This is a genomic window from Pseudomonas sp. KCJK9000 (assembly GCF_046230725.1).
GTDB classification, from domain to species: domain Bacteria; phylum Pseudomonadota; class Gammaproteobacteria; order Pseudomonadales; family Pseudomonadaceae; genus Aquipseudomonas; species Aquipseudomonas promysalinigenes.
Window position 1 is genome coordinate 57,672 of sequence record NZ_JBJJLN010000009.1, and the last position, 55,661, is coordinate 113,332.

General features: G+C 61.6%; 57 protein-coding genes (1 of these 57 only partly in view). 54 read left to right on the forward strand and 3 right to left on the reverse strand.

Annotated elements, in window-relative coordinates; all coding sequences use genetic code 11:
- From ACK59H_RS06585 to ACK59H_RS06790, 42 genes are all read left to right on the forward strand, one after another.
- On the forward strand, positions 1–2,048 hold the final stretch of the coding sequence (locus tag ACK59H_RS06585; RefSeq protein WP_409264327.1) for a methyltransferase domain-containing protein. It extends 4,000 nt beyond the left edge of the window; 2,048 of the gene's 6,048 nt are visible here — the last part of the coding sequence; its start codon lies beyond the left edge, outside the window; the stop codon is at positions 2,046–2,048.
- A 259-nt stretch (positions 2,049–2,307) separates the two neighbouring features.
- Positions 2,308–3,243, forward strand: coding sequence for a ketoacyl-ACP synthase III (locus tag ACK59H_RS06590; protein ID WP_060476933.1), 936 nt, complete (start codon positions 2,308–2,310; stop codon positions 3,241–3,243).
- A 253-nt stretch (positions 3,244–3,496) separates the two neighbouring features.
- Complete coding sequence (locus ACK59H_RS06595; protein WP_060476932.1) at positions 3,497–4,345, forward strand: flagellin domain-containing protein; 849 nt, start codon at positions 3,497–3,499, stop codon at positions 4,343–4,345.
- Positions 4,346–4,415: 70 nt separating this feature from the next.
- Positions 4,416–4,778 (forward strand): flagellar protein FlaG, encoded by a 363-nt coding sequence (locus ACK59H_RS06600; RefSeq protein WP_060476931.1) that lies wholly within the window; start codon positions 4,416–4,418, stop codon positions 4,776–4,778.
- 78 nt (positions 4,779–4,856) lie between these two features.
- A complete protein-coding gene (fliD, locus tag ACK59H_RS06605) occupies positions 4,857–6,275 on the forward strand; it encodes a flagellar filament capping protein FliD (RefSeq protein ID WP_060476930.1) in 1,419 nt (472 codons plus the stop codon).
- A gap of 133 nt (positions 6,276–6,408) precedes the next feature.
- A complete protein-coding gene (gene fliS / locus ACK59H_RS06610) occupies positions 6,409–6,801 on the forward strand; it encodes a flagellar export chaperone FliS (protein ID WP_060476929.1) in 393 nt (130 codons plus the stop codon).
- A gap of 14 nt (positions 6,802–6,815) precedes the next feature.
- Entirely contained in the window at positions 6,816–7,112 is a 297-nt protein-coding gene (locus tag ACK59H_RS06615; protein ID WP_060476928.1) for a hypothetical protein, read from the forward strand.
- Positions 7,113–7,279: 167 nt separating this feature from the next.
- A complete protein-coding gene (gene fleQ, locus ACK59H_RS06620) occupies positions 7,280–8,755 on the forward strand; it encodes a transcriptional regulator FleQ (RefSeq protein ID WP_060476927.1) in 1,476 nt (491 codons plus the stop codon).
- Between the two features lie 210 nt (positions 8,756–8,965).
- Positions 8,966–10,183 carry an ATP-binding protein gene (locus tag ACK59H_RS06625; protein ID WP_060476926.1) on the forward strand — a complete coding sequence of 406 codons (1,218 nt, stop codon included), beginning with the start codon at positions 8,966–8,968 and terminating at the stop codon, positions 10,181–10,183.
- A complete protein-coding gene (locus tag ACK59H_RS06630) occupies positions 10,183–11,559 on the forward strand; it encodes a sigma-54-dependent transcriptional regulator (protein WP_409264329.1) in 1,377 nt (458 codons plus the stop codon). Before ACK59H_RS06625 ends, ACK59H_RS06630 begins: the two co-directional genes overlap by 1 nt.
- A 106-nt stretch (positions 11,560–11,665) precedes the next feature.
- Positions 11,666–11,998 (forward strand): flagellar hook-basal body complex protein FliE, encoded by a 333-nt coding sequence (gene fliE / locus ACK59H_RS06635; RefSeq protein WP_060476924.1) that lies wholly within the window; start codon positions 11,666–11,668, stop codon positions 11,996–11,998.
- 15 nt (positions 11,999–12,013) lie between these two features.
- Positions 12,014–13,789, forward strand: a complete 1,776-nt coding sequence (gene fliF / locus ACK59H_RS06640; RefSeq protein ID WP_060476923.1) for a flagellar basal-body MS-ring/collar protein FliF — start codon at positions 12,014–12,016, stop codon at positions 13,787–13,789.
- Entirely contained in the window at positions 13,782–14,801 is a 1,020-nt protein-coding gene (gene fliG / locus ACK59H_RS06645) for a flagellar motor switch protein FliG (RefSeq protein ID WP_027921181.1), read from the forward strand. Before fliF ends, fliG begins: the two co-directional genes overlap by 8 nt.
- A 160-nt stretch (positions 14,802–14,961) precedes the next feature.
- On the forward strand, positions 14,962–15,720 hold the full coding sequence (gene fliH / locus ACK59H_RS06650) for a flagellar assembly protein FliH (RefSeq protein ID WP_397467905.1): 759 nt from the start codon (positions 14,962–14,964) through the stop codon (positions 15,718–15,720).
- Complete coding sequence (gene fliI, locus ACK59H_RS06655; protein ID WP_060476920.1) at positions 15,710–17,068, forward strand: flagellar protein export ATPase FliI; 1,359 nt, start codon at positions 15,710–15,712, stop codon at positions 17,066–17,068. The genes fliH and fliI overlap by 11 nt, the downstream gene beginning before the upstream one ends.
- A gap of 6 nt (positions 17,069–17,074) precedes the next feature.
- The gene (gene fliJ, locus ACK59H_RS06660; RefSeq protein WP_060476919.1) at positions 17,075–17,527 is read left to right on the forward strand and encodes a flagellar export protein FliJ; all 453 of its coding nucleotides are present in this window, start codon (positions 17,075–17,077) and stop codon (positions 17,525–17,527) included.
- 193 nt (positions 17,528–17,720) lie between these two features.
- Complete coding sequence (locus ACK59H_RS06665; protein ID WP_060476918.1) at positions 17,721–18,026, forward strand: STAS domain-containing protein; 306 nt, start codon at positions 17,721–17,723, stop codon at positions 18,024–18,026.
- Positions 18,027–18,034: 8 nt separating this feature from the next.
- Positions 18,035–19,726: a fused response regulator/phosphatase gene (locus tag ACK59H_RS06670; RefSeq protein ID WP_060476917.1), complete on the forward strand. Its 1,692-nt coding sequence runs from the start codon at positions 18,035–18,037 to the stop codon at positions 19,724–19,726.
- A 60-nt stretch (positions 19,727–19,786) separates the two neighbouring features.
- Complete coding sequence (locus tag ACK59H_RS06675; RefSeq protein ID WP_060476916.1) at positions 19,787–20,140, forward strand: Hpt domain-containing protein; 354 nt, start codon at positions 19,787–19,789, stop codon at positions 20,138–20,140.
- Between the two features lie 64 nt (positions 20,141–20,204).
- On the forward strand, positions 20,205–21,509 hold the full coding sequence (locus tag ACK59H_RS06680) for a flagellar hook-length control protein FliK (RefSeq protein WP_409264332.1): 1,305 nt from the start codon (positions 20,205–20,207) through the stop codon (positions 21,507–21,509).
- A 203-nt stretch (positions 21,510–21,712) separates the two neighbouring features.
- Positions 21,713–22,210 (forward strand): flagellar basal body-associated protein FliL, encoded by a 498-nt coding sequence (fliL, locus tag ACK59H_RS06685; RefSeq protein WP_060476914.1) that lies wholly within the window; start codon positions 21,713–21,715, stop codon positions 22,208–22,210.
- Between the two features lie 9 nt (positions 22,211–22,219).
- Entirely contained in the window at positions 22,220–23,188 is a 969-nt protein-coding gene (gene fliM / locus ACK59H_RS06690) for a flagellar motor switch protein FliM (RefSeq protein ID WP_060476913.1), read from the forward strand.
- A gap of 47 nt (positions 23,189–23,235) precedes the next feature.
- Positions 23,236–23,700 carry a flagellar motor switch protein FliN gene (gene fliN / locus ACK59H_RS06695; protein WP_060476912.1) on the forward strand — a complete coding sequence of 155 codons (465 nt, stop codon included), beginning with the start codon at positions 23,236–23,238 and terminating at the stop codon, positions 23,698–23,700.
- A 12-nt stretch (positions 23,701–23,712) separates the two neighbouring features.
- The gene (gene fliO, locus ACK59H_RS06700; protein WP_060476911.1) at positions 23,713–24,159 is read left to right on the forward strand and encodes a flagellar biosynthetic protein FliO; all 447 of its coding nucleotides are present in this window, start codon (positions 23,713–23,715) and stop codon (positions 24,157–24,159) included.
- Positions 24,159–24,938, forward strand: a complete 780-nt coding sequence (gene fliP, locus ACK59H_RS06705) for a flagellar type III secretion system pore protein FliP (protein ID WP_060476910.1) — start codon at positions 24,159–24,161, stop codon at positions 24,936–24,938. The genes fliO and fliP overlap by 1 nt, the downstream gene beginning before the upstream one ends.
- Before the next feature lie 21 nt (positions 24,939–24,959).
- On the forward strand, positions 24,960–25,229 hold the full coding sequence (gene fliQ / locus ACK59H_RS06710) for a flagellar biosynthesis protein FliQ (protein WP_060476909.1): 270 nt from the start codon (positions 24,960–24,962) through the stop codon (positions 25,227–25,229).
- A 7-nt stretch (positions 25,230–25,236) separates the two neighbouring features.
- Positions 25,237–26,013 carry a flagellar biosynthetic protein FliR gene (fliR, locus tag ACK59H_RS06715; RefSeq protein WP_060476908.1) on the forward strand — a complete coding sequence of 259 codons (777 nt, stop codon included), beginning with the start codon at positions 25,237–25,239 and terminating at the stop codon, positions 26,011–26,013.
- Between the two features lie 2 nt (positions 26,014–26,015).
- Positions 26,016–27,158 carry a flagellar biosynthesis protein FlhB gene (gene flhB, locus ACK59H_RS06720; protein ID WP_060476977.1) on the forward strand — a complete coding sequence of 381 codons (1,143 nt, stop codon included), beginning with the start codon at positions 26,016–26,018 and terminating at the stop codon, positions 27,156–27,158.
- Between the two features lie 140 nt (positions 27,159–27,298).
- Positions 27,299–29,428: a flagellar biosynthesis protein FlhA gene (gene flhA, locus ACK59H_RS06725; RefSeq protein WP_060476907.1), complete on the forward strand. Its 2,130-nt coding sequence runs from the start codon at positions 27,299–27,301 to the stop codon at positions 29,426–29,428.
- An 11-nt stretch (positions 29,429–29,439) separates the two neighbouring features.
- Positions 29,440–30,747, forward strand: coding sequence for a flagellar biosynthesis protein FlhF (gene flhF / locus ACK59H_RS06730; RefSeq protein ID WP_060476906.1), 1,308 nt, complete (start codon positions 29,440–29,442; stop codon positions 30,745–30,747).
- A gap of 93 nt (positions 30,748–30,840) precedes the next feature.
- Positions 30,841–31,674 (forward strand): flagellar synthesis regulator FleN, encoded by an 834-nt coding sequence (gene fleN / locus ACK59H_RS06735; RefSeq protein ID WP_060476905.1) that lies wholly within the window; start codon positions 30,841–30,843, stop codon positions 31,672–31,674.
- On the forward strand, positions 31,671–32,411 hold the full coding sequence (gene fliA, locus ACK59H_RS06740) for an RNA polymerase sigma factor FliA (protein ID WP_060476904.1): 741 nt from the start codon (positions 31,671–31,673) through the stop codon (positions 32,409–32,411). Before fleN ends, fliA begins: the two co-directional genes overlap by 4 nt.
- Before the next feature lie 107 nt (positions 32,412–32,518).
- Positions 32,519–32,893, forward strand: coding sequence for a chemotaxis response regulator CheY (locus ACK59H_RS06745; RefSeq protein ID WP_103446503.1), 375 nt, complete (start codon positions 32,519–32,521; stop codon positions 32,891–32,893).
- A 19-nt stretch (positions 32,894–32,912) separates the two neighbouring features.
- Positions 32,913–33,701: a protein phosphatase CheZ gene (locus ACK59H_RS06750; protein ID WP_060476903.1), complete on the forward strand. Its 789-nt coding sequence runs from the start codon at positions 32,913–32,915 to the stop codon at positions 33,699–33,701.
- Between the two features lie 12 nt (positions 33,702–33,713).
- Positions 33,714–35,933, forward strand: a complete 2,220-nt coding sequence (locus ACK59H_RS06755) for a chemotaxis protein CheA (protein ID WP_060476902.1) — start codon at positions 33,714–33,716, stop codon at positions 35,931–35,933.
- A 47-nt stretch (positions 35,934–35,980) separates the two neighbouring features.
- On the forward strand, positions 35,981–37,099 hold the full coding sequence (locus ACK59H_RS06760; protein ID WP_060476901.1) for a chemotaxis response regulator protein-glutamate methylesterase: 1,119 nt from the start codon (positions 35,981–35,983) through the stop codon (positions 37,097–37,099).
- Entirely contained in the window at positions 37,099–37,839 is a 741-nt protein-coding gene (locus ACK59H_RS06765) for a flagellar motor protein (protein WP_060476900.1), read from the forward strand. The genes ACK59H_RS06760 and ACK59H_RS06765 overlap by 1 nt, the downstream gene beginning before the upstream one ends.
- Positions 37,840–37,841: 2 nt before the next feature.
- Positions 37,842–38,699, forward strand: coding sequence for a flagellar motor protein MotD (gene motD / locus ACK59H_RS06770; RefSeq protein ID WP_060476899.1), 858 nt, complete (start codon positions 37,842–37,844; stop codon positions 38,697–38,699).
- Positions 38,700–38,853: 154 nt separating this feature from the next.
- The gene (locus tag ACK59H_RS06775) at positions 38,854–39,645 is read left to right on the forward strand and encodes a ParA family protein (protein ID WP_186478497.1); all 792 of its coding nucleotides are present in this window, start codon (positions 38,854–38,856) and stop codon (positions 39,643–39,645) included.
- Positions 39,642–40,526: a CheW domain-containing protein gene (locus tag ACK59H_RS06780; protein ID WP_060476897.1), complete on the forward strand. Its 885-nt coding sequence runs from the start codon at positions 39,642–39,644 to the stop codon at positions 40,524–40,526. Before ACK59H_RS06775 ends, ACK59H_RS06780 begins: the two co-directional genes overlap by 4 nt.
- 43 nt (positions 40,527–40,569) lie before the next feature.
- Complete coding sequence (locus ACK59H_RS06785) at positions 40,570–41,049, forward strand: chemotaxis protein CheW (protein ID WP_060476896.1); 480 nt, start codon at positions 40,570–40,572, stop codon at positions 41,047–41,049.
- A gap of 1 nt (position 41,050) precedes the next feature.
- Positions 41,051–41,446, forward strand: coding sequence for a DUF2802 domain-containing protein (locus ACK59H_RS06790; protein WP_060476895.1), 396 nt, complete (start codon positions 41,051–41,053; stop codon positions 41,444–41,446).
- A 57-nt stretch (positions 41,447–41,503) separates the two neighbouring features.
- Here ACK59H_RS06790 and ACK59H_RS06795 read toward each other — a convergent pair whose 3' ends face one another.
- The 3 genes from ACK59H_RS06795 to ACK59H_RS06805 all read right to left on the reverse strand — a co-directional run bounded on the left by ACK59H_RS06795 (position 41,504) and on the right by ACK59H_RS06805 (position 46,235).
- Positions 41,504–44,260: a dermonecrotic toxin domain-containing protein gene (locus tag ACK59H_RS06795; protein ID WP_409264333.1), complete on the reverse strand. Its 2,757-nt coding sequence runs from the start codon at positions 44,258–44,260 to the stop codon at positions 41,504–41,506.
- Positions 44,261–44,343: 83 nt separating this feature from the next.
- Positions 44,344–44,679 (reverse strand): EscU/YscU/HrcU family type III secretion system export apparatus switch protein, encoded by a 336-nt coding sequence (locus ACK59H_RS06800; protein WP_060476893.1) that lies wholly within the window; start codon positions 44,677–44,679, stop codon positions 44,344–44,346.
- Positions 44,676–46,235 (reverse strand): flagellar hook-length control protein FliK, encoded by a 1,560-nt coding sequence (locus tag ACK59H_RS06805; protein WP_060476892.1) that lies wholly within the window; start codon positions 46,233–46,235, stop codon positions 44,676–44,678. Before ACK59H_RS06805 ends, ACK59H_RS06800 begins: the two co-directional genes overlap by 4 nt.
- A 132-nt stretch (positions 46,236–46,367) precedes the next feature.
- Here ACK59H_RS06805 and ccmA point away from each other — a divergent pair, with 132 nt between their 5' ends.
- The 12 genes from ccmA (at position 46,368) to ACK59H_RS06865 (ending at position 55,627) form a co-directional block, all read left to right on the forward strand.
- Positions 46,368–47,000, forward strand: coding sequence for a cytochrome c biogenesis heme-transporting ATPase CcmA (gene ccmA, locus ACK59H_RS06810; protein ID WP_060476891.1), 633 nt, complete (start codon positions 46,368–46,370; stop codon positions 46,998–47,000).
- Complete coding sequence (gene ccmB, locus ACK59H_RS06815) at positions 46,997–47,665, forward strand: heme exporter protein CcmB (protein WP_060476976.1); 669 nt, start codon at positions 46,997–46,999, stop codon at positions 47,663–47,665. Before ccmA ends, ccmB begins: the two co-directional genes overlap by 4 nt.
- Before the next feature lie 43 nt (positions 47,666–47,708).
- Positions 47,709–48,476 carry a heme ABC transporter permease gene (locus ACK59H_RS06820; RefSeq protein ID WP_060476975.1) on the forward strand — a complete coding sequence of 256 codons (768 nt, stop codon included), beginning with the start codon at positions 47,709–47,711 and terminating at the stop codon, positions 48,474–48,476.
- Complete coding sequence (gene ccmD / locus ACK59H_RS06825; RefSeq protein WP_060476890.1) at positions 48,473–48,649, forward strand: heme exporter protein CcmD; 177 nt, start codon at positions 48,473–48,475, stop codon at positions 48,647–48,649. Before ACK59H_RS06820 ends, ccmD begins: the two co-directional genes overlap by 4 nt.
- Positions 48,646–49,101: a cytochrome c maturation protein CcmE gene (gene ccmE / locus ACK59H_RS06830; protein WP_060476889.1), complete on the forward strand. Its 456-nt coding sequence runs from the start codon at positions 48,646–48,648 to the stop codon at positions 49,099–49,101. Before ccmD ends, ccmE begins: the two co-directional genes overlap by 4 nt.
- 11 nt (positions 49,102–49,112) lie before the next feature.
- Entirely contained in the window at positions 49,113–51,086 is a 1,974-nt protein-coding gene (locus tag ACK59H_RS06835) for a heme lyase CcmF/NrfE family subunit (protein ID WP_196375117.1), read from the forward strand.
- Positions 51,083–51,619 (forward strand): DsbE family thiol:disulfide interchange protein, encoded by a 537-nt coding sequence (locus ACK59H_RS06840; RefSeq protein ID WP_060476887.1) that lies wholly within the window; start codon positions 51,083–51,085, stop codon positions 51,617–51,619. The genes ACK59H_RS06835 and ACK59H_RS06840 overlap by 4 nt, the downstream gene beginning before the upstream one ends.
- Complete coding sequence (locus ACK59H_RS06845; protein WP_060476886.1) at positions 51,616–52,092, forward strand: cytochrome c-type biogenesis protein; 477 nt, start codon at positions 51,616–51,618, stop codon at positions 52,090–52,092. Before ACK59H_RS06840 ends, ACK59H_RS06845 begins: the two co-directional genes overlap by 4 nt.
- On the forward strand, positions 52,085–53,269 hold the full coding sequence (gene ccmI, locus ACK59H_RS06850; RefSeq protein WP_409264334.1) for a c-type cytochrome biogenesis protein CcmI: 1,185 nt from the start codon (positions 52,085–52,087) through the stop codon (positions 53,267–53,269). Before ACK59H_RS06845 ends, ccmI begins: the two co-directional genes overlap by 8 nt.
- A gap of 12 nt (positions 53,270–53,281) precedes the next feature.
- On the forward strand, positions 53,282–53,701 hold the full coding sequence (locus ACK59H_RS06855) for a hypothetical protein (RefSeq protein WP_060476884.1): 420 nt from the start codon (positions 53,282–53,284) through the stop codon (positions 53,699–53,701).
- A 150-nt stretch (positions 53,702–53,851) separates the two neighbouring features.
- A complete protein-coding gene (locus tag ACK59H_RS06860; RefSeq protein WP_060476883.1) occupies positions 53,852–54,790 on the forward strand; it encodes a 2-hydroxyacid dehydrogenase in 939 nt (312 codons plus the stop codon).
- Positions 54,791–54,838: 48 nt separating this feature from the next.
- Entirely contained in the window at positions 54,839–55,627 is a 789-nt protein-coding gene (locus ACK59H_RS06865) for a PhzF family phenazine biosynthesis protein (RefSeq protein WP_060476882.1), read from the forward strand.
- Positions 55,628–55,661: the final 34 nt, after the last annotated feature.

Here is a 55,661-nt window from a genome sequence, read left to right on the forward strand (position 1 = left end):
ACAGCGCAGAGGCGTTCGAACTTGACCTCATTCTGCGGCTGATAGAAGACAAAGGGCTGCAAGGGCTGGGGCACATCAACGAACCCTTGTTGATCAGTGCCGCCACTCCGCTGGTCGATAGCCCTGAGCAACGCGCTGCTATCGAGCGGCATCTACTGGCCAGAGGCTTCGAGGGCGGCACTGTCTCGGCCCGGCTGCCGGGGCACTACGACCTGGATTACGGGGTCGGCGAGAGTGCGCTGGTGAGTATCCTGGTATCCACCGAGGACGGCCTGGAGCGCCTGCGCCGTTGCCTGGACACCCTGCTCGAGAAGACCACCTACCGTCGCTTCGAGATCCTGTTGCTCGACCAGGGGCAAGATGATCCGCAGCTGCAAGCCTGGTTGGCCGGTGTCGAGCAACTGGACGCGACGCAGATTAAGGTGCTGCGCTTTTGCAGCGATCTCTCTACGGTCCAAGTGCGCAACTTGGCGGCCGAGCAGGCGGCGGGTGAGTTGCTGCTCTGGTTGCATGCCGGTATCGCCGTGCTGGAGGACGACTGGCTGCAGCAGTTGGTCAATCACGCTTGCCGCCAGGAGGCAGGTGCCGTAGGGGCCAAGCTGCTTGCCAGTGATTGCACGGTGCGCCATGGTGGCCTGATCCTGGGCATGCATGGGCCGGTTGGTCGTGTATTCAAGGGGCGTCCAATGCTGGCGCCGGGGTATCAGCAACGTTTGCTCGTTGACCAGAACGCGGTGGCGGTCAGTGGCAAGTGCATGATGCTGGGCAAAGCGCTGTTCCATGAGTTCGGCGGTTTCGATGAATCACCGGAGCTGGCGTGCTGGGCGGATGTCGACCTGTGCCTGCGCTTGCATGCGGCCGGCTACCTCAATGTCTGGACGCCTCGTGCGGCATTGCTGATCAGTGAGACGGCCGAACCTGCTGTTACGGTGGAGCAAGAGGATGCCCTGTATGCACGCTGGCTACCGCTGCTGGCACGTGATCCCGCCTACAGCCCGCATTTGCGCCTCTCTGGGCCAGAATACAGCGTTGTTCCGTCTGCCCTGAGCTGGCAGCCCCTGGCCTCTTGGCGCCCGCTGCCTAGGGTGTTGGCCTGCGTGGAAGATGTGCAGGAGGGCGATGAGCAGCGAATCATACAACCGCTGCAAGCGTTGAGCCGTGAAGGCCTACTGGACGCAACGTTGGTGCAAAGCCGTTTGTCGTTTGCCGAGATTGAGCGCTTTGCGCCGGATTGCGTAATCGTGCGCCGCCCCATCGAAGCTGAGCAGATCGAGTGCCTGCGGCGCCTGTCAGCGTTTTCACATGCGTTCAAAGTGATTGATCTTGATGCGCAAGCCTGGGGGCAGCTTTCGGTGGATCGACAACGCTTCGGGCATCTGCTTCAAGGTCTGAATGCAGCCATGGCGCATGCCGATCGCTTGGTGGTTGCCAACCCTGCGTTAGCGGAAACGTTCGCCGAGGCACATCGCGATATACGGGTGGTCGAAAGCCGCTTGTCGCCAGCGCAATGGCAGGGCCTGCGCAGTCGGCGCGGCGTCGGGCACAAGCCGCGGGTAGGGCTGGTAGGGGGCTGGCTGGGCGCCGCCGAGGAGGCATTGCTGACCGAAGTAGCCAGCATGCTCAAGCAAGAAGTGGAATGGGTGGTGCTCGGTGCCTGCCCCCCAGGCTTGCAGGCTGATGTGCAGACGGTCACTCCGATTCTGGGTGCCGCCGATTACCCAAGGTTGCTCGCAGGGCTTGACCTTGACCTGGCGCTGGCTCCGCTGGCTGAGGGCCCGATTAGCGCATGCGCCGGCAACCTGCGCTTGCTTGAGTTTGGGGCTTGTGGCGTGCCGGTCATAGCCAGCGATGTGCGTGCGTACCAGGGGCCGCTTCACGTTACGCGGGTGCAGAACCAGCCAGCGAGCTGGGTGGAGGCAATCCGCATGCACCTGCATGACCAGGCTGCAAGTGCTGCGATGGGTGAGCAGTTGCGCGAGCAGGTCCTGGCCGACTGGATGCTTGAAGGCGATCACCTGTTGGCTTGGCAGCGTGCTTGGTTGGCGTGAGGCCTCCTGAGTGACCTGGCAACTGATTGCGCCCCGGCTATGCCGGGGCGTTTTTTTTGCTTTTGGGCTTATCTGACCACTCTCTACGACCAGGATTCGACAAAACGCGTGACTTGGAAGTCACGACGGGCATCTTCACTGTTATCATCGTTACATTCGTTAACGTCTGCGCCCGTGAACCGTCCGCCCATCGTTTCGATTCAACCGCGGCTGGGCCCGCGCGCAGGGGCATGTTGCTGACATTGAATTGGGAAGCCATATGATTGGCATTAAAAGCATCGCCAGTTACGTGCCGACAGAAGGCGTGGATAACTACGCCCAGGGCGCGAAATTCGGCAAAGATCAGGATTTCATCTTCGGCAAGATCGGATCTACGTTCTTGCCTCGCAAGGCCGAGGCTCAAGAAACCTCCGACCTGTGCGTTGAGGCCTGCAAGAAACTGTTTGCCGCCAATCCTGCGTTGGACCCGGCCTGTATCGACGTGGTGATCGTCGTGACCCAGAACGGTGACGCCGAGGGTTTGCCTCACACCGCTGCCATCGTGCAGCACAAGCTGGGGCTGTCCACGGCGGTTGCTGCGTTCGACATTTCTCTGGGTTGCTCGGGCTACGTCTACGGCTTGTATGCCATCAAGGGGTTCATGGAAGCGGCTGGTCTGAAAAATGGCTTGCTGATTACCGCAGACCCTTACTCGAAGATCGTCGACCCCGAAGATCGCAACACCACCATGCTGTTTGGTGATGCCGCCACTGCTACCTGGATGGGCCATGGTGCTACCTGGCAGTTGGGCAAATCGCTGTTCGGCAGCGATGGTGCCGGTGCCGAGCATCTGCGCACGACCGATGGCAAGTTCTTCATGAACGGCCGCCAGGTTTACAACTTCGCCCTGGTCAAGGTGCCTGCACACCTGCAGCAGCTGCTCGACACCAGTGAATTGAAGGCCGAGGACATCGACCTCTATTGCCTGCATCAGGGTAGTGCGGCGATCGTCGATGCGGTTTCCGCGCGCTTCCTTGAAGGCGAGCACAAGCAGCGCTTCGTCAAGGATATGGTCGAAACCGGCAATACAGTGTCCTCGAGCATTCCGTTGCTGCTGGAAAAACACGTCGTGGGCTCGCAGCATCGCCGTGTGGCGCTGAGTGGTTTTGGCGTGGGCCTGTCGTGGGGGTCAGCGATCATCGAGCGCTCGGACTGACCGCAGGTAGTCTTGCTGAACGCCGCCGCCTTATGGCGGCGTTTTGTTTTCCCGGCTATGGTTTTTTGAGCGTCTGTAATCTGGCGTCAACTCCTTGAATTCATTGGGCTGGCAGGATGCCAGCAATTTTTTTGAAAAATCTCCTAAAGCAACCCGCCCTGACGACGATAACAATTACGAAGGTTCTCTGTGCCACACCCGGCGATTTGCCAAGGCCGGAAGCCGTAGTACCCAATCCAACGAGGAATTCGTCATGGCTTTGACTGTTAACACCAACACTACCTCCCTGGGCGTTCAGAAGAACCTGAACCGTGCTTCCGATGCGCTGGCCACTTCGATGACCCGTCTGTCCTCCGGCCTGAAAATCAACAGCGCCAAAGACGACGCCGCTGGCCTGCAGATCGCTACCCGCATGACCTCGCAGATCCGTGGTCAGACCATGGCAATCAAAAACGCCAACGACGGTATCTCCATCGCCCAGACCGCTGAAGGCGCGATGCAAGAGCAGACCAACATTCTGCAGCGTATGCGTGAACTGGCTGTTCAGTCGCGTAACGACTCCAACAGCACCGATGACCGTATCGCCCTGGACAAAGAGTTCCAGTCGATGGCTTCGGAACTGACCCGTATCGCCAACAGCACCCAGCTCAACGGCAAGAACCTGCTGGACGGTTCGGCTTCGACCATGACCTTCCAGGTTGGCTCGAACACCGGCAGCTCGAACCAGATCACCATCGACCTGAACCAGAAGTTCGACGCCTCCTCGCTGGGCATCGGCTCGGGCATCAACATTCAAGGTTCGAGCAGCACCCTCTCGGAAACCAACTACAGCGCCGCCATCGCCGCTATCGACACCGCTCTGCAGACCATCAACACCAACCGTGCTGACCTGGGTGCCGTTCAGAACCGTCTGACCAGCACCATCAACAACCTGCAGAACATCAACGAGAACGCCGAAGCCGCTCGTGGCCGTGTACAGGACACCGACTTCGCCGCTGAAACCGCTCAGATGACCAAGCAGCAGACCCTGCAGCAGGCATCCACTTCGGTTCTGGCCCAGGCCAACCAGCTGCCATCCGCTGTACTGAAGCTGCTTCAGTAATCGCCGATGGTGACCGGCGGGGGAGTGCTTGATCGGCGCTTCCCCGCCTTTGCATTGCGAGGTGGTAGAGATGGACATGAGCGTCAAGCTGAATTTGTCTTATCCGGCCGCAAAACCGGCCGAGCAGGCCGTCGATAAGCCGGTTAACCGGCCGTCGGAAGAAGCTCAGCCTGCAGCCACTGGCGAAAAGGCTAAGCAGGACGCGCAAGATGCCGATAAGGTCAAAAGCGCGGTAGCGGAAATCGAGAAATTTCTCAAAGCTACCCAACGCAACCTTGAGTTTTCCATGGATGAGGAATCCGGCCAGATTGTGGTCAAGGTCATTGCTACAGACAGTGGTAAGCTGATTCGCCAGTTGCCTTCGGAAGAAGCGCTGCGAATTGCTCACAGTTTGAGTGATGTCAACAGTGTTCTGTTCGACGCCAAAGTATGATGGGCGGCGAACATCAATGAAGTGATACATGCTGGCGCTGCAGGAGTGGCGCCGGCCCGTTGAAAGAGGGATTACGGCATGGCAAGCGCACTCACCCCAACAACCGGCCTGGGCTCTGGTCTCAACATCACCGAGATCGTGAACGCGCTGGTCAAGGCTGATACATCCGCCAAGCAAACCCAGATCACCCGGCAAACCAGCAACAACACCGCGTTGATCTCGGGGATCGGTTCTTTGCGCAGTGCTCTGACGGCGTTCCAGGACGCCATGAAGAAGCTCAACGACAAGGATGCTCCCTCCTTCAACGCCTATTCTGCGAAGTCAGCGAACGAAGCCGTGGTCAAGATCACGTCGAGTAACTCGGCGGTGGCGGGAAACTACGACGTAATCGTGGACAAGCTGGCGACCGGTTCGAAGGTTGCAAGCCAACAGTTCGCAGGTGGGGCAAGCAGCTCCATCAGTGCTGGTAAGTTGACCATCAGCCAAGGTGGAAAAACCTACGATCTCGATGTTGCCAGCGGTGCAACGTTGCAGAGCGTGCGTGATCAGATCAACAAGGAAATGAGCGCAAACGGCATTACCGCCAACATCGTCAACGAACAAGGCGGTTCGCGCCTTGTGCTCAGCTCCACCACCACCGGCGCCGGTTCCGATATTTCCCTGAGCGGTATTGCTGAGCTGGAAATCGATGGTACTTCGCAGATGTCTGGCACTGGCGCGGGGTACATCACTGCCCTGGCCCAGGATGCCGAACTGACCATCGATGGCTTGAAGGTCACCAGTGCGACCAATACCGTCGACAAGGCCATCAGCGGCCTGACGCTGCAGTTGACTGGCGTCAGCGCCAGGACCGGCAGCGGCAGTACGGGTTCGCCCACCGCGGTGACCGTTGCGGCGGACAACGACGGCCTGAAAAAGTCGATTCAGAGCTTCGTCGATGCTTACAACACAATGCAGAAGGCGATCACTTCGCTGACTTCCACCAGTCGTGACAGTGATGACAACCTGGTTCTTGGCCCACTCACCAATGACCCAACCACCCGCTCTCTGCTGGGCGATGTGCGCAAAGTCCTGAGCGAAGTCGGTGCCGGCGATAGCCTGACGACGCTGAGTCAGTTGGGCATCAATACCCAGAAAGACGGCACGTTGGAGTTCAATAGCATCAAGTTCACCTCTGCGATGGACGACAAGAAGCTCGGCGCAGAAGTGCAGAACCTGTTCACCGGCACCAATGGCATTTTCGAGCGCATGAACAATGCCATCGATCCGTACAACAAGACCGATGGCAGCCTTGCGACGCGCAAGTCCAACCTGGACAAGGCGGCCAAGCAGCTTTCTGATCAGCAGGAGGCGCTTGATCGCCGGACAGAGTCGCTGACAGCGTCGCTGACCAAGCAGTATGTCGCGCTGGACACTGCCCTTGGCAAAATGAAAGCCCAGGCCGACCAAATCACCTCGATCTTCGAAGCGATCAACGCTCAAGCTAAAAAGTCCTGATTAACTGAGCCTGCCAAAAGCCCGGCGGCATCCCTGGATGCGCCGGGCTTTTGCGTAGGGTCGCTAAAGTTTTTTGACGTCCAGGCGATACACAAGTTACAAGCAACCCATTTCGCTGCAACGAGGTAGATCCATGAACCCGATGTTGGCCCTTCGGCAGTATCAGAAAGTCAACGGCGTGGCGCAGACATCCGAAGCCAGCCCGCACCGCCTGGTGCAGATGCTCATGCAAGGCGGCCTTGATCGTATGGCCCAGGCCAAAGGCGCAATTGCCCGCAAGGATGTCGCCCAGAAAGGCATCCTGATCGGCAAAGCCATCGACATCATCGGTGGCCTGCGCGAAGGCCTGGACCTGGAAAACCACGCCGACAGCCTGGCCGAGCTGGACAGCCTGTACACCTACATGAGCCGTCGCTTGATCGAGGCCAACGCCAAGAGCGACCCCGAAATCATCGATGAAGTGGCGCGCTTGCTGATCACAGTCAAGGAAGGTTGGGACGCCATCGCCGACCAGTCGGCTTCCTGAGCCAGGAGCATGAGATGAGCGAAGTAATCGAGCGAATCGAACAGACCCGTCAGCTGCTACTTACCGCGTTGCACAAGCGTGACTGGAGTGCAGTGGGCGAGCTGGATCTGGAATGCCGCCTGCGCATCAATGATGTGCTCGATGAAGCGGTCGGCCAGGAAGCCGATGTGCGCGACAGCCTGGAGCAACTGTTGGTCGTCTACCGGCAATTGATTGACGTTGCAAGTGGGGAGCGTCAATCAATAGTCGACGAGATGATGCAAATCCGTCAGGCGAAAAATGCCGCCAAGGTATACCATCTGTTCACGTGACCACAGATGTGCAAAAAGCCGTGCGCCATTAATTTGACTGCACGGGTTTTTTTGACTTTACTAGTGGCTGTTTTCGAATTTCAGACGTCCGAACACTGACCATTCAGTCGGAGATGTCGAGCATGCCCCTCATAGGGCGCCGATATGACTAGGGAAGTTGCTATTGCATGTGGCGTGAAACCAAGATTCTCCTGATCGATGACGACAGCGCCCGCCGCCGCGATCTGGCGGTGGTCCTGAACTTTCTCGGCGAAGAAAATCTTCCGTGCTCCAGCCAGGATTGGCAGCAGGTCGTGGGCGACCTGTCTTCGAGCCGCGAAGTGCTATGCGTGCTGATCGGTACTGTCAGTGCTCCGGGCAGTGTGCTTGGGCTCCTTAAGACAGTGGCTGGGTGGGATGAGTTCCTTCCGGTTTTGCTGATCGGTGAAAATTCTTCTGCGGAGTTTCCGGAAGAACTGCGCCGCCGGGTACTTTCCAACCTCGAGATGCCGCCGAGCTACAGCCAGCTGCTCGACTCGCTGCACCGTGCCCAGGTCTATCGCGAGATGTACGACCAGGCCCGCGAGCGCGGACGCCAGCGTGAGCCGAACCTGTTCCGTAGCCTGGTCGGCACCAGCCGTGCCATCCAGCATGTGCGCCAGATGATGCAGCAGGTCGCCGATACCGATGCCAGCGTGCTGATCCTTGGCGAGTCCGGTACCGGCAAGGAAGTGGTGGCGCGCAACCTGCACTACCATTCCAAACGCCGCGAAGCACCGTTCGTGCCGGTCAACTGCGGCGCGATCCCGGCCGAGTTGCTGGAGAGCGAGCTGTTCGGTCACGAGAAGGGCGCGTTCACGGGTGCCATCACCAGCCGTGCCGGGCGTTTCGAACTGGCCAACGGCGGCACGCTGTTCCTCGACGAAATTGGCGACATGCCATTGCCTATGCAGGTCAAGTTGCTGAGGGTGCTGCAGGAGCGCACCTTCGAGCGAGTGGGCAGCAACAAGACCCAAAGCATCGATGTGCGGATCATTGCCGCGACTCACAAGAACCTCGAAACCATGATCGAGGATGGCACTTTCCGCGAAGACCTGTACTACCGGCTCAATGTCTTCCCGATCGAGATGGCACCACTGCGCGAGCGAGTGGAAGACATTCCGCTGTTGATGAACGAGCTGATTTCGCGCATGGAGCACGAGAAGCGCGGTTCGATCCGCTTCAACTCGGCCTCGATCATGTCGCTCTGCCGCCACGGCTGGCCGGGGAACGTCCGCGAGCTGGCCAACCTGGTAGAGCGCATGGCCATCATGCACCCGTACGGGGTTATCGGGGTATCGGAGTTGCCGAAGAAATTCCGTTATGTCGATGACGAGGACGAGCAACTGGTCGATAGCCTGCGCAGCGATCTGGAGGAGCGGGTGGCGATCAATGGCCATACGCCGAATTTCAGCAATCATGCGATGTTGCCGCCTGAGGGGCTGGATCTGAAGGACTACCTTGGCAGCCTGGAACAGGGGCTTATCCAGCAGGCTTTGGACGATGCCAATGGCATCGTTGCGCGCGCGGCCGAACGGTTGCGGATTCGTCGGACCACTTTGGTCGAGAAAATGCGTAAGTACGGGATGAGCCGACAGGGTGGTGAGGATCAGGCGGAAGAGTGATTGAGCCTTTGGGGTGTATGCCTTGAGGTTGATGTTGGGGCGTAGATCGAGCGCCGCCCGCGCGGCGCTCGATCTACGCCACACCACAGTCCTCGAACGATTCACCCTCGCACGATTCACCCCCGAACATTCCCCCATCCCCGGCACGGCTATTGCTACATCACTGGCATCACACCGTTTTTATGACGGTCAGCCACGCGAGAGAGCACGATGCCCCAGGCCGCCCACTTTTCCCGAGCCCCCGATCAGCAGTCGAGTACCCCGGTCGAGCAGGAGAGTCGACAAGGCCTTGAGCAGGCATTTGCCCTGTTCAATCAGGTATCCAGCCAGCTCAACCAGTCTTACGGCATGCTCGAAGCCCGGGTCAGTGAGCTCAAAGGCGAGTTGGCGGTGGTCGGTGCGCAGCGCATAGCCGAACTGAACGAAAAAGAGCGCCTGGCCAACCGCCTGCAAAATCTGCTCGACCTGCTGCCAGGTGGGGTGATCGTGATCGATGACCAAGGCAGGGTGCGAGAGGCCAACCCGGCGGCCTGCCAAATGCTCGGTGAGCCTGTGGTCGGCCAGTTGTGGCGCCAGGTGATTGCGCGCAGCTTCGCCCCGCGCAAGGACGATGGCCACGAGGTTTCGCTGCGCGATGGCCGCCGCCTGTCTATCGCCACCCGCTCGCTGGACGCCGAGCCGGGCCAACTGGTGTTGCTCAACGACCTCACTGAAACCCGCCGCCTGCAAGACCAACTGGCCCGGCACGAGCGCCTGTCTTCCTTGGGGCGTATGGTTGCTTCGCTGGCGCACCAGATTCGCACGCCGCTGTCGGCGGCCATGCTCTATGCCAGCCACCTGGCCGATGGCGAGCGCGAGCTCGCGCCAGAAACCCGCCAGCGCTTTGCTGGCAGCCTCAAGGAGCGGCTGCACGAATTGGAGCACCAGGTGCGCGACATGCTGGTGTTTGCCCGTGGTGAACTGCCACTGGGCGATCGGTTGACCCCCAAGGCTCTGTTCCAGGCCCTGCAGCAGGCGGCTCAGCCTCATGTGCAAGGGCATGCCGTGCGCTGGCAGTGCGATAGCCACCTGGGGGAGTTGCTGTGCAACCGCGACACCCTGGTGGGCGCTTTGCTCAATCTGATCGAAAACGCACTACAAGCCAGTGACAATCCGGCCCGGCTCAAGGTGCACCTGTTCCGCCGCGAGCGCACCTTGCATTTGAGCATCAGCGATGCCGGCAGTGGCATCGATGCCGAGCTGCTGGGGCGCTTGGGCGAGCCATTCCTGACCACCAAGGCCACCGGCACCGGGCTTGGGCTGGCGGTGGTCAAGGCCGTTGTGCGTGCCCATCAAGGTACATTGCAACTGCGCTCCAAGGTTGGGCGTGGCACCTGTGTGAAGGTTGAACTGCCGTTGATCGACGGGCAGGCAACGGAGGTTATGTAATGGCGATCAAGGTGCTGCTGGTCGAGGATGACCGCGTATTGCGCCAGGCCCTGGGCGATACCCTGGAAATCGGTGGCTTCGCATTCGATGCAGTGGGCAGCGCCGAGCAGGCGCTGGAGGCGGTGGCTGGTGAGGTTTACAGCCTAGTGGTCAGTGACGTGAACATGCCGGGTATGGACGGCCATCAGTTGCTGGTGCAGCTGCGCCGTCATCACCCTCAATTGCCAGTGTTGCTGATGACCGCCCACGCCGCAGTGGAGCGGGCTGTGGAGGCCATGCGCCAAGGGGCCGTGGATTATCTGGTCAAGCCGTTCGAGCCTCAGGCCTTGCTGAGCCTGGTCGAACGCCACGCCGCCGGGCGTTTGACGGTGGCCGACGATGAGGGGCCGGTAGCGTGCGAACCCGCCAGCCTGCAGCTGTTGGAGCTGGCAGCACGGGTAGCTCGCAGCGATTCGACCGTGCTGATATGTGGTGAGTCAGGTACCGGCAAGGAAGTGCTTGCGCGTTACATCCATCAGCAGTCGCCACGTGCAGCGCAGCCATTCGTGGCGATAAACTGCGCGGCCATTCCGGACAACATGCTCGAGGCCACGCTGTTTGGTCACGAGAAAGGCGCCTTCACCGGGGCAATCGCGGCCCAGGCTGGCAAGTTCGAACAGGCCGAAGGCGGTACCTTGCTGCTCGACGAGATCTCCGAAATGCCCCTTGGCTTGCAGGCCAAACTGTTACGTGTGCTGCAGGAGCGCGAAGTGGAACGGGTAGGGGGGCGCAAGCCCATCGCGCTGAACATCCGCGTTTTGGCTACCAGCAACCGGGATATGGCGAGCGAAGTGGCAGCAGGGCGTTTTCGCGAGGACCTTTACTACCGGCTTTCGGTGTTCCCACTGGCCTGGCAGCCGCTGCGCGAGCGCCGTGGCGATATTCTGCCGTTGGCAGAGCGCTTGCTGGCGCGGCACGCTGCGAAGATGCAGCATGCGCCAGTACGCTTGTCTGCCCAGGCGCGTGATTGCCTGCTGGCGCACACGTGGCCGGGTAATGTGCGAGAACTGGACAACGCGCTGCAGAGGGCGTTGATTCTGCAGCAGGGAGGCCTCATTGAGGCGGCGGATTTTTGTCTGGCGGGCGCCATTCCATTGTCGGCGCTGGGCCAAGCTGCTGCACCGCCACTGCCTGCTGAAGGGCTTGTCGAGTCCGCAGGCCTGGGCGACGACATGCGTCGCCATGAGTTTCAGAAAATCATCGATACCCTGCGCGCCGAGCGTGGGCGGCGCAAGGAGGCAGCCGAAAAACTGGGCATCAGCCCGCGTACCCTGCGCTACAAGCTCGCGCAGATGCGTGAAGCCGGGCTCGATGTGGAGGCCAGCCTGTTCGGCTGAAACATTCATTTAAGAGTTGGCGCTGCGGGCTGGCACACGTGTTGCTAGTTCAGGGCTATCCGCCGCATGACTGTCAAAAAAATGCGGCCGCCGGAGAGAGAAGTTCATGAGCCAAGGTGTTGAATTCAACCGTCTGATGCTGGACATGCGGGCCATGCAGGCCGATGCCATGTCGCTGCCTAAAGCCACCGCCGCCGCCGAGCTGGCGCCTGGCCAGAGCACCTTTGCCGATATGCTCGGCCAGGCCATTGGCAAGGTCAATCAGACCCAGCAGGCATCGAACCAGCTGGCCAACGCCTTCGAAATCGGCAAGAGCGGCGTGGACCTCACTGACGTGATGATCGCCTCGCAGAAGGCCAGCGTGTCCATGCAGGCCTTGACCCAGGTGCGCAACAAGCTGGTTCAGGCGTACCAAGACATCATGCAGATGCCGGTTTGAGGGCGGAAGTAAGTCATGGCTGATGCAGTCGTCGATAACGCACCTGCCAAGAGCGGCGCGTCTGGTTCCAAACCGCCACTGTTGAACATGGCGTTTCTGGAAAACATCTCGCAGATGCCCATGCTGCGTCAGGTCGGCCTGCTGGTAGGCTTGGCGGCGAGCGTGGCGATCGGCTTTGCCGTGGTGCTCTGGTCGCAGCAGCCTGACTATCGGCCGCTGTATGGCAGCCTGGCCGGCATGGATACCAAACAGGTCATGGATACCCTGGCCTCTGCAGATATTCCCTACCGTGTCGAGCCCAACTCCGGTGCTTTGCTGGTCAAGGCCGACGACCTCTCCCGTGCGCGCCTGAAGCTGGCAGCGGCAGGCGTGGCGCCGAGCGATGGCAATGTCGGCTTCGAGTTGCTCGACAAAGAACAAGGCCTGGGCACCAGCCAATTCATGGAGGCCACCCGCTATCGCCGCAGCTTGGAAGGCGAGTTGGCGCGTACCGTTTCGAGCCTGAACAATGTGAAGGCCGCGCGCGTGCACCTGGCCATCCCAAAGAGTTCGGTTTTCGTGCGCGACGAGCGCAAGCCCAGCGCTTCTGTGCTGGTAGAGCTTTACCCTGGCCGTTCGCTGGAAGCAGGCCAGGTCATGGCCATCGTCAACCTGGTCGCCACCAGCGTACCTGAGTTGGACAAATCGCAAGTCACGGTGGTTGACCAGCGTGGCAACCTGTTGTCCGAGCAGTTGCAGGACACAGCCCTGACCATGGCTGGCAAGCAATACGATTACAGCCGCCGCATGGAAGGTATGCTCACCCAGCGTGTGCACAACATCCTGCAACCGGTGCTGGGCAATGACCGCTACAAGGCCGAGGTGTCGGCCGACCTGGACTTCAGCGCAGTCGAGTCCACCTCCGAGCAGTTCAACCCCGACCAGCCGGCGCTGCGCAGCGAGCAGGCGGTCAACGAGCAGCGCGCCAGCAGTCAGGGCCCGCAGGGTGTACCAGGTGCGCTGAGCAATCAGCCGCCAGGCCCTGCTTCCGCGCCGCAGACCACCGGCGCTGCAGCAGGCGCGGCCGGGGCCATCCAGCCTGGTCAGCCGCTGGTCGATGCCAACGGTCAGCAGATCATGGACCCGGCCACCGGGCAGCCAATGCTGGCGCCGTACCCTTCCGACAAGCGCGAGCAGACCACCAAGAACTTCGAACTCGATCGCTCGATCAGCCACACGCGTCAACAGCAGGGTCGCCTGACTCGGCTGTCGGTAGCAGTAGTGGTCGATGACCAGGTCAAAGTCGATGCCAATGGGCAAACCACCCGCGCCCCATGGGGTGCCGAAGACTTGGCGCGCTTCACCCGCCTGGTGCAGGACGCGGTAGGCTTCGACGCCAGCCGTGGTGACAGCGTGACGGTAATGAACGTGCCCTTCGCCGCCGACCGTGGTGAAGAGATCGCCGATATCGCGTTCTATCAGCAGCCGTGGTTCTGGGACATCGTCAAGCAAGTGCTCGGCGTGCTGTTCATCCTGGTGCTGGTGTTCGGCGTGCTGCGTCCGGTGCTCAACAACATCACAGGTGGCGGCAAGCAAGCTGCTGCGGACAACGACATGGAACTGGGCGGGATGATCGGTCTGGATGGCGAGTTGGCCAACGACCGTGTCAGCCTTGGTGGCCCGTCAAGCATTCTGTTGCCGAGCCCCAGCGAGGGCTACGAAGCACAGCTCAACGCAATCAAAGGCCTGGTGGCCGAAGACCCAGGCCGCGTGGCCCAGGTCGTGAAAGAGTGGATCAACGCCGATGAGTGACAATCGAGCCATTACCGCCAAGCTGAGCCGTGTCGACAAAGCCGCGATCCTGCTGCTGTCGCTCGGTGAAACCGATGCTGCGCAAGTGCTGCGGCACATGGGCCCCAAAGAAGTGCAACGGGTCGGTGTGGCCATGGCGCAAATGGGCAATGTGCACCGAGAGCAGGTCGAGCAGGTGATGAGCGAGTTCGTCGAAATCGTCGGCGACCAGACCAGCCTGGGCGTGGGCTCCGATGGCTATATCCGCAAGATGCTCAATCAGGCGCTTGGCGAGGACAAGGCCAATGGCCTGATCGATCGCATCCTGCTTGGTGGCAATACCAGTGGCCTGGACAGCCTCAAGTGGATGGAGCCGCGGGCCGTGGCCGACGTGATCCGCTACGAGCACCCGCAGATTCAGGCCATCGTGGTCGCATACCTGGACCCCGACCAGGCAGGTGAAGTGCTGAGCAACTTCGACCACAAAGTGCGCCTGGACATCATCCTGCGTGTCTCTTCGCTCAATACCGTGCAGCCTGCGGCCCTGAAGGAGCTGAACCAGATCCTCGAGAAGCAGTTCTCGGGCAACTCCAATGCCGCGCGCACCACCTTGGGTGGTATCAAGCGTGCCGCCGATATCATGAACTTCCTCGACAGCTCCGTGGAAGGCGCGCTGATGGATTCGATCCGCGAGATCGACAACGACCTGTCGGAGCAGATCGAAGACTTGATGTTCGTCTTCAACAACCTGGCCGACGTGGACGACCGTGGTATTCAGGCGCTGCTGCGTGAAGTATCGTCCGACGTGCTGGTGGTGTCGCTCAAAGGCGCGGACGAGCGGGTCAAGGACAAGATCTTCAAGAACATGTCCAAGCGTGCCTCGGAGCTTCTGCGCGACGACCTCGAAGCCAAGGGCCCGGTGCGGGTCAGCGATGTGGAGACGGCGCAGAAGGAAATCCTCACCATCGCCCGTCGCATGGCCGAGGCCGGCGAGATCGTGCTCGGTGGCAAAGGTGCCGAGGAAATGATTTAAGGCCACCGCTTGCTCCCCACTGGCTGCCCGTTGTGGGAGCGGGTTCACCCGCCAAGCCTCGGTGCGGGATATCGCGATTGTCGCTGCCGACGCATTGGCTGATGCACCCGCGCTGACAAGCGTTGGCCTCGGCTGAACAGGGTTTTGAGAACAACACAGCATGCCCAGCAAAGAATCCCACCCTAGCGATCTGATCCGCGCCCGCGACCTAGAGGGCGTGGACGTCTGGGCGCTGCCCAGCTTCGACCCGCAGCCTGAGCCTGAACCTGAGCCGCAAGTGCTCGAGGAAGAAGTCGAGGAAGTGCCGCTTGAGGAAGTCCAGCCACTGACCCTGGAAGAGCTCGAAGCAATCCGCCAGGAAGCCTACAACGAGGGCTTCGCCACCGGGGAGCGCGAGGGCTTTCACAGCACCCAGCTGAAAGTGCGCCAGGAAGCCGAAGAAGCGCTCAGCGCCAAGCTGGCGAGCCTGGAGCAGTTGATGCAGCACCTGATGGAGCCGATCGCCGAACAGGACACGCAGATCGAACGCAGCCTGGTACACCTGGTCGCGCACATGGCGCGCCAGGTCATCGGCCGCGAACTGCGCAGCGACTCAAGCCAAATCACCCGTGTGCTGCGTGAAGCGCTGAAGCTGCTGCCGATGGGCGCCGACAATATTCGCATTCACCTCAACCCACAGGATTTCGAGCAAGCGCTGGCCCTGCGCGAGCGTCATGAGGAGCGCTGGAAGCTGCTTGAGGACGAAGCCTTGTTGCCCGGCGGTTGCCGGATCGAAACGCTGCACAGCCGCATCGATGCGACCATGGAAACACGTATCGAGAAGGCCGTGGCGCAGCTGTTCGATCAGTTGCACGATCAGGCGCTGCACCCGGCGGCTGCGGACCTTTCGGTTGAGTTGGACAGCAACGATGCGCCTTGACCGCACCAGCTTCGCCAAGCGCCTGGGCGGCTACGCCGACGCGATCACGCTGCCGGTGCAGCCGGTGGTCGAAGGCCGCCTGCTGCGCATGGTCGGCCTGACCCTTGAAGCCGAAGGCTTGCGTGCGGCGGTGGGTGGGCGCTGCCTGGTCATCAACGACGACAGCTACCACCCGGTGCAGGTCGAGGCCGAGGTGATGGGCTTTGCTGGCAACAAGGTATTCCTCATGCCGGTGGGCAGCATTGCCGGTATCGCGCCAGGGGCGCGGGTGGTACCACTGGACGACAGTGGTCGTTTGCCCATGGGCATGAGCATGCTTGGCCGCGTGCTCGACGGCGCCGGGCGCGCCCTCGATGGCAAGGGTGGCATGCGCGCAGAAGACTGGGTGCCGATGGATGGGCCGATCATCAACCCGCTCAACCGTGACCCAATCAGTCAGCCGCTGGATGTAGGCATTCGCAGTATCAATGGCCTGCTGACCGTCGGCCGTGGCCAGCGCCTGGGCCTGTTCGCCGGTACCGGTGTGGGCAAATCGGTGTTGCTGGGCATGATGACTCGCTTCACCGAGGCGGACATCATCGTGGTCGGGCTGATCGGCGAACGGGGCCGGGAAGTCAAAGAGTTCATCGAGCACATCCTCGGCGAGGAAGGGCTCAAGCGGTCGGTGGTAGTCGCCTCGCCCGCTGACGACGCACCGCTGATGCGTCTGCGTGCAGCCATGTACTGCACCCGGATTGCCGAGTATTTCCGTGATAAAGGCAAGAACGTCTTGCTGCTGATGGACTCATTGACCCGTTTCGCCCAAGCTCAGCGCGAAATCGCGTTGGCTATCGGCGAGCCCCCGGCTACCCGTGGCTACCCTCCATCGGTGTTCGCCAAACTGCCCAAACTGGTGGAGCGCGCCGGTAATGGTGAGCCCGGTGGCGGGTCGATCACCGCGTTCTACACCGTGCTTTCCGAGGGGGATGACCAGCAGGACCCTATTGCCGACTCGGCTCGGGGTGTGCTCGACGGTCACTTTGTGTTGTCCCGGCGGCTGGCCGAGGAAGGCCATTATCCGGCAATCGACATCGAAGCCTCGATCAGCCGGGTCATGCCCCAGGTGGTGGATGCCGACCACCTGCGCCAGGCGCAGAAGTTCAAGCAGCTGTGGTCACGGCTATCGCAAAGCCGCGACCTGATCAGCGTGGGTGCCTACGTCGCCGGTGGCGATCCGGAAACCGACCTGGCAATTGCTTTGCAGCCTCGGCTGGTCGACTTCCTGCGCCAGGGGCTGGATGAAAATGTCGTCATGCAGCAAAGCCGCAGCGAGCTGGCGGCGATCTTTACGCCTCCGGCCAAGGGCTGATGAGCCATGAGCCTGCCCGGACGCGCTGCCCGCCTGGCCCCTGTGGTCGACATGGCCGAGGAGGCCGAACGCAAAGCCGCTCAGCGCGTGGGGCACTTCCAGCAGCAGGTGGTACAGGCCCAGGCCAAACTGGCTGAGCTGGAGTCGTTCCGCGAAGGGTATCAAGCGCAGTGGATCAACCGCGGCGGGCAGGGTGTGAACGGTAGCTGGCTGCTCAACTACCAGCGCTTCCTGGCCCAGCTGGAAACTGCCATGACCCAGCAGCGCCAGAGCCTGATCTGGCACGAAAACAATCTCAAAAACGCCCGAGGCACCTGGCAGCAGGCCTATGCTCGGGTCGAGGGCCTGCGCAAGCTGGTGCAGCGCTACATGGACGAGGCTCGCCGCGCCGAAGACAAGCGTGAGCAGCGGTTGCTGGATGAGTTGTCGCAGCGGTTGCCCAGGCAAGGTCATTTGTAGCCTGGGCTGCGCGTAGCGCTATTAGCGATGTGCCGGCCTCCTCGCGGCTTAAGCCTTTACTACAGGTTTGAGCTCACATTCGAGTGGCGCGGGTGGACCCGCGAACAAGCCGCTGCAGGCTAGCTTGCTACCCCTGCGTTGGCCTGCTAAACCTTGAAGAGTTGCATTCGCCATCATCGAAGGAATCGCTAGCATGGCAGTCGAGACTGATTTTTCGCAGGACGGCAAAAAACTCACGATCAAGGTCAAGGGCCGTTTCGACTTCGGCAAGCATCAAGAATTTCGTGATGCCTACGAACGTCAACCGCAAAAGCCCGACTCTGTGGTGGTAGACCTCAAGGATGCGACCTACTTGGACAGCTCTGCACTGGGCATGCTGCTGTTGCTGCGCGACCACGCCGGCGGTGACGATTCGGACGTCCGTGTGGTGCATGCCAGTTCCGATGTTCGCAAGATCCTGGCCATCTCCAATTTCGAAAAACTGTTCGATATCAGTTGAGTGCCCAGATGCCGGCCGAACAGGCGTTGACCGTGCTGGTGGCAGAGGATGGAGCAGTCGATCGTCTGCTGCTGGCACAGATTGTCCGTCGCCAGGGCCACCAGGTATTCACCGCGGAAAATGGTGAACAAGCCGTCGCGCTGTTTGCCCAGCAGCGCCCGCAGCTGGTGCTGCTCGATGCCCTCATGCCGGTGATGGACGGTTTTGAGGCCGCGCGGCAGATCAAGGCCCTGGCGGGCGAAGCGTTGGTGCCGATCATCTTCCTGACCTCCCTCAGCGAGGAGGACGCCCTGGTGCGATGCCTGGAGGCCGGCGGTGACGACTTCATGGCCAAGCCCTACAGCGCAGTGATTCTGGGCGCCAAGATCCGCGCGATGGACCGCCTGCGCCGCCTGCAGGCCACAGTTCTGGAGCAGCGCGACCAGATCGCTCGCCACCACCATCACCTGCTCAACGAGCAGCGGGTGGCCAAGGCAGTTTTCGACAAGGTCGCACACTCCGGCTGCATCACCGCGCCGAACATCCGTTACCTACAGTCGCCCTATGCTTTGTTCAATGGTGACCTGCTGCTGGCCGCGTTCACCCCAGCCGGTGACATGCACGTGCTGCTCGGCGATTTCACCGGCCATGGGTTACCCGCCGCTGTCGGGGCAATGCCACTGGCTGAAGTGTTCTACGGCATGACCGCCAAGGGCTACGGCCTGGCTCAGATGCTGCGGGAGATGAATGCCAAGCTCAAGCGCATTTTGCCGGTCGACATGTTCTGCTGTGCGCTGTTGCTCAGGATGAGCGTGCAGCGCGGCGCGGTCGAGGTATGGAATGGCGGCATGCCCGATGGCTACCGGCTGTCGGCCGATGGCGCGTTGCTTGGGGCGATGGCCTCGCGGCACTTGCCGCTGGGCATTTTGCCGCCTGAGCGCTTTGACGATAGCACCGAAGTGCTGCCGCTTGCCGCAGGGGAGCGGCTATTGCTGCTCTCCGACGGTGTGGTCGATACCGCCGATGAGCACGACCGGCTTTTCGGGGTCGAGCGCCTGCGTGATGTGCTGGCCGCCAACCGCGTTCCGGCCCAGCTGTTCAACGAGGTGATGCAGGCGCTGGAGCAGTTCGGCGGGCGGCCCCGGGATGACATCAGTCTGTGCGACATTGCCATGTTCACGGCGCAAGACCGAGTGCCAGCGCCGACTTTGTACTCCGACAGTGGCCGTTCCAGTCCGCTGGACTGGTCGCTCGGCTTCGAACTGCGTGGCGAGAGCCTCAAACGGTTCAACCCGGTCCCCTACCTGGTGCAGTTGTTGCAGGAGATTCACGGTCTACGGCCCAGCACCGGTGCCTTGCACAGCGTGCTGAGCGAGCTGTACTCCAATGCCCTGGAGCACGGTGTGCTAGAGCTCGACTCGCGGTTGAAACGTGATGTGCAAGGCTTCGCCGACTACTATCAAGAGCGTGCCCGGCGCTTGGCCGAGCTGACGCACGGGTTTGTGCGCATCGACTTGAAAGTTGAACCGCTAGGCGCAGGTGGGCGTCTGACCATCGAGGTGCGGGACAGTGGTGCAGGGTTTGATGTGTGCGGTGAATTGTCGCGCCCAGAAGCGGATCAGCAACTGAGCGGACGCGGGCTGAAACTGGTGCAGCGCCTGGGCAGGAACGCTAAATGGAGCGACGGTGGCCGCTGTGCCTGCGTCCATTTCAAGTGGTGAAGCGGCTGGAGAGCCGCCGCACGGCTCAGGCATAATCTGGCTTGATCAGGGAGTGAACAAGTGACTGACATGCATATTGACCACAAAGTACTCAGCGATTTGCAAGAGGTCATGGAAGATGGCTACTTGCAGTTGCTGGAAACCTTTCTGGAAGACTCCGAGCGGCGTCTGAGCCAGCTGCACGAGGCCAAGAGTGCCGACGAGCTGGGCATGGCTGCGCATAGCTTCAAAGGCAGCAGTAGCAACATGGGCGCGGTGGGTCTGGCCGACTTGTGCCAACAACTGGAGGAGCGGGTTAAGGTGCGCCCTTTGTATGGTATCGAAGACCTGATCAATCGGATCGATCTCGAATACCTCGAAGTGCAACACTTCTATCGCGCGGAGCGTGAACGGGTTTCAGCCAGCCAACTGTAGTTGGCGCGACTTTTGCCTGTCTGTAGCCAGACAATAGTCCAGTTTCTGGCGCGGAGACCGTTTCATGCCTGTCGCACCCAATCCTTTGCTGCAAACCAACACCCTGAGCAAGCCTACAGGTGCTGGTGCCCCTCGGGCAGACAAAGCCCTGCAGCCGGTGGGTGAGCCAGGTGGCGGGTTCGATCAGGTCATGGCCCGGCAAAGCCACGACCCTGTGTCTTTGCGCAAAGACAAGGCTGTGCAGGCCGGCCCCAAGGACAAGCCCGACTTCGCAAAAGATGGCAAGCCGCAGGCTGCCAACAAGCCAACAATTGCCGATGACGGCAATAAGTTGCCGGCTGACGATGCGGCCCAAGCCGCTGCTGATCCTGCGCCCGCCAATGACTCAGGGTCGCTCGACGCCAATCTGGTCGCGGGCCAGGTAACCGATGCCCAACCTGGCGCACAATTGCTGCAGGCTCAAGCCGAAACCGTAGCGCCCATGTTGCAGGCCGCCAACCAAGCGCCAGCGGCTGACATCGCCGAGCCGTTGCCGGAGCAAGCCGAAACAGAGGCCTTTGACCCGGATGCCGACCCGCTGGCTAATCTGCCAGGGCTGCGCCTTGCCCTTGAACAAAATGCACAGGCCAAAGGCACCTCATCGGCGCATGCTAGCGATGGAGCCAGAGCACAGGGCCAGGAGACTCAGGCCGGCGTCAATCCATTGGCGACGATGGTCGACAACATCGAAGAGCAAGCCGGTAAATCCGAAACTGGCGACAAGGCTTTTGGCGCGCTGCTCGAGGATGGGCTCAAGGACACCAAAACCGCCAGTAGCGATACCCGTGTCGATGACTTCGCCAACCGCCTCGCCAATCTGACCCAGGCCGTGGCAGCCAAGGCTGCCAATGCACTGCCGGCAAGTGCCAATCCGTTGCACCAGCCACTGCAAATGAACCAGAGCGCCTGGGCTGAAGGTTTGGTCAACCGGGTAATGTACTTGTCGAGCCAAAACCTCAAGTCGGCGGACATCCAGCTGGAGCCCGCCGAGTTGGGTCGGCTGGATATCCGCGTGAACGTTGCGACTGACCAATCCACCCAGATCACCTTCGTCAGCGGCCATGCCGGTGTGCGAGATGCTTTGGATAGCCAGGTGCACCGTTTGCGCGAGCTGTTCGCCCAGCAAGGGTTGGCGCAGCCAGACGTCAATGTGGCCGATCAGTCGCGCCAGCAACAGCAGCAGGCGCAGCAAGATGCCTCGCAACTTTCGGGGGTGGCCGCACGCCGTGCCCAAGTTGGTGGGGGCGAGCAGGGCGAGCTTGGTGAAACGGGTCGGCCGGTCGAGCAACAGGTGGTCATTGGTGACAGCGCTGTGGACTACTACGCCTAAGCAGACTATTGCCGGCTCAGGTTTCTTCTTAGGTAAACCCCCACACAGGTTAGCCATCACCTCAAGCATGTGCCGGCTCAGTGTCAGCGGGTTTATCGGTGAAATCGCCATCACCGTAAAGCACTTGGTTACAGATCTGGCATAACACTTGCTCAAGCCACGTCATCCTCCTTTGAAACCCCGATGGACGACGGATTATTGGCATGGCGAAGAGCGAAGCAGTGAAAGACCCCGCCGCAAAAGGCAAATTCAAGTTGATCCTGCTGCTGGTACTGGCGCTGCTGCTGGCGGTCAGCCTGTCGGTGGGGGCCACCTGGTTCATCATGCATAAAAGTGAACCGGCCCCGGCCGCCGAAGCGGCTGCTTCCAACGTCAAGGCTCCCGCGATCTACGTGCCCTTGGCTCCGGCCTTCGTGGTCAACTTCAATCAGAACGGCCGTCAGCGCTACATGCAGCTGAGCATCACCTTGCAAGGCCGTAATCAGGCCGATCTGGATGCGCTCAGCGTGCATATGCCGGTGATCCGCAACAACCTAGTGATGATGTTCTCCGGTCAAGGTTTCGACACGTTGTCCGCCAGTTCGGTGGGCCAGGAGATGCTGCGTCAGAAAGCCACCGCAGTGGTCCAGGAAGTGGCGCAGAAAGAAGTCGGCAAGCCGGTGATCGACCAGTTGCTGTTCACCAATTTCGTATTGCAGTAGGAGTCCGCAATGGCCGTACAGGACCTGCTGTCCCAGGATGAGATCGACGCCCTGTTGCACGGCGTCGACGATGGGCTGGTACAGACCGAGAGCGTTTCCGAGCCTGGCAGCATCAAGAGCTATGACCTGACCAGCCAGGATCGGATCGTGCGTGGTCGCATGCCGACCCTTGAGATGATCAACGAGCGCTTCGCCCGCTATACCCGCATCAGTATGTTCAACCTGCTGCGCCGCTCAGCGGATGTGGCGGTCGGCGGTGTGCAGGTGATGAAGTTCGGCGAGTACGTGCACTCGCTGTACGTGCCGACCAGCCTGAACCTGGTCAAGATCAAGCCGCTGCGCGGCACCGCGCTGTTCATTCTCGACGCCAAGCTGGTGTTCAAGCTGGTGGACAATTTCTTCGGCGGTGACGGCAGGCATGCCAAGATCGAAGGCCGTGAATTCACCCCCACTGAACTGCGGGTGGTGCGCATGGTACTGGACCAGTGCTTCGTCGACCTCAAGGAAGCCTGGCAGGCGATCATGCCGGTCAATTTCGAGTACATGAACTCCGAGGTCAACCCGGCCATGGCCAATATCGTTGGCCCAAGCGAGGCGGTGGTGGTCTCGACCTTCCATATCGAACTGGACGGCGGCGGCGGCGACCTGCACGTGACCATGCCGTATTCGATGATCGAGCCCGTGCGGGAAATGCTCGATGCAGGCTTCCAGTCCGACCTCGACGACCAGGACGAGCGCTGGGTCAAAGCATTGCGCGAGGACGTGTTGGACGTCTCCGTGCCGCTGACCGCCACGGTTGCGCGCCGTCAGTTGAAGCTGCGCGACATCCTGCACATGCAAGCCGGTGACGTGATCCCGGTGGAGCTGCCCGAGCACCTGGTGTTGCGCGCCAACGGTGTGCCGTCGTTCAAGGCGCGCCTGGGTTCGCATAAAGGCAACCTGGCCCTGCAGATCATCGACCCGATCGAACGCCGCTAACGGCGTGCCGGTCGCTCTTTCCGAATTGAATGCCTGTAGAGGACATCATGGCTAACGAAAACGAGATCACTTCCCAGCAAGACCAGGCCTTGGCCGACGAGTGGGCCGCAGCCCTGGAAGAAACCGGTGATGCCGGGCAGGCCGACATCGATGCGCTGCTCGCTGCCGACAGCGGCAAACCGGGTGCCGGCCGCTTGCCCATGGAAGAATTCGCCAGCTCGCCGCGGCCTAACGAAAACGTCAGCCTCGAAGGGCCAAACCTGGATGTGATCCTGGACATTCCAGTGAACATTTCCATGGAAGTGGGCAGCACCGAAATCAATATCCGCAACCTGCTGCAGCTCAACCAGGGCTCGGTGATCGAGCTCGACCGCCTGGCAGGTGAACCGCTCGATGTATTGGTCAACGGCACGCTGATCGCCCATGGCGAAGTGGTGGTGGTCAACGAGAAGTTCGGCATCCGCCTGACCGACGTGATCAGCCCCAGCGAACGTATCAAGAAGCTGCGCTGAGTGAAGAGCACGATGCGGGCCGTGATGGCATCCGCCGCGCTGCTGGCCAGCGAAGTGGCCATCGCCGCGGCAACGCCTGCTGCCAGCCCGGTGGCAACGCCAGCCGCTGCGCCCGGCAGTTTGGGTGGGCAACTGGCGCAAATGGTATTCGGGCTGTTGCTGGTAGTGGGGTTGATCTTCTTCCTGGCCTGGCTGCTGCGCCGCATGCAGGGGGCAGCGCCCAAGGGTGGGCAGGTGATCGAGGTGATCGGCAGCCGTGCCATCGGCCCGCGTGATCGGCTGTTGCTGGTGCAGGTTGGCAAGGAGCAGATTCTCATCGGCCATAGCCCAGGCAGTATCGAGGCCTTGCACGTGTTGGCCGAACCCGTCGACGTGCCCGCCAGCGCCCGTCAGGCGACACCGGAGTTCGCCCAGCGCCTGATGGAGCTGATGGGCAAGGATCAGAAGGACAAGCAGTGATGACCCGCGCCTTGCGCCTGCTGTTGAAAACATCGTTCGGCACTTTGTTGCCCATTGCGCTGCTGTTGGCAGCCCCACTGGCCTTGGCCGCCGACCCGTTGTCGATCCCGGCCATAACCCTGTCAAATACCGCAGACGGGCAGCAGGAGTATTCGGTCAGCCTGCAGATTCTGCTGATCATGACGGCGCTGAGTTTCATCCCGGCGTTCGTCATTCTGATGACCAGCTTCACCCGTATCATCATCGTCTTCTCGATTCTGCGTCAGGCCCTGGGCTTGCAGCAGACACCCTCTAACCAGGTGCTGACCGGCATGGCGCTGTTCCTCACGCTGTTCATCATGGCGCCCGTGTTCGACCGGGTGAACCAGGATGCTCTGCAGCCCTACCTGAACGAGCAGATGACTGCTCAGCAGGCAATCGAGAAGGGCCAGGGGCCACTGAAAGACTTCATGCTGGCTCAGACCCGGCAGAGTGATTTGGACCTGTTCATGCGCCTGTCCAAGCGCACCGATATCGCCGGCCCCGATCAAGTGCCGCTGACGATACTGGTGCCGGCGTTCGTCACGTCGGAGCTGAAAACCGCGTTCCAGATCGGCTTCATGATCTTCATCCCATTCCTGATCATCGACATGGTGGTGGCCAGTGTGCTGATGGCCATGGGTATGATGATGTTGTCGCCATTGATCATCTCGCTGCCGTTCAAGATCATGCTGTTCGTCCTGGTCGATGGCTGGGCGCTGATCATGGGCACATTGGCCGGCAGTTTCGGTGGCATTTGACGCCGCCAAGGGGAGCCCCGCATGACACCTGAAGTAGCTGTCGACCTGTTTCGTGATGCGCTATGGCTGACCACTTTGATGGTCGCCGTACTGGTGGTGCCGAGCTTGCTGATCGGCTTGATCGTGGCGATGTTCCAGGCCGCCACGCAGATCAACGAACAGACCTTGAGCTTTCTGCCGCGCCTGCTGGTGATGCTGGTGACGCTGATCGTTGCAGGCCCGTGGCTGGTGCAGAAGTTCATGGAGTACATCACCGGCCTGTACACCAGCATCCCGCAGGTGATCGGTTGAGGCAGCCATGCTGGAACTGACCGATGCGCAGATTGGCACCTGGGTCGCCACCTTTCTGCTGCCGCTGTTCCGGGTGACCGCTGTGCTGATGACCATGCCGATCTTTGGCACGCGCATGCTGCCGGCACGCATCCGCCTGTACGTGGCCGTGGCCATTACCGTGGTGATCGTCCCGGCACTGCCGCCGCTGCCCACGTTCGACCCATTGAGCTTGCGCGGCCTGCTGCTTTGCGGGGAGCAGATCATCGTCGGGGCACTGTTCGGCTTTTCCTTGCAGCTGCTGTTCCAGGCATTCGTGATCGCCGGGCAGATCATCGCCGTGCAGATGGGCATGGCCTTCGCCTCGATGGTCGACCCGGCCAACGGTGTGAACGTGGCGGTGGTGAGCCAGTTCATGACCATGCTGGTCAGTGTGTTGTTCCTGCTGATGAATGGGCATCTGGTGGTATTCGAGGTGTTGACCGAGAGCTTCACGACCTTGCCGGTCGGTCAGGCGCTGGTGGTCAGTCATTTCTGGGAAATGGCAGGCCGCCTGGGGTGGGTGTTCGGGGCCGGCTTGCTGTTGATCCTGCCGGCGATCACCGCGCTCTTGGTGGTGAACATCGCTTTCGGCGTAATGACCCGTGCGGCACCTCAGCTGAACATATTTTCCATCGGTTTTCCGCTGACCCTGGTGTTGGGCATGGGTATCTTCTGGATCGGTTTGGCCGATGTGCTTTCGCACTATCAGGCCTTGGCCAGTGAAGCGTTGCAATGGCTGCGTGTGATGGCGAGGGCGCCCTGAGCATGGCTGAAAGCGAGAGCGGTCAGGACAAGACGGAAGACCCCACCGACAAACGTAAGCGCGACGCGCGCGAAAAAGGTGAGATCGCCCGTTCCAAGGAGCTCAATACCGTCGCCTCGACACTTGCCGGTGCCGGTGCGCTGCTGGCCTTCGGTGGCAACCTGGCGCAGACGTTGATGACGTTGATGCAGATGAACTTCTCCCTGAGCCGCGAGGTGCTGACCGACGAGCGCTCGATGGGCATGTTCCTGCTGGCTTCGGGAAAGATGGCGATCTGGGCAGTGCAGCCGATTCTGATGTTGCTGTTCGTGATTGCCTTCGTGTCGCCCATCGCCCTGGGTGGGTTCATTTTCTCGGGCAGTCTTTTACAGCCTAAATTCAGCCGCCTGAACCCATTGTCAGGGATCAAGCGGATGTTTTCGCTGAACTCGCTCACCGAACTGCTCAAGGCCATGGCCAAGTTCCTGGTCATTCTGGCGGTGGCGCTGGTGGTTTTGAGCAACGACCGTCAGGCACTGCTGGCCATCGCTAACGAGCCTTTGGAGCAGGCGATCATCCATAGCGTCCAGGTGGTGGGCTGGAGCGCCTTGTGGATGGCCGCCGGCTTGCTGCTGATTGCCGCGGCAGACGTGCCATACCAGCTGTGGCAAACGCAGAAGAAGCTGAAGATGACCAAGCAAGAGGTCAAGGACGAATACAAGGACAGCGAGGGCAAGCCGGAGGTCAAGCAGCGCATCCGTCAATTGCAGCGTGAAGTGTCGCAGCGCCGCATGATGGCTGCCGTGCCCGAGGCCGACGTGATCATCACCAACCCGACCCACTACGCCGTGGCCTTGCAGTATGACCCGCAGAAGGGTGGGGTGGCGCCGTTGCTGGTGGCCAAGGGTACTGACTTCATCGCCTTGAAAATTCGTGAAATCGGCGCTGAGCACAAGATCCAGATTCTCGAATCGCCGGCCCTTGCGCGGGCCATCTACTACTCCACCGAGGTAGAGGGCGAGATTCCGGCAGGGCTGTACCTGGCGGTGGCGCAAGTGCTCGCCTATGTGTTCCAGATCCGACAGTACCGGGCAGGCAAGGGCAAGCGGCCGGAGCCGCTCAAAGAAGACCTGCCGATTCCTCAGGATTTGCGGCGTGACAGCTGACATAAGTTCGTTTATGGCAGGTGTCACGCTCTGCCCCTGAGGCTTCAAATCCCTGAAGGCCACCAAAGTTGGAAAGCTTCTTGCAAAGCCACGCCCAAGCGCTCCCTGGGCGTCAAAGTTTTGCATCAAGAGGACTCGCGGTGGATCGCACTCAGTTAATCAGCAATGCCCGCAACAACCTGGCCGGGCTCGGCCGGGGCAACCTGGGTGTGCCGTTGCTGCTGCTGGTGATGTTGGCAATGATGATGTTGCCGATACCGCCGTTCCTGCTCGACGTGTTCTTCACCTTCAACATCGCGCTGTCGATCGTGGTGCTACTGGTCTGCGTGTACGCACTGCGCCCGCTGGATTTTGCCGCCTTCCCCACCATTCTGCTGGTCGCGACGCTATTGCGCCTGGCGTTGAACGTGGCATCCACCCGGGTGGTGATGCTCCATGGCCAGGAGGGCCATGGCGCCGCCGGTAAAGTCATCCAGGCATTCGGTGAGGTGGTCATCGGCGGCAACTATGTGGTCGGTGCCGTGGTGTTCGCCATCCTCATGATCATCAACTTCGTAGTGGTGACCAAGGGTGCCGGCCGTATTTCCGAAGTGAGCGCGCGCTTCACCCTGGACGCCATGCCCGGCAAGCAGATGGCCATCGATGCCGACCTCAACGCCGGCTTGATCGACCAGGCCCAAGCCAAGGCGCGACGCTCCGAGGTGGCTCAGGAAGCCGAGTTCTACGGTTCGATGGACGGTGCCAGCAAATTCGTGCGCGGTGACGCGATTGCCGGCTTGCTGATCCTCTTCATCAACCTGCTAGGCGGTATGCTGATCGGCATGCTGCAACACAACATGTCGTTCAGCGATGCTGGCAAGGTCTACGCCTTGCTGACCATCGGTGACGGTTTGGTGGCGCAATTGCCATCACTGCTGTTGTCCACTGCCGCTGCGATCATGGTCACCCGTGCCTCGGGCTCCGAGGACATGGGTAAGCTGATCAATCGGCAGATGTTCGATTCGCCCAAGGCGCTGGGGGTGTCCGCCGCGCTGATGATCATCATGGGCCTGGTGCCCGGCATGCCGCATATCGCCTTCCTGAGCCTCGGCCTGCTGGCTGGCGGTGGGGCATACCTGGTTTGGAAGAAGCAGCAGAAGGCCAAGCTCGAGGCGCAGAAAGAGGCCCAGCGGCAACAGGACCTGCTGCCCTCGCCGCAGCGCGCGCTGGACACCAAGGAATTGGGCTGGGACGACGTTACACCGATCGATATGATCGGCCTGGAAGTGGGCTATCGCCTGATTCCGCTGGTAGACCGCAACCAAGGTGGGCAGTTGCTGGCGCGGATCAAGGGGGTGCGCAAGAAGCTTTCCCAGGACCTGGGGTTTCTGATGCCAACCGTGCATATTCGCGACAACCTCGACCTGCAGCCAAGCGCCTACCGTTTGACGCTCATGGGCGTAATTCTGGCCGAAGCCGAAATCTACCCAGACCGCGAGCTCGCCATCAACCCGGGCCAGGTGTTCGGTAGCCTCAATGGCATCGCCGCGCGTGACCCGGCATTTGGCCTGGAGGCCGTGTGGATCGATATCGGCCAGCGCGCCCAGGCGCAATCCCTGGGCTATACCGTGGTCGACGCCAGTACCGTGGTGGCAACCCACCTCAACCAGATTCTGCAGAAGCACTGCCATGAGTTGATCGGCCACGAAGAGGTCCAGCAACTATTGCAGGTATTGTCCAAAGCATCGCCTAAACTTGCAGAGGAACTGGTGCCCGGTGTCATTTCCTTGTCGGGGCTGCTCAAGGTGCTGCAGGCGCTGTTGTCCGAACAGGTGCCGGTGCGTGACATTCGCAGCATTGCCGAGGCCATCGCCAACAACGCGAACAAGAGTCAAGATACCGCCGCGTTGGTTGCGGCAGTGCGCGTCGGATTGTGTCGCGCCATCGTGCAAAGCATTGTTGGCGTTGAGTCCGAGCTGCCTGTCATCACGCTTGAGCCAAGGTTGGAACAGATCTTGCTCAATAGTTTGCAAAGGGCCGGGCAAGGTCAGGAAGACGGTGTGCTTCTTGAGCCAAGCATGGCCGAAAAGCTGCAGCGCTCGCTGATCGAAGCCTGCCAGCGTCAGGAGATGCAGGGCCAACCGGCCATCCTTCTGGTCGCTGGCCCGATCCGGGCAATGCTGTCGCGTTTCGGTCGCCTGGCTGTACCGAATTTGCATGTTCTGGCGTATCAGGAAATACCGGACAACAAGCAAGTTACCATCGTTGCCACAGTGGGCCCCAACGGCTGAGGTAGTGGGTTATGCAAGTCAAGCGTTTTTTCGCCGCCGATATGCGTCAGGCCATGAAGCTGGTTCGTGATGAGCTGGGCTCCGATGCCGCCATCATTGGCAACCGCCGCATCGCCGGTGGTGTCGAGCTGACCGCCGCGCTGGACTACAAGTTGTCCGCGCTGGCCCCGCGCGTGCCTAATGCGGAGCTCGAAGAGGAGCTGCGCAAGACTCAGTCGCGTATAGCCACTGCCCAGGCAGAACTGGATAACCGCGCCGAGGCCAGCGAAGGTAATCGCCAATTGTTCGCCGGCCAGTCCTTGACCGCTGCCGAGCCTTTGATCGAGCCGCACGTCGACGTGCCGCCGCCAGCCCCGGCTGCGACGCAGCCGGCAGTCGACCCACGCCTTTTCGATGCCATGCGTTCGGAGCTGTCTGGGCTGCGCGAACTGCTGGAAGTGCAACTCGGTTCGCTGGCCTGGAACCAGCTGCAGGGCAGCAAGCCGGCCCAGGCCAACCTCTGGCGCCGCCTGCAACGCATCGGCCTGTCTGGCCCCATCGCCCGCGAGCTGCTCGAGCTGACCAATGGGATCGAAGAGCCCCGCCAGGCCTGGCGCATGCTGCTGGCGCACCTGGCGCGGATGATTGCCGTGCCGCAGGTCGAACCGATCGAGGAGGGTGGCGTCATCGCCATGGTCGGCCCGGCCGGCATGGGTAAAACCACTACCTTGGCCAAGCTGGCGGCGCGCTATGTGCTCAAGTACGGCCCGCAGAGCCTGGCGCTGGTGAGCATGGACAGTTTCCGCATCGGGGCTCAGGAACAACTCAAGACGTTGGGCCGCATCCTCAATGTGCCGGTCACCTACGTCGACCCGGGGCAGTCACTGGCCGCAGCGCTGGAGCCGCTGTTGCGCAAGCGTGTGGTGCTGATCGATACCGCCGGCCTGCAGGCCAGCGACCCGGCCCTGCGCATGCAGCTGGAAACCCTGGCTGGGCGTGGCATTGCCGCCAGGAACTACCTGGTACTGGCCACCACCAGTCAAAAGCAGGTGCTCACCGCTGCCTACCACAGCTACAAACGCTGCGGCCTGGCCGGCTGCATCCTGACCAAACTCGATGAAACGGCGAGCCTCGGCGACGTGCTGAGCCTGGCCATCAGTCATGAACTGCCCGTGGCCTACCTAACCGACGGCCCGCGTATTCCTGACGACCTGCACTTGCCGCGCCCGCACCAGTTGGTGACCCGCGCGGTCAATGTGCAGTTGCAGGACGAGCCCAGCGAGGAGGCTATGGCCGACATGTTCGCTGATCTCTACCACAATCCGCGGCGCGCGGGTTGAGGATGAAACGTATGCAAAGTACCTACATTCCGGGGGCTCAAGTGCTGACCCGCGTGTGGCTTGGGACCAAGCGAGACAAGGTAAACAATAAACATGGGTAGCATGCATCCCGTACAGGTGATCGCCGTCACCGGTGGTAAAGGTGGCGTCGGCAAAACTAACGTTTCAGTGAACCTGTCTCTGGCGCTGGCCGAGCTCGGCCGCCGGGTGATGCTGCTGGACGCCGACCTAGGCCTTGCCAACGTCGACGTGCTGCTGGGCCTCACCCCGAAACGCACCCTGGCCGATGTCATCGAGGGGCGCTGCGAGCTGCGTGATGTGATATTGCAGGGGCCTGGCGGTGTGCGCATCGTGCCCGCTGCCTCCGGCACCCAGAGCATGGTGCATCTGGCGCCGGCTCAGCATGCCGGGCTGATTCAGGCCTTCAGCGAGGTTGGCGACAACCTCGATGTGCTGGTGATCGACACCGCTGCAGGGATTGGTGACTCGGTAGTCAGCTTCGTCCGCGCCGCCCAGGAAGTGCTGCTGGTGGTGTGCGACGAGCCGACCTCGATCACCGACGCCTATGCACTGATCAAGCTGCTCAATCGCGACTACGGCATGAACCGCTTCCGGGTGTTGGCCAACATGGCGCAGAGCCCGCAGGAAGGGCGCAACCTGTTCGCCAAGTTGACCAAGGTCACCGACCGCTTCCTTGACGTAGCCCTACAATACGTGGGCGCCGTGCCTTACGACGAAAGCGTGCGCAAGGCGGTGCAGAAGCAACGCGCGGTTTACGAGGCCTTCCCTCGCTCCAAGTGCGCCCTGGCATTCAAAGCCATTGCGCAGAAGGTCGACAGCTGGCCGCTGCCAGCCAACCCGCGCGGGCACCTTGAGTTCTTCGTCGAGCGTTTGGTGCAGCCCACCAGTGCAGGGCCCGTGTTATGAATGCCAGCGGCTTCAAGATGTACAGCAAGGCGTCCAAGGATGCTCAGTTCGAACTGGTCGAGCGCTACGCGCCACTGGTCAAGCGCATTGCCTACCACTTGCTGGCAAGGCTGCCTGCCAGCGTCCAGGTCGAGGACCTGATCCAGGCCGGCATGATCGGGCTGCTGGAAGTGGCGAACAAGTACGACGCCAGCAAGGGGGCGAGCTTCGAAACCTACGCGGGTATTCGCATCCGCGGGGCGATGCTCGATGAGGTCCGCAAGGGCGATTGGGCACCCCGTTCGGTGCACCGCAATACGCGCATGGTCAGTGATGCGATGCGTGCCGTGGAAGCAAGAACTGGCCGTGACGCTAAAGATCATGAAGTTGCTGCCGAACTCCAATTGAGTCTCGATGATTACTACGGGATTTTGAACGATACCTTGGGAAGCCGACTGTTCAGCTTCGACGACCTGTTGCAGGACGGCGAGCATGAAGGGCTGCACGAGGACGGCGCCAGTGGCCAGATCGAGCCGTCGCGCGACCTTGAAGACGAGCGCTTCCAGGCTGCCTTGACCGATGCGATCGCCAACCTGCCGGAGCGTGAGCGGCTGGTGTTGGCGCTGTACTACGACGAAGAGCTGAACCTCAAGGAAATCGGCGAAGTACTGGGGGTCAGCGAGTCGCGTGTCAGCCAGTTGCACAGCCAATGCGCCGCGCGCCTGCGCAGCCGCCTGGGGGAATGGCGGGCGCGTTGAGCCCAGGTATCGTTGCAGTCGTTTCCACGTTGTACCGAATTAGATGAATACGCGTGCTCGGGGCCGAGCGCGTTTGAGACTGCTTGGAGGTCTACTTGAACAAAGACATGAAAATCCTCATCGTTGACGACTTCTCGACGATGCGGCGGATCATCAAGAACCTGTTGCGTGATCTGGGCTTCACCAACACCGATGAAGCCGATGACGGCACCACCGCGCTGCCGATGCTCGAAAGCGGCCATTACGACTTTCTGGTGACGGACTGGAACATGCCAGGTATGTCCGGCATCGACCTGCTGCGCAAAGTCCGGGCCCATGACCGCCTGAAAACCATGCCGGTGCTGATGGTGACCGCTGAAGCCAAGCGCGACCAGATCATCGAAGCGGCGCAGGCCGGCGTAAATGGTTACGTGGTCAAGCCGTTCACCGCCCAGGTGCTCAAAGAAAAGATCGAGAAGATCTTCGAACGCGTCAACGGCTGAGACACCTCAGGGGGGCGCCATGGAATCAAAACAGTCGTCTTTGGGGGAGTTCGAATCGACCCTGAAGAAGCATGCCCAGGAATTGGTCGAGAGCCTGGAACGTGGCCGTTTCGGCGAGGCGGTGCAGCTGATCCATCAGCTCAACCAGACCCGCGATCGTGGCCTTTATCAGGAGGTCGGCAAGCTCACGCGTGAACTGCACAGCGCGATAGTCAGCTTCCAGATCGACCCGCGCATGCCGCAAGCCGAAGAAGTTTCGCAGATTACCGATGCCACCGAGCGCCTGTCCTATGTCGTCAAGCTGACCGAGGGCGCGGCCAACCGCACCATGGACCTGGTGGAGGAGAGCACCCCGGTGCTCAACGACCTGGCCAGCGAGGCTCAGAGCCTGAGCCTGGATTGGCAGCGCTTCATGCGCCGCGAAGTCGCCGCGCCTGAGTTCCGAGAGCTGGTCAAACGCGTCGACAGTTTCCTGACGCATAGCACCGAGGGTAACCGCAAAGTCGCAGGCCACCTGAACGACATTCTGCTGGCCCAGGACTATCAGGACCTGACCGGCCAGGTGATCAAGCGGGTGACGGCGCTGGTGACCGAAGTGGAAAGCAACCTGCTCAAGCTCGTGCTGATGGCCAGTCAGGTCGACCGGTTTGCTGGTATCGAACATGACCACCAGCAGCTTCGTGCTGAAAAAGATCAAGAAAAACATCCAACTCGGGGTGAAGGTCCGCAGATTCATGCCGATAAGCGTGAAGACGTGGTGTCCGGTCAGGACGACGTCGACGATTTGCTGTCCAGCCTGGGTTTTTAAGGAGCACGTTTAATGAGCTTCGGCGCCGATGAAGAAATCCTTCAGGATTTCCTGGTAGAAGCCGGCGAAATTCTTGAGCAACTGTCCGAGCAACTGGTCGAGCTGGAAAGCCGGCCTGACGATGCTGACCTGCTCAATGCAATCTTTCGCGGCTTCCACACTGTAAAAGGGGGCGCCGGCTTCCTTCAGCTGAACGAGCTGGTGGAGTGCTGCCATATCGCGGAGAACGTGTTCGATATCCTGCGCAAGGGTGAGCGCCGGGTCGACGCGGAACTGATGGATGTGGTGCTCGAAGCACTGGATACGGTCAACAGCATGTTCGGCCAGGTGCGTGAGCGCACCGAGGTGACCCCGGCCACACCCGAACTGTTGGCAGCCTTGTCGCGCCTGGCCGAACCTGCCAGCGCCGATGCCCCTGCCGCGCCGGTGCCACAAGCAGCGCCCGAGCCCGAGCCTGCGGCCAGCGAAGCGGACATCACCGACACCGAGTTCGAACAGCTGCTCGACTCGCTCGACGCGGTGAAAGCCGAAGCTGCCGCCTTCGACGCGCAGATGCAGGGCGAGACCTTGAGCGACTCGGGTGACGACATCACCGATGCCGAGTTCGAATCGCTGCTTGACCAGTTGCATGGTAAGGGCCAGTTCTCGCCAGAAGTTACCGCTACGCAATCGGTAGTCGTCGCCACGCAACCTGCGAGCGATGAGATCACCGACGAAGAATTCGAATCGTTGCTGGACCAGCTGCATGGCAAGGGCACCTTCCAGGCCGATGCCTTGCCAGCCGCCAGCGCTGGGGCACAGACCGCCAGTGCCGCCGCCGCTGGCGATGAGATCACCGAGCATGAGTTCGAAGCCCTGCTCGACCAACTGCACGGCAAGGGTAAGTTCACCGGCGAAACGGCTGCTGCCCAGGCACCTGCTGCGGTGGCTGCACCGGTTGCGCCCAAGGCGGCCAGCAAGCCGGTCGCCAAGCCTGCCCCAGCTGCGCCTGCCGAGGCCAAGCCTGCAGCTGCCGCGCCAGCTCGCTCCCCGGCACCGGTTGCAGATAAGCCTGCCAGCGAGGCGGAAACCACCGTGCGCGTCGATACCGCGCGCCTGGACGAAATCATGAACATGGTCGGCGAACTGGTGCTGGTGCGTAACCGCCTGGTGCGCCTGGGCCTGAACAGCGGCGACGAGGCCATGTCCAAGGCCGTGTCCAACCTCGATGTGGTCACTGCCGATTTGCAGACTGCGGTGATGAAGACCCGCATGCAGCCGATCAAGAAGGTCTTCGGCCGCTTCCCGCGCCTGGTCCGTGACTTGGCGCGGCAGCTTAAGAAAGAAATCAACCTTGAGCTGGTCGGCGAAGAAACCGACCTGGACAAAAACCTTGTCGAGGCCCTGGCCGACCCGCTGGTGCACTTGGTGCGCAACGCCGTCGACCATGGCGTCGAGATGCCGGACGAGAGGGAAGCTGCCGGCAAACCGCGTACCGGCCATGTGGTGTTGTCGGCCGAGCAGGAAGGTGACCACATCCTGTTGTCGATTTCCGACGACGGCAAGGGCATGGACCCGAATATCCTGCGCGCCAAGGCCGTGGAAAAAGGCCTGATGGACAAGGACGCGGCCGACCGCCTGAGCGAGTCGGACTGCTACAACCTGATCTTCGCCCCAGGCTTCTCGACCAAGACCGAGATTTCCGACGTGTCCGGCCGTGGCGTGGGCATGGACGTGGTGAAGACCAAGATCTCCCAGCTCAATGGCTCGATCAACATCTACTCGGCCAAGGGCCAGGGTTCGAAGATCGTCATCAAGGTGCCGTTGACCCTGGCGATCATGCCGACCTTGATGGTGATGCTGGGCAATCAGGCGTTCGCCTTCCCCCTGGTCAACGTCAACGAAATCTTCCACCTCGACCTTTCGCGCACCAACGTGGTGGACGGCCAGGAAGTGGTGATCGTGCGCGACAAGGCGCTGCCGCTGTTCTACCTCAAGCGCTGGCTGGTCCAAGGGCAGGTGCACGAGGAGCAGCACGAAGGCCATGTGGTGATTCTGTCGGTCGGTACCCAGCGCATCGGCTTTGTGGTCGACCAACTGGTGGGCCAGGAAGAAGTGGTGATCAAGCCCCTGGGCAAGATGCTGCAGGGCACCCCGGGCATGTCTGGCGCCACCATCACTGGCGACGGCCGCATCGCGCTGATTCTTGACGTGCCGAGCATGCTCAAGCGTTACGCGGCACGGCGTATCTGATTTTCGGCGGAGCACCCTGGCCGGGTGCCCCGCCTAATGGAGTGTTTATGGCAGTCAAGGTCCTGGTGGTGGATGATTCCGGTTTCTTCCGCCGCCGCGTTTCGGAAATCCTCTCGGCGGACCCGACGATCCAGGTGGTCGGCACTGCGACCAACGGCAAAGAAGCGATCGACCAGGCACTGGCGCTCAAGCCCGATGTCATCACCATGGACTACGAAATGCCCATGATGGATGGCATCACCGCCGTGCGGCATATCATGCAGCGCTGCCCCACGCCGGTGTTGATGTTTTCTTCGCTGACTCACGAAGGCGCGCGCGTCACCCTCGACGCGCTTGATGCCGGTGCGGTGGATTACCTGCCGAAGAACTTCGAAGACATCTCGCGCAATCCAGAGAAGGTCAAGCAGATGCTGTGCGAAAAGGTGCATACCATTTCGCGCAGCAACCGCCGTTTTGGCAGCTACGCAAGCCAAGCCCCAGCGGTCGCCGCGACATCTGCCAGTGCTCCGGCGCCGGCCAGCGTAGCGCCAGTGCGCAGCGCCATCCCCGCCCGTGCCCCGGCACCAGCTCCTGCTGCGGCGCATACCCCAGCGCCTAAGCGCAAGCCTTACAAACTGGTGGCGATCGGTACCTCTACCGGTGGCCCGGTGGCGCTGCAGCGCGTGCTGACTCAGTTGCCTGCTAGCTTCCCGGCGCCCATCGTGCTGATCCAGCACATGCCTGCAGCGTTCACCAAGGCCTTCGCCGAACGCCTGGACAAGCTGTGCAAGATCAGTGTCAAGGAAGCTGAGGATGGCGACATGCTGCGCCCTGGGCTGGCGCTGCTGGCCCCAGGTGGCAAACAGATGATGATCGACGGCCGTGGCGCGGTGAAGATCCTGCCTGGCGACGAGCGCCTGAACTACAAGCCGTGTGTGGACATCACCTTCGGCTCGGCGGCCAAGTCCTATGGCGACAAGGTGTTGTCGGTGGTGCTTACTGGCATGGGGGCCGATGGCCGTGAGGGTGCCCGCCTGCTCAAGCAGGGCGGCAGCACCGTATGGGCTCAGGATGAGGCCAGCTGTGTGATCTACGGTATGCCCATGGCGATCGTCAAAGCCAACCTCGCCGATGCCGTGTACAGCCTTGACGAGATCGGCAAACACCTGGTCGAGGCGTGCGTCTGATGGACGTGCTGAGCCTGATTGGGCTGATTCTGGCCTTCGTCGCCATCGTCGGCGGCAACTTCCTCGAAGGCGGGCATGTCGGTGCCTTGCTCAATGGCCCTGCCGGGCTGATCGTACTTGGCGGTACACTGGCGGCGGCTTTGTTGCAGTCACCGCTGCCGGCGTTCAAGCGAGCGCTGCAGATATTGCGCTGGATTTTTTTTCCGCCGCGGGTCGACCTGGCTAGCGGCATCGACCGCGTGGTCAACTGGAGCCTGACGGCGCGCAAGGAAGGCCTGCTCGGCCTGGAAGGCGTGGCCGATGCCGAACCGGACCCCTATGCCCGCAAGGGCTTGCAACTGCTAGTCGATGGCGCCGAGCCTGAATCGATCCGTAGCATCCTTGAAGTCGACTTTCTGACCCAGGAGAGCCGCGATATACAGGCCGCCAAGGTGTTCGAGAGCATGGGCGGTTACGCGCCGACCATCGGCATCATCGGGGCGGTGATGGGCCTGATTCACGTGATGGGCAACCTGGCCGATCCTTCACAGTTGGGCAATGGTATCGCCGTGGCGTTCGTCGCGACCATTTACGGGGTGGCCAGTGCCAACCTGATCTTGCTGCCGATCGCCAACAAGCTCAAAGCCATCGTTTTGCGCCAGTCGCGTTATCGCGAAATGCTGCTCGAAGGCTTGCTGTCGATAGCCGAGGGTGAGAACCCGCGCTCGATCGAGCTGAAGCTGCAAGGCTTCATGGAGTAGCCATGCGCCGTCGCCGTCATACCGAGGAACATGAAAACCACGAACGCTGGCTGGTGTCGTATGCCGACTTCATCACCTTGCTGTTCGCCTTCTTCGTGGTCATGTACTCGATTTCCTCGATCAACGAAGGTAAGTACAAGGTCATATCCCAAGCGCTGCTTGGGGTGTTCAACGACCCCGAGCGAAGCATGAAGCCGATCCCGATCGGTGATGAGCAGCCGCTGAGCGTGAAACCGGCACAGCCATTGATCAAGGACAGCGAGCAGACCGATGCCGGGTTGGCGCAGACCAGCGTCGACCCGCTCAAGGCGATCAGCGAGGATGTGCGCGATGCCTTTGGCGACCTGATCAAGTCCGACCAGATGACCGTGCGTGGCAACGAGTTGTGGGTGGAGATCGAACTCAACTCCTCATTGCTGTTCGGCAGCGGCGATGCGATGCCCAGCGACCAGGCGTTCGACATCATCGAGAAGGTCGGCAACATCCTCAAACCGTTCGCCAACCCGGTGCATGTCGAGGGCTTTACCGACAACCTGCCGATCCGCACGGCGCAGTACCCGACCAACTGGGAGCTGTCAGCGGCGAGGGCGGCGAGTATCGTGCGGTTGTTGGCCATGCAGGGGGTCAACCCCGCGCGCATGGCCTCGGTGGGGTACGGCGAATACCAGCCGGTAGCCAGCAACGACACTGCTGAGGGGCGAGCGCGTAACCGCCGCGTGGTCCTGGTGATCTCCCGCAACCTTGAAGTGCGCCGCAGCCTGACCGGCTCGGGCACTGCCAATGCCACCCCGGATGCAGCGCTTCGCCGTGCTGGCACACAAAGTGCACCGCCAGCCCCAGCCGCGACGACGCGCCCGTGAGCCGTCAATTCTCTGTCATAGCAAACCAATTGGGGGCAGTTGTCTTGTTAGATTCATCGAAGCCTGCGCGATCATTGCGCGAGCGGGTTCATCGAGACGTCGAGCCGGCGCTTTCACAGGGGCCCTGCAACGCCTTTCAGACAAGAGTGGTGCCATGAGAGTCTGGGCAGTAGCCAATCAAAAAGGTGGCGTGGGCAAGACCACGACTACCATCGCCCTGGCTGGCCTGCTGGCCGAGGCCGGCAAGCGCGTGGTCGTCGTCGATCTCGACCCGCATGGCTCGATGACCAGCTATTTCGGGCACAACCCGGACGCGCTGGAGCACAGCTGTTTCGACCTGTTCCAGCACAAAGGCAGCGTTCCCGAAGGCCTGCCGGGGCAGTTGCTGTTGTCGACCAGCGATGAACGTATCTCGTTGTTGCCCTCTAGCACCGCGCTGGCTGTGCTGGAACGCCAGTCGCCGGGGCAGAGTGGCCTGGGCCTGGTGATCGCCAAGAGTCTGGCGCAGTTGTGGCAGGATTTCGACTTCGCGTTGATCGACAGCCCGCCCTTGCTTGGCGTGCTGATGGTCAATGCCCTGGCGGCCAGCCAGCAGTTGGTGATTCCGGTGCAAACCGAGTTTCTCGCGGTCAAGGGCTTGGAGCGCATGATCGGCACCTTGGCCATGGTCAACCGCTCGCGCAAACAAGCGTTGCCCTACCAGATCGTGCCGACTCTGTTCGATCGCCGTACCCAGGCCTCGCTGGGCACGTTGAAGGTGCTTCGCGATACCTATGAGCAGCAAGTCTGGCAGGGTTACATCCCGGTCGACACACGTCTGCGCGATGCCAGCCGCAATGGCGTCACGCCTTCGCAGTTCGACAACAAGAGCCGTGGTGTGATTGCCTACCGAGCACTGCTCAAGCATATGCTCACCTACAAGCCGGCCGCGCAGGTGGTTTCATGACTCTACTGGTTGGCACCAAGCCGCAAATGGCCCTGCAGTCCTACCTTGATGGGCTGTTGCAGGAGGCCACCGAGGCAGAGCAAGGCCTCGAACTGCCCGCGCCGGCCGAAGCGAGCCGTGCCGATGACGAATTTGCCGCAGCGGTGCGTGAAGAGCAGGCACGTGATGCCCGCCAGGCACCGCTGCTGGCGCCGCCGTTCGCCGAGCCCCAGCTAAGGGTGCTGCCCGCAGTGCTGCCGGTGCAAGAGCCGGTGGTGACAGTGGTCGAGGCCGACGTGCTGGCCGAGGCGAGCATTCCTGTGCTGACTGAAGTGCCTGAGCCTGCGCCGGTTGCGCCGCTGGTGGATGTGCACCTGCCGGCCGCGGCCATGAACGACGCACCGGTCCCGCCGGCCAGCGTCGATGGACGCCCGGCCTGGGCCGCAGAGCCGTTCGAATGCCTGCTGTTCGACGTGGCCGGGCTCACCCTGGCGGTGCCGCTAGTGTGTCTGGGCTCGATCTACAGCCTGCAGGGTCAGGAGCTGACGCCGCTGTTCGGCCAGCCGGACTGGTTCCTCGGTATCCTCACCTGCCAGGCAGGCAACCTCAAGGTGCTGGACACTGCACGCTGGGTGATGCCCGACCGCTACCGCGAGGATTTCCGCCAGGGCCTCAATTATGTGATTTCCGTACAAGGCTACGAGTGGGGCCTGGCTGTGCATCAGGTCAGCCGTTCGCTGCGCCTGGACCCCGCCGAGATCAAGTGGCGCAGCCAGCGTGGCCAGCGGCCCTGGTTGGCCGGTACGGTCATCGAACACATGTGTGCACTGCTTGACGTCGCTGAACTGGCCGAGTTGATCGCCAGCGGCGCGGTCAAGCGATTGCACGCCACACAGAAATAACTGCGAACACAACCGCCAACGGCGGATTAAGAGGGCTAGGGCAATGAAAAAGTCGTCTGGGCAAGGTTCTGAAGATCCGATCCTGCAATGGGTAACCTTCCGTTTGGACAATGAGTCCTACGGCATCAATGTGATGCAGGTGCAAGAAGTGTTGCGCTACACCGAAATCGCACCGGTGCCAGGCGCGCCGAGTTATGTGCTGGGCATCATCAACCTGCGCGGCAACGTGGTGACGGTGATCGACACCCGCCAGCGTTTCGGCCTGATGCCTTCGGATGTCACTGACAATACGCGCATCGTCATCATCGAGGCCGACAAGCAAGTGGTGGGCATCCTCGTCGACAGCGTCGCTGAGGTGGTGTACCTGCGTCAGTCGGAAATCGAGACGGCGCCGAACGTGGGTAACGAGGAGTCGGCCAAGTTCATCCAAGGTGTGTGCAACAAGAATGGCGAACTGCTGATTCTGGTTGAGCTGGACAAGATGATGACCGAAGAAGAGTGGTCCGAGCTGGAGAACATCTGAGTTGATCTTCGAGGTAGCGGTGATCTTCCTGGCGCTGCTGTGGGCCCTGAGCCTTTGGTTCTTCCTCAACTACAGCAAACGCCAGCGTGAGCTGGCAGCGCAGCAGGCCGTGGGCGACGCGCTGCGTGACCAGCGCATTAAGGACCTGGCCAAACGCCTGGACGACTACCAGAACGGTACTGTGCGGATGGGGGAGGCCATCCATGAACTGCGTGCGACCGTGGCGCCACTGCCGGAAAAACTACAGCAGCTGGAGCAGCGCGATCCCAGCAGCGCCACCTTTACCCAAGCCGCAAGGTTGGTGGGTATGGGCGCCAGCGTGGCAGAGCTCACCGAAACGTGCGGTTTGACCCAAGCTGAGGCTGAGCTGATGAGCAAATTGCATCGTGCCGATTGAGGTTGTACAAGGCGGCGTCATGCCGCCTTGTCATTGCTCGCCGAGAGCGTCACGGCCTCAAGGCTTGGCCCACGAGTGGTTGCTGCCGATTTTGGCGATACCGTTGAGTGGCAAGTAGCGCTCCATGGCCGCTTTGTAGGCGGCGCGGTCGATGAATTGCTCAGCATTGATCGTCGATAGCGAGTCGAGGTTGGTGATTTGCCTGATCGTCTTGAGGTCAGGCAGCAGGCGGTCGGTCATGTCGGTGAGTAAAGTTGGCCCGGTCAGCCTGCTGAGGGTATTGGCGTAGCGTGCGAAACCCACCGGGTCGAGCATGGGGTCCGGCTTGCTGTAGTAGAAGTCAGGGTTGGCCTGGAACCGCGCATGCATTTCTTCGCTGATCGCCAGCAATGTCGGGTTATTGGCATGGCTGCCGATCAGGCTAGTGTTGTAGATACAGTGGATGTTCATCCGCTCGTTGGCGATCGGAGGGTAGAGCAACAGCCCATCGGGTGTGGTTCGCAGGGAGGTGGCGTCTAGGGCCTTGGCCGGTGGCCCATAGTTACGGCCGTTGATGGTCACTGCATGCTCACCCTCGGCCAGCAGCCGGTCGTCGATGTCCATGTACAGGCCCCCCTCATGGTTGAGCAAAGGGAAACGCAACACGTCCGCTGCGCTGGAGAAGTTGCGCCCGATGCCTCCATTGCCATCGATCGCGGCCCGATACTGAGGGTAGTTCGCACTTTCCCTGAACTGGGCATAGAACGGCTGCTCTTCCAGCGTCAGCACCCTGACATTGGGGGCGTGCTGGGCCAGGCGTTGCAGGTTGCGCGCATAAGCAACGGGCGACTCATTGGAGAGGTACAGGCGCAGGCTGAAACGTGAACCGGCCACCGTCTGGCTATTTTTGGCGAGGTTGGCGAGCAGATTGTCGGGTATCGCTCGGTCGCCTACCCAGATGCTGAGGATCTGCTCAGGGATTGTGCTGCTCGCTTGCAGCGGGAATTCTGGCACCGTTACCGGCAGTGGCAGATCCACACCCAGGGCGCGCAGGCTGGCCGTGCGCATTTGATCGGTTACCGCCCTGTCTTCGGGGACTCGCACCAGGTTTCTGCTGCCCACTTGGCCACGATACAGTGTCGGGTTCACCGCATTGCGGTCGCCGCGCTGTAGGAACGCATCGGCCTGGACGTCATAAAGCATATCTGCCGTATAACCTGCGATCACTCCAGTCAGGGTGTCGGGTTCGCCGTTGAATCGCGTGAGGCGGATGATCGCGTCACGAGTGGCTGGGTCAGCACCTTCGAGCGGCGCGACGGGGTCTGGGAGGTGGAAATATTCCAGGGCCTGGTCGGCGGGCAAGACGGGTGGGTCCATCGGACTCAAGGGATAGCCCAATTGGCCATTGACCTCGCGCGGGGCAAGAAACCCCTCGGACTTGAACCGATACAGCGCCGGAGCCTTGGCCGCCCCGGCGATCAACAGCGGCAGGGCGTTGAGTACCCCGAACGAGGCTTCGCCGGCCCCAGCCGCCTGCTGGTCGATCCCCTTGGCATTGATGGCCGCATCCAGCCCTAGGCCGAACTGAGCGATGCCGCCCACAGCGAACAGCGGCGCCAGCTCCGGCAGCACGATCGCCAACGGCCCAAGCAGGCTGAGGGCCGAGTTGAAGTAACCGCGCCAACGCCCTTTGCTGACCTCGCTGTCATCGGTGATCAGGGTGTCGGCATCCTGATAGCTGCGCGCGCGCTGGCGGTCAGTCAGGGCCTGGAACAGATCGCCGGTGATGGCCGGGCTGTACTTGTCGGCTCGGTAGTTGACATAGGTGCGGGGCGACCAGACGCCGTTGGTAGTGAAACCAGGGCGGTTGGGGGACAGCCGGTAAACGGCCGGGTAAACGGCAAGGCCTTCCAGTGCCGTGTGCAGGCCGCTGAAGTCCAGGCCGTCAGGCCTGTCGGCGAGGGCAAAGTGCTCGGCCAGGGCGGCACGTTTGACGGGGTCTTTGCATTGCTCGGCCACCCAGTCCTTAAGGCCAGCAGGGCCGGCGACAGTGTGAAAGGGCGAGTCATTGCCTGGCACATACAGCAGAGCGTTGAGCATCTTCTTGTCGTACATGAACACCAAGTCGGTTGCACTGTAGCCATAGACGTTCAGCACGCGCATACCGAAATTGGCAGACCTGGGGAGTAGGCCTGCGGCCTGCCAGGCTAGCTGACGCCCGGGGTCGTCCAGGCTGCCTTCGCTTACCTGCTTGTTGCAGGCGGCGATGAAGGCCATTTTGGCCAAGGTCTGGTGGCTGTGGCGCGCCTCGGTCCAGTAGCGATCGAGCATGCTTTTATAGGCGCTGTGAAAGTCCATGTTCCAGATGAACCGCTGCAGATCCTCGGCCGGAAGGCCCAGCAGGGTTTGTGGGCCATATACCTGTGGCACGGTGCGCCGGAAGACACCATTGAACACTTGGTAATTGGCACCGGCGGCGTTCCATGCCGGCGGGCGCAAGGCATCGACCACAGTGATAAGCCCTGGCAGATGGCCGGCCCACGGTTCGCCAAACAGACCACCGATCAGGTTGTTGTTCGACTCGCCCTGCCAATTGGAGAGCATCGCTTGGGTGAGCGTGCTTTTGGCCGTGATCACACCGTCGATATGTACTCGATCGGCGCTGGGCTGGTAGTGAAAGGTGACCACGTCGGTTTGATCGGGGTCAAGCGCTACGCCGCGGTTGCTTGCCCACTGTTTGAGCGCGTCGTGGGCAGCGCGGTCAGGCCGTGGGAAGAGGCTCAGGTGCTGGCGAGCGAACTGGATGCCAGCGTCATTGATGAAGGCGTTGGTCATGGCTGTGGCCTTTGCTTGCGTCAGGAGCCGCAAAGGTGCCTAGCTCGGCCTTGCACGGGGTACTAAACATGTACCGGCTGCACTCAGCGTGGATGCGGCAAACCGTTCAAGGCCGGGGTGATGTCGCGCTCTTCGGGAGGGCAGTCGACGAAGTCCACCGGGACCCTGCCGCGTAGTTGCCAGGCGAAAGCAATGATCTCGGCGATGGTCAGGTACAGTGCTTCAGGAATCTGCTCACCCAGTTCCAGGCGTGCCAAAAGGCGCACCAGGTCCGCATTCTCGTAGATCGGCACTTCGTGTTCGCGGGCCAGTGCCAGAATGGCTTCGGCCAGTTCGTCGTCGCCTTTGGCGCTGAGGGTGGGTGCCTGTTGGCCATCGTAGCTAAGGGCAATGGCCTGGCGCGGTTGCTTGCTGCTCATGCGGTTTCGTCCACCCAACGTTGCTCCACCCGCGTGCGCGGGCCCTGTGGTGGGATGCCGGTATGGCACGCCAGCTCGCCAACGTCCAGGCCGCGTGCCAGCAGGCGGGCGCGTAGGTCGCCAAGCTGGTGGTCGATCAGTTGGGCAGTTTGCTCACGCTCGGCCCAAAGCTGGCCTGATAACCGGCCCTGACTCAGTTGTGCCTGCACCTGTAACGGCCCCAGCGGCGCCAGGTCGAATGCCAGGTCGATGCGCCAGAGTGCTTGCAACGGATCATTCTGCTCGCGTTGCTGGCGCTCGGCTTGTTGATCCGAGGTTTCTTCGCGCTGCAGCTTTACCTGCAAGGGCACGAACTCCTGGCCGTGGCGGATGGGCACTTCGGTTTGCCATGTGCTTTGCAAGTTGCCGTTATCCAGTGTGCCCGATTGCTGCAGGCTGCTCAGGGCGTGGCTTTGCAGGCGCGAGATGGCAGCGGCGGCCAAGCGCAGCAGTTGTTGCAAGTCGCCTTCGTCCTCCATTGCCTGCAACAGCCGCGACGGTAGCGGAAAGGCGCCGGGCGGTGTTCTGGGGCTTACTCTATCGAGCATGCCCAACGCGCTGCGGGCCATGGCTGGCAGGGCCTGGGCCAGCGGGCTTGCTGCTGTCAGCGGGGTGCCCGGTGCATTGACCGAAGCCTGCGCCACCAGCCGCAACAACTGGGCTTTAAGGTCAGTGGCGACGTTGGCACCCAGGCCGCCGAGCAGCTTGGCTTCGAGGAAGGCACCGCTGTTGTTCAGGGCCTGGGCCAGCGTTTTGCCGTCAGCCAGCTGGCGGGCATCTGGCAGGCTGGCCAACAGGCTGCTGGCAGTGCTGCGCAGCCCACCATCGCTGCCCTGGCTGTCGGCAATTTGCTGCAGGGCAGCGAGCAGGCCGGGCAGGGAGGCCTGGCGGCCTTGTTGCGCCGGCAACTGCTGGGCGATGCTCAATTGATCCTGGCGACCGCTGAGCGGCACGAAGCGCAGCGACTGGTCGCCCTGCACCAAAGCGCTGAGCAGACTGCCGATCGGCAAGGGTCGCGGGCTGTCGATGGTGAGGGTGGCGCCAGCCTGGGCGGTGTTGAGCAAGCTGACCAACGAACGAAAGCTGGCCGCTTCGCCAACTGCCTGGGGCAATGCTTGGTTGGTCAGCACCTTGCCCTGCAGCAACGTGCCAATCGGCACCTTGCTGGTATCGAGCTGGGTGAGGGTGGCGACGTTGCTGGCATTGGCCTGTTGCACCATGATCGCAAGGCGGTTGCTTTCAGGCTGGCTGACGGTGAATTGGCTGCCTTGTGCGAGGGGCTGGCTGGCAGTGGCCTGCAGTTGGGTCTGGCTGCCGTTGGCCTGAATCACTTGCAACACCAACTGAAAGCTCGTGCCGCTCTGACGCATCGTTAGCACTTGGGCCTGAGCCGTCTCGCCCGGCTTGAGCAGATCAGGTTGCGCCTGGGTCAGCTTGAGCAGTTCACCGGTCAGTTGGGCCTTGATCGCTTGTGAATTGATGGCGGTTTGTGCGCCGAGACTATTGATTTCAGTCATGATTGTATACAACCTGTGGGGCCCGCCCTCTTGGCAGCGTGGCAGCACATGCAATAATGCCTGCCGCCTGTCACTGCCAGTATAACGGCAGCAACGTTGGCGACTTGAGACGCATATAGATAAGGCGATACCGTGACCCTTCACCTCCAAGCCGCGGGCCTGGCCTGCGAGCGCGACTGGCGCCTGCTGTTCGAGCACCTCGATTTCGAGCTGCGCCCCGGCGACATGCTGCAGATCAGCGGCCCCAACGGCAGTGGCAAAACCAGCCTGCTGCGCCTGTTGGCGGGCCTGATGCAGCCCACTGCCGGGCAGATCCTGCTGGCAGGTCGGCCTCTGGGCGAGCAGCGCCATGCCTTGGCTAGCATTCTGCTGTGGATTGGCCACGCCGCCGGCATCAAGGACCTGCTCACCGCCGAGGAAAACCTTACCTGGCTTTGCGCACTGCATCAGCCCGCTGCCCGCGATGCCATCTGGGGGGCATTGCAAGCGGTAGGCCTGCGCGGTTTCGAAGACGTTGCCTGCCATACCCTGTCTGCCGGCCAGCAGCGGCGTGTGGCGTTGGCCCGGCTGTACCTGCCCGGCCCGCCACTGTGGATTCTCGACGAACCTTTCACCGCCCTCGACAAGCAGGGCGTGGCCCAACTGGAAGCACACCTTGCGGCGCATTGTGAACAGGGCGGTACGGTGGTGCTGACCACGCACCACACCCTGGAGCGCAAGCCTTGCGGTTACCGCGAATTGAACCTGGGGCAGTGGGCGGCATGAGCGTATTCATCCTATTGCTGCGCCGTGAAGCACGCCTGCTGTTCCGTCGCCCTGCGGAGCTTGCCAACCCGTTGGTATTCTTTGCCATCGTGGTCGCGTTGTTTCCTTTGGCGGTAGGCCCGGAAAGCCAGTTGTTGCAAACCTTATCGCCAGGGCTGGTGTGGGTCGCGGCCTTGCTGGCCGTGCTGCTGTCCCTCGATGGCCTGTTTCGCAGCGATTTCGAAGACGGGTCGCTTGAGCAGTGGGTGCTGTCACCCCACCCGCTGGCCATGTTGGTGCTGGCCAAGGTGCTGGCGCACTGGATCTTTTCCGGCTTGGCGCTGGTATTGTTGGCGCCATTGCTGGCCTTGATGCTGGGTTTGCCCAGCCATTGCCTGCCGGTGCTGCTCGGCTCGCTGCTGCTGGGTACGCCGGTGCTGAGCTTGCTGGGTGCGGTGGGCGCTGCGCTGACGGTTGGCCTCAAGCGCGGTGGTTTGTTACTGGCATTGCTGATTCTGCCGTTGTATATCCCAGTATTGATCCTGGGCAGTGGTGCCTTGCAGGCTGCGTTGCAGAATATGCCGGCCACCGGCCAGCTGCTCTGGCTGGCCAGTCTGGCCGCCCTTGCCGTCACTCTGGCCCCCTTTGCGATCGCCGCCGGCCTAAAGATCAGCGTTGGCGAATAACGAGTCCCGGGCTACCAAGCCCGGCCAATACCGGATGCACCTGATGAAAATAAGCTGGACGTGGTTCCACAAACTGGGTTCGCCTAAATGGTTCTATGCCATCAGCGGCCGCATGCTGCCCTGGTTGGCCATTTCGGCTGCCCTGTTGCTGGTAACAGGCGTGGTCTGGGGCCTGGCCTTCGCCCCTGAGGACTACCAGCAGGGCAACAGCTTCCGCATCATCTATATCCACGTGCCGGCGGCGATGCTGGCGCAGTCCTGCTATGTGTTGCTGGCCGTGGCTGGTGCGGTTGGGCTGGTGTGGAAGATGAAACTGGCCGATGTCGCCCTGCAGTGCGCAGCGCCCATTGGCGCCTGGATGACGGCCGTGGCGCTGGTGACCGGGGCCATCTGGGGTAAACCGACCTGGGGCAGCTGGTGGGTATGGGACGCCAGGCTGACTTCGATGCTGATTCTGCTGTTCCTGTACTTCGGCATCATCGCCCTGGGCCAGGCCATCAGCAACCGCGACAGCGCCGCCAAGGCCTGCGCGGTGCTGGCCATCGTCGGGGTGATCAATATTCCGATCATCAAGTATTCGGTGCAGTGGTGGAACACGTTGCATCAAGGTGCGACCTTCACCCTCACGGAAAAACCTGCAATGCCCGCCGAGATGTGGCTGCCGCTGCTGTGCACGGCACTGGGCTTCTACTGCTTTTTTGGCGCCGTACTGCTGCTGCGTATGCGCCTGGAAGTGCTCAAGCGCGAAGCCCGTACCAGTTGGGTCAAGGATGAGGTGTTGAACAGCCTCAAGCGCAGGGCCGTACGATGAGTTTCGCAAGCTTGGGCGACTTTCTCGCCATGGGCCATCATGGCCTGTATGTCTGGTCGGCTTATGGCATTTGCCTGGCGGTACTGGCGGTCAATGTCGCCGCCCCGCTGTTGGCCCGGCGCCGCTACCTGCAAGAAGAGGCGCGCCGTTTGCGCCGGGAGAACAACCAGTGAATCCGCAGCGCAAGAAACGTCTGTTCCTGATCCTCGGCCTGCTGGTCGGGGTTGCGGTCGCCGTGGGCTTTGCCCTGAGCGCCTTGCAGCAGAATATCAACCTGTTCTACACCCCGACCCAGATCGCCAACGGCCAAGCGCCGCTGGACACACGCATCCGTGCAGGCGGTATGGTCGAAAAGGGCTCTGTGCAGCGCTCCCAGGATTCGCTGGACGTGCGTTTCGTGGTCACCGATTTCAACAAATCGGTGCCGATTACCTACCGCGGTATTCTGCCGGACCTGTTCCGTGAGGGGCAGGGTATCGTTGCCCTTGGCAAGCTCAATAGCGAGGGTGTGGTAGTGGCCGACGAGGTGTTGGCCAAGCACGACGAGAAGTACATGCCACCTGAAGTCACCAAGGCCCTGAAAGAAAGCGGCCAGGCGGCCAGCGGCGCGGAGGCCAGGCCATGAATGCGGCATTGGTGATTCCTGAACTCGGTCAGCTGGCGATGATCCTGGCGATCTGTTTCGCCGCCGTGCAGGCCACGGTGCCACTGCTCGGCGCCTGGCGCGGCGACAGCCTGTGCATGGGGCTGGCGCGGCCCGCAGCCTGGGGCCAGTTCACCTTCCTGGCATTGGCCTTCGCCTGCCTGACCCACGCCTTCATGACCGATAACTTTTCGGTTGCCTACGTTGCCAGCAACTCCAACAGTGCTTTGCCTTGGTACTACAAATTCAGTGCAGTGTGGGGCGCCCATGAGGGCTCGCTGCTGTTGTGGGCGTTGATTCTCGGTGGCTGGACCTTCGCCGTGTCGATCTTCTCGCGCCAGTTGCCGCAGGTGATGCTGGCCCGGGTGCTGGCGGTCATGGGTATGATCAGCGTCGGCTTCCTGAGCTTTCTGATCATCACGTCCAACCCGTTCCAGCGCCTGTTGCCGCAAGTGCCGGCCGACGGTCGTGACCTCAACCCGCTGTTGCAGGACTTTGGCCTGATCGTCCACCCGCCGATGCTGTACATGGGCTACGTGGGCTTTTCGGTGGCCTTCGCCTTCGCCATTGCCGCGCTGCTTGGTGGGCGCCTGGATGCAGCCTGGGCCCGCTGGTCGCGGCCTTGGACCATCGTGGCCTGGGCTTTTCTGGGGGTCGGCATCACCCTGGGGTCGTGGTGGGCTTACTATGAGCTGGGCTGGGGTGGCTGGTGGTTCTGGGACCCGGTGGAGAACGCCTCGTTCATGCCGTGGCTGGTGGGCACTGCACTGATTCACTCGCTGGCGGTGACCGAAAAGCGCGGGGTGTTCAAAAGCTGGACGGTACTGCTGGCGATCGCCGCCTTCTCCCTGAGCCTGCTTGGGACCTTCCTGGTTCGCTCCGGCGTGCTGACTTCGGTGCATGCTTTCGCTGCCGATCCTGCGCGTGGGGTGTTCATCCTGATCTTCCTGCTGGTGGTGGTCGGCGGCTCGCTGACGCTCTTCGCTTTGCGTGCCCCGGTGGTCAAGAGCCAGGTGGGCTTTGGCCTATGGTCCCGTGAAACACTGTTGCTGGCTAACAACCTGGTGTTGGTGGTGGCGGCCTCGATGATTCTGCTTGGCACCCTCTACCCATTGGTGCTCGATGCTCTGACCGGGGCCAAGCTCTCGGTTGGCCCGCCGTATTTCAATGCCTTGTTCCTGCCATTGATGGCGCTGCTGATGCTGGTGCTGAGCCTGGGTGTGGTGGTGCGCTGGAAAGACACACCTGGTCGATGGCTGGCCAGTATGATGACCCCGGTCCTGCTGGGCAGTGCGGTGCTGGCGCCACTTGCAGGCCTGCTGGTGGACGACTTCGACTGGCCGGTGTTGAGCGCATTCGCCCTGGCGGCCTGGGTGGTGCTCGGTGGCCTGCGCGACATTCTCGACAAGACCCGCCATAAAGGCTTGGCCAAGGGTGTGGGTGGCCTTACGCGCAGCTACTGGGGCATGCAGCTGGCGCACCTGGGGCTGGCGGTATGTGCCCTGGGCGTGGTGCTATCGAGCAACAACAGCGCCGAACGCGATTTGCGCATGGCGCCGGGGGAGAGCGTAGAACTTGGCGGCTATCACTTCCTGTTCGAAGGCGCCAAACACTTCGAGGGGCCGAACTTTATTTCCGACAAGGGCAGCATCGTCGTCACCCGCCAAGGCCGCGAGGTGACCACCCTGCATCCGGAGAAACGCCTGTACACCGTTCAGCAGTCGATGATGACCGAGGCTGGCATCGACGCCGGCTTCACCCGCGACCTTTACGTGGCGCTGGGTGAACCGTTGGAAAATGGCGCCTGGGCTGTGCGCGTGCATATTAAACCTTACGTCCGTTGGATCTGGCTGGGCGGTCTGCTGACCGGCCTGGGTGGGTTGCTGGCGGCCTGCGACCGGCGCTATCGCGTCAAGGTCAAGACCCGGGTGCGTGAGGCCCTGGGCGTGTCTGGAGCTGCTGCATGAAGCGTTGGATCATGGTGGTGCCACTGGCGGTATTCCTGCTGATGGCGGTTTTTCTCTACAAAGGGCTGTTCCTCAAGCCCGACGAGCTGCCATCGGCGATGATCGGCAAGCCGTTCCCGGCCTTCGCCCTGGCCAACACCCAAGGCGACCGCAACCTGACCGAGGCTGACCTTAAGGGGCGGCCGGCTCTGGTCAACGTCTGGGCCACCTGGTGCCCGTCGTGCAAGGTCGAACACCCGTACCTGAATCAGCTGGCCCAGCAGGGCGTGGTGATCCACGGTATCAACTACAAGGATGACAACGCCGCCGCGCAGAAGTGGCTGGCCGAGTTCCATAACCCCTACCAGCTGGACATTCGTGACGAGCAGGGCAGCCTGGGGCTGGATCTGGGCGTTTATGGCGCACCTGAAACTTTCCTCATCGACGCCAAGGGCATCATCCGTTACAAACACGTCGGTATCGTCGATGCCACTGTGTGGCGCGAGCAACTGGCGCCGCTCTATCAGGGCTTGATCGATGAGGCCAAGCCATGAAGCGCTGGCTGGTAGCTGCCGCGCTGGGCTTGAGCGTGACCTGCGTGGCCAAGGCAGCCATCGACACCTACCAGTTCCGAGATGACGCCGAGCGCGCGCGTTATCAGCAGCTGACCAAGGAACTGCGCTGCCCCAAGTGCCAGAACCAGGACATCGCCGACTCCAACGCACCGATCGCTGCCGACCTGCGCCGTGAAATCTTCCGCATGCTCGGCGAGGGCAAGAGCAACCGTCAAATCGTCGACTTCATGGTCGATCGCTATGGCGACTTCGTGCGCTACAAGCCGGCGCTCAGTGGCCGCACCTGGCTGCTGTGGTTCGGCCCTGGCATTTTGCTGGTCGGTGGTTTCGTTGTGCTGGCGGTCATTGTCCGCCGGCGCCGCGGCGCTGCAGCACAGGGAGCTGCGCAACTGTCCGTCGAAGAACGCGAACGTCTCGCCAAACTGCTGGAAAAAGAACAGACCCATGACTGAATTCTGGCTTAGCGCGGGCCTGATGCTGCTCGCCGCCCTCGGCTTTTTGCTGATCCCGACCCTGCGTGGCCGCCGCCAGCAGCAGGAAGAAGACCGCACCGCCCTGAACGTGGCCCTTTACCAAGAGCGCATCGCCGAATTGTCTGCCCAGCAGGCTGCTGGCGTGTTGGACCAACGGCAACTGGCCATGGGGCGTGACGAAGCGGCTCGTGAGTTGCTGGCCGATACCGAAGGTGCCGAACCTGCGCGTCAGAGGCAATTGGGCAAGGCGCTGCCTCTGCTTGCCGCAATGCTGGTGCCAGCCCTGGCGCTGGGGCTTTACCTGCACTTCGGTGCATCAGACAAGGTCGAGTTGACCCAGGAATTCGCCGCTGCGCCAAAAACCATGGAGGAGATGACCTCCCGGCTTGAACGTGCCGTACAAGCGCAGCCGGACTCGGCCGAGGGTTTGTACTTCCTGGGGCGGGCCTACATGGCGCAGCAGCGTCCGGCAGATGCGGCACGTGCCTACGAGCGCGCGGTGGCCTTGGCCGGTCGCCAGCCTGAACTGCTCGGCCAGTGGGCACAGGCGCTGTACTTCGCGGCGGACAAAAAGTGGAGCCCAGAGGTCCAGGCACTGACGGACGAGGCACTCAAGGCCGACCCCAACGAAGTCACCAGCCTTGGCCTACGGGGCATCGCGGCGTTTGAAGGTGAGCGCTATCAAGAAGCCATCGACTATTGGAACCGTCTGCTGACGCAACTGCCTGAAGGCGATGCGTCGCGCGCAGCGCTGCAAGGCGGTATCGACCGCGCCGCAGAGCGTCTTGGCCAGCCTCAGACCCAGGCTATTGCGCCGGTTCAGCTCAACGTCCGGGTGGAACTGGCGGCTGCGCTCAAGGACAAGGTCAAACCTGACGACACCGTGTTCATCTTCGCCCGCGCCAGTAATGGCCCGCCGATGCCCCTGGCGGCCAAGCGGGTGACCGTGGCGCAATTGCCTCTTGAGGTGGAACTGACCGATGCGGACGCGATGCTGGCGCAGATGAAACTGTCGCAGTTCGCCGAAGTCCAACTTGTTGCACGTGTTTCCCGGGCTGGGCAGCCGACCCGCGGGGAGTGGATAGGCCAAAGCCCGCCGTTGGCCAACACCACTCAGGGCACCCAGCACCTGACCATCGACAGCCCTGACCACTAAGAGAACAATGCCATGCATAGCGCCGTCCGCCTGACCCTGATGACCCTGGCCCTGGGTTTGTCCGCGTGTACCGTGCATCAACCGAACCAGGAGCCGTCGCCGCCGATCGAAACCGTGCCGCCGCGTCAGGGCCCGGTGGTCAAACCGCTGCCTGGTGGCCAGCCATCGACCCAGCCGAGCAAGCCTAGCGCTCCAGCCAAGCCGATACCGCGCACCTCCGCCAGCTTCGCGCCACCGCCTGGTGGGGCTAGCCACTGGGATCCGAAGCTTGGGGTATATGTATTGGACAACAAGACCAACGTGTTCTACCGCCAGCGCACCTACTACCGTTATGACAATGGCTGGAGCTGGTCGCTCAAGCCAGATGGCCCATGGCAGGACACCGACAGCAGCGGCGTGCCAGGGGGCCTGGGGCGCGCATTCAGCCAATAGCTGTCCTAGGGCGCATCCCTGCGGTGAGCACAGCGAGGGATGCGCCGCTGCCAGGCTCTACCAATACAGTACAGTTGATCGCTATTTAATCGATTGACTGTACCGCTCACCTTCCCCGCATAATGCCTCTCCCTTACCTGAGGAGTCGGCATGAACAAGACCGTCTTGGTGCTGGTAGAAACGGTAGATGATTATCTGCCGCTGCTTGAACAGGCAGGTTATCGGCTGATTCGAGCACCCACCGCGCAACTGCGAGCCGACGCCATCGAGCAACGTGGCGCCGAGATCGACGCCGTACTCACCCGCGGCCCGTTGGGCCTGAGCGCCACCGAGATTGCCGCACTGCCCAAGCTGCAAATCATCTGTGTGATTGGTGCAGGTTACGAGCAAGTCGATTTGGCTGCCGCTGCTGCGCGTAGCATCACCGTCACCAATGGGGCAGGCGCCAACGCTACAGCCGTTGCCGATCACGCCATGGCCATGTTGCTGGCGCTGCTGCGCGACATCCCCCGCGCCGACGCCAGCACTCGCCAGGGTGAGTGGCGTCGCGTGATCAGCCCTTCGGTCAGCGGCAAGCGCCTGGGCGTGCTCGGCCTTGGTGCGGTTGGCCTGTCGATTGCCAAGCGCGCCAGCCAGGGCTTCGACATGCCTATCAGCTACCATAGCCGCACCCACCGCGCGGACGTTCCCTACACCTGGTACGCCACCGCGCAGCAGTTGGCTGAAGCGGTCGACATTCTGGTGGTTGCCACCCCCGGTGGTGCCGCCACTCGCCATCTGGTCGATGCCCAGGTCATCGCAGCCTTGGGTGCCGAGGGCTACCTGGTCAATATCGCCCGCGCCAGTGTCGTCGATACCCAAGCCCTGGTAACTGCTTTGCAGCAAGGCCAGCTCGCTGGCGCTGCGCTGGACGTGTTCGATGAAGAACCCACAGTACTGCCGGCCCTCAAGGCATTGAGCAATACGCTGCTCACTCCCCATGTGGCGGGCCAGTCGCCGGAGGCTGCACGTGACACGGTGAGCCTGGTACTACGTAATCTGCAGGCTTTTTTTGCCGGTGAGCCAGTGCTCACGCCGGTCCATGCATAGGTCTGTTCATGACATACGCCGGCCCTGCCGGATCACAAGGAGCGTTTGATGCAACTCGAAATCTTCCAGGTCGATGCCTTCAGCACCGAGCCCTTTGGTGGCAACCCGGCAGCGGTCGTGCCGTTACAGAGCTGGCTGCCAGACGCTGTGCTGCAGCGTATCGCCGAAGAGAACAATCTTTCCGAAACGGCTTATTTCGTGCCCAACGGCCAGTCTTACGACTTGCGCTGGTTCACCCCGGCCGTCGAAGTCGACCTGTGCGGCCACGCAACCCTGGCGTCTGCCTATGTGCTGTTCGAACAGCTCGGGGAGCAAGCCCAGGTGCTGCGCTTTAATACCCGAAGTGGCGAGCTTCGGGTCAGCCGTGGGGCTGATGGCCTGCTGGCCATGGACTTCCCGGCCAAGCAACCGCAAGCGCTGGATGCTCCGGCCGGTTTGCTCCAAGCGCTTGGCCTGAGCCAGGCGGCAGCGGTATATCGCTCTGACGATTATGTGGTAGTGGTTGATGACGCTGCGTTGCTCGACCCACTCAAACCTGATTTTGCCGCACTGTCGGCCTTCGACGTGCGCGGTATCGCGGTCACTGCAGCCGGACGGGGGTTCGACTTCGTTACCCGTTGGTTTGGCCCGAGGGTGGGGGTCAATGAAGACCCGGTCACAGGTTCGGCGCACACTTCCCTGGCGCCACTGTGGGCCGAGCGCCTGGGCAAGACGGCGCTGACGTGCGAGCAGGGCGGGGCGCGCAAGGGGCAGTTGCACTGTGAAGTGCCTGGTAATGGGCGGGTCATCATCAGCGGGCGTGCGGCGCTGTACCTGCGCGGTAGTATCTTCATCTGATCACTTGCCAAATTTGTACATTCCTGAGAAAAGG

What these genes read in the sequence shown, in the direction of transcription:
- fliG (WP_027921181.1), top strand. Translation starts at nt 13,782, where the DNA reads ATGAGTGACAATCGAGCCATTACCGCCAAGCTGAGCCGTGTCGACAAA.
- ACK59H_RS06845 (WP_060476886.1), top strand. Translation starts at nt 51,616, where the DNA reads ATGAAGCGCTGGCTGGTAGCTGCCGCGCTGGGCTTGAGCGTGACCTGC.
- ACK59H_RS06760 (WP_060476901.1), top strand. Translation starts at nt 35,981, where the DNA reads ATGGCAGTCAAGGTCCTGGTGGTGGATGATTCCGGTTTCTTCCGCCGC.
- ACK59H_RS06590 (WP_060476933.1), top strand. Translation starts at nt 2,308, where the DNA reads ATGATTGGCATTAAAAGCATCGCCAGTTACGTGCCGACAGAAGGCGTG.
- fliP (WP_060476910.1), top strand. Translation starts at nt 24,159, where the DNA reads ATGACCCGCGCCTTGCGCCTGCTGTTGAAAACATCGTTCGGCACTTTG.
- ACK59H_RS06820 (WP_060476975.1), top strand. Translation starts at nt 47,709, where the DNA reads ATGAAAATAAGCTGGACGTGGTTCCACAAACTGGGTTCGCCTAAATGG.
- ACK59H_RS06785 (WP_060476896.1), top strand. Translation starts at nt 40,570, where the DNA reads ATGAAAAAGTCGTCTGGGCAAGGTTCTGAAGATCCGATCCTGCAATGG.
- fliH (WP_397467905.1), top strand. Translation starts at nt 14,962, where the DNA reads ATGCCCAGCAAAGAATCCCACCCTAGCGATCTGATCCGCGCCCGCGAC.
- ACK59H_RS06805 (WP_060476892.1), bottom strand. Translation starts at nt 46,235, where the DNA reads ATGACTGAAATCAATAGTCTCGGCGCACAAACCGCCATCAATTCACAA.
- fliA (WP_060476904.1), top strand. Translation starts at nt 31,671, where the DNA reads ATGAATGCCAGCGGCTTCAAGATGTACAGCAAGGCGTCCAAGGATGCT.
- fliM (WP_060476913.1), top strand. Translation starts at nt 22,220, where the DNA reads ATGGCCGTACAGGACCTGCTGTCCCAGGATGAGATCGACGCCCTGTTG.
- flhF (WP_060476906.1), top strand. Translation starts at nt 29,440, where the DNA reads ATGCAAGTCAAGCGTTTTTTCGCCGCCGATATGCGTCAGGCCATGAAG.
- ACK59H_RS06855 (WP_060476884.1), top strand. Translation starts at nt 53,282, where the DNA reads ATGCATAGCGCCGTCCGCCTGACCCTGATGACCCTGGCCCTGGGTTTG.
- ccmB (WP_060476976.1), top strand. Translation starts at nt 46,997, where the DNA reads ATGAGCGTATTCATCCTATTGCTGCGCCGTGAAGCACGCCTGCTGTTC.
- fliL (WP_060476914.1), top strand. Translation starts at nt 21,713, where the DNA reads ATGGCGAAGAGCGAAGCAGTGAAAGACCCCGCCGCAAAAGGCAAATTC.
- ACK59H_RS06600 (WP_060476931.1), top strand. Translation starts at nt 4,416, where the DNA reads ATGGACATGAGCGTCAAGCTGAATTTGTCTTATCCGGCCGCAAAACCG.
- ccmI (WP_409264334.1), top strand. Translation starts at nt 52,085, where the DNA reads ATGACTGAATTCTGGCTTAGCGCGGGCCTGATGCTGCTCGCCGCCCTC.
- ACK59H_RS06865 (WP_060476882.1), top strand. Translation starts at nt 54,839, where the DNA reads ATGCAACTCGAAATCTTCCAGGTCGATGCCTTCAGCACCGAGCCCTTT.
- ACK59H_RS06750 (WP_060476903.1), top strand. Translation starts at nt 32,913, where the DNA reads ATGGAATCAAAACAGTCGTCTTTGGGGGAGTTCGAATCGACCCTGAAG.
- fliD (WP_060476930.1), top strand. Translation starts at nt 4,857, where the DNA reads ATGGCAAGCGCACTCACCCCAACAACCGGCCTGGGCTCTGGTCTCAAC.
- fliQ (WP_060476909.1), top strand. Translation starts at nt 24,960, where the DNA reads ATGACACCTGAAGTAGCTGTCGACCTGTTTCGTGATGCGCTATGGCTG.
- fliO (WP_060476911.1), top strand. Translation starts at nt 23,713, where the DNA reads ATGCGGGCCGTGATGGCATCCGCCGCGCTGCTGGCCAGCGAAGTGGCC.
- ACK59H_RS06595 (WP_060476932.1), top strand. Translation starts at nt 3,497, where the DNA reads ATGGCTTTGACTGTTAACACCAACACTACCTCCCTGGGCGTTCAGAAG.
- ACK59H_RS06765 (WP_060476900.1), top strand. Translation starts at nt 37,099, where the DNA reads ATGGACGTGCTGAGCCTGATTGGGCTGATTCTGGCCTTCGTCGCCATC.
- fliI (WP_060476920.1), top strand. Translation starts at nt 15,710, where the DNA reads ATGCGCCTTGACCGCACCAGCTTCGCCAAGCGCCTGGGCGGCTACGCC.
- ACK59H_RS06630 (WP_409264329.1), top strand. Translation starts at nt 10,183, where the DNA reads ATGGCGATCAAGGTGCTGCTGGTCGAGGATGACCGCGTATTGCGCCAG.
- fliE (WP_060476924.1), top strand. Translation starts at nt 11,666, where the DNA reads ATGAGCCAAGGTGTTGAATTCAACCGTCTGATGCTGGACATGCGGGCC.
- ACK59H_RS06775 (WP_186478497.1), top strand. Translation starts at nt 38,854, where the DNA reads ATGAGAGTCTGGGCAGTAGCCAATCAAAAAGGTGGCGTGGGCAAGACC.
- fliF (WP_060476923.1), top strand. Translation starts at nt 12,014, where the DNA reads ATGGCTGATGCAGTCGTCGATAACGCACCTGCCAAGAGCGGCGCGTCT.
- fliJ (WP_060476919.1), top strand. Translation starts at nt 17,075, where the DNA reads ATGAGCCTGCCCGGACGCGCTGCCCGCCTGGCCCCTGTGGTCGACATG.
- ccmD (WP_060476890.1), top strand. Translation starts at nt 48,473, where the DNA reads ATGAGTTTCGCAAGCTTGGGCGACTTTCTCGCCATGGGCCATCATGGC.
- ACK59H_RS06780 (WP_060476897.1), top strand. Translation starts at nt 39,642, where the DNA reads ATGACTCTACTGGTTGGCACCAAGCCGCAAATGGCCCTGCAGTCCTAC.
- ACK59H_RS06615 (WP_060476928.1), top strand. Translation starts at nt 6,816, where the DNA reads ATGAGCGAAGTAATCGAGCGAATCGAACAGACCCGTCAGCTGCTACTT.
- ACK59H_RS06860 (WP_060476883.1), top strand. Translation starts at nt 53,852, where the DNA reads ATGAACAAGACCGTCTTGGTGCTGGTAGAAACGGTAGATGATTATCTG.
- fleQ (WP_060476927.1), top strand. Translation starts at nt 7,280, where the DNA reads ATGTGGCGTGAAACCAAGATTCTCCTGATCGATGACGACAGCGCCCGC.
- fliS (WP_060476929.1), top strand. Translation starts at nt 6,409, where the DNA reads ATGAACCCGATGTTGGCCCTTCGGCAGTATCAGAAAGTCAACGGCGTG.
- fleN (WP_060476905.1), top strand. Translation starts at nt 30,841, where the DNA reads ATGGGTAGCATGCATCCCGTACAGGTGATCGCCGTCACCGGTGGTAAA.
- ACK59H_RS06665 (WP_060476918.1), top strand. Translation starts at nt 17,721, where the DNA reads ATGGCAGTCGAGACTGATTTTTCGCAGGACGGCAAAAAACTCACGATC.
- ACK59H_RS06840 (WP_060476887.1), top strand. Translation starts at nt 51,083, where the DNA reads ATGAAGCGTTGGATCATGGTGGTGCCACTGGCGGTATTCCTGCTGATG.
- ACK59H_RS06670 (WP_060476917.1), top strand. Translation starts at nt 18,035, where the DNA reads ATGCCGGCCGAACAGGCGTTGACCGTGCTGGTGGCAGAGGATGGAGCA.
- ACK59H_RS06625 (WP_060476926.1), top strand. Translation starts at nt 8,966, where the DNA reads ATGCCCCAGGCCGCCCACTTTTCCCGAGCCCCCGATCAGCAGTCGAGT.
- flhB (WP_060476977.1), top strand. Translation starts at nt 26,016, where the DNA reads ATGGCTGAAAGCGAGAGCGGTCAGGACAAGACGGAAGACCCCACCGAC.
- ACK59H_RS06680 (WP_409264332.1), top strand. Translation starts at nt 20,205, where the DNA reads ATGCCTGTCGCACCCAATCCTTTGCTGCAAACCAACACCCTGAGCAAG.
- ACK59H_RS06800 (WP_060476893.1), bottom strand. Translation starts at nt 44,679, where the DNA reads ATGAGCAGCAAGCAACCGCGCCAGGCCATTGCCCTTAGCTACGATGGC.
- ACK59H_RS06795 (WP_409264333.1), bottom strand. Translation starts at nt 44,260, where the DNA reads ATGACCAACGCCTTCATCAATGACGCTGGCATCCAGTTCGCTCGCCAG.
- fliN (WP_060476912.1), top strand. Translation starts at nt 23,236, where the DNA reads ATGGCTAACGAAAACGAGATCACTTCCCAGCAAGACCAGGCCTTGGCC.
- fliR (WP_060476908.1), top strand. Translation starts at nt 25,237, where the DNA reads ATGCTGGAACTGACCGATGCGCAGATTGGCACCTGGGTCGCCACCTTT.
- ACK59H_RS06745 (WP_103446503.1), top strand. Translation starts at nt 32,519, where the DNA reads ATGAAAATCCTCATCGTTGACGACTTCTCGACGATGCGGCGGATCATC.
- motD (WP_060476899.1), top strand. Translation starts at nt 37,842, where the DNA reads ATGCGCCGTCGCCGTCATACCGAGGAACATGAAAACCACGAACGCTGG.
- ACK59H_RS06755 (WP_060476902.1), top strand. Translation starts at nt 33,714, where the DNA reads ATGAGCTTCGGCGCCGATGAAGAAATCCTTCAGGATTTCCTGGTAGAA.